This window comes from Arthrobacter sp. Leaf141, from assembly GCF_001424565.1.
Taxonomy (GTDB): Bacteria; Actinomycetota; Actinomycetes; order Actinomycetales; family Micrococcaceae; genus Arthrobacter.
Map to the genome: position 1 here is coordinate 537 of NZ_LMOL01000009.1, position 57,671 is coordinate 58,207.

Annotated in this window: 37 protein-coding genes and 1 tRNA gene (1 of these 38 only partly in view); 21 read left to right on the plus strand and 17 right to left on the minus strand. The window is 67.4% G+C overall.

What is annotated here, in order from left to right; all coding sequences use genetic code 11:
* Window positions 1-266 precede the first annotated feature (266 nt).
* Window positions 267-356: transfer RNA gene (locus ASF72_RS08660), tRNA-Ser, on the plus strand.
* Window positions 357-990: 634 nt separating this feature from the next.
* On the opposite strand, the gene ASF72_RS20320 is transcribed toward ASF72_RS08660, so the two are convergent.
* Window positions 991-1,638, minus strand: a complete 648-nt coding sequence (locus ASF72_RS20320) for a hypothetical protein (protein ID WP_157370944.1) — start codon at window positions 1,636-1,638, stop codon at window positions 991-993.
* Window positions 1,639-1,711: 73 nt separating this feature from the next.
* Here ASF72_RS20320 and ASF72_RS20325 point away from each other — a divergent pair, with 73 nt between their 5' ends.
* On the plus strand, window positions 1,712-1,963 hold the full coding sequence (locus ASF72_RS20325; protein ID WP_157370945.1) for a hypothetical protein: 252 nt from the start codon (window positions 1,712-1,714) through the stop codon (window positions 1,961-1,963).
* Between the two features lie 810 nt (window positions 1,964-2,773).
* Here ASF72_RS20325 and ASF72_RS20330 read toward each other — a convergent pair.
* The 3 genes from ASF72_RS20330 to ASF72_RS08675 form a co-directional block, all read right to left on the minus strand.
* Window positions 2,774-3,199 carry a hypothetical protein gene (locus ASF72_RS20330; protein WP_157370946.1) on the minus strand — a complete coding sequence of 142 codons (426 nt, stop codon included), beginning with the start codon at window positions 3,197-3,199 and terminating at the stop codon, window positions 2,774-2,776.
* Window positions 3,193-8,949 carry a DUF6531 domain-containing protein gene (locus ASF72_RS08670; protein ID WP_162242797.1) on the minus strand — a complete coding sequence of 1,919 codons (5,757 nt, stop codon included), beginning with the start codon at window positions 8,947-8,949 and terminating at the stop codon, window positions 3,193-3,195. The genes ASF72_RS20330 and ASF72_RS08670 overlap by 7 nt, the downstream gene beginning before the upstream one ends.
* 239 nt (window positions 8,950-9,188) lie before the next feature.
* Window positions 9,189-9,461 carry a pyrophosphorylase gene (locus ASF72_RS08675; protein WP_231686007.1) on the minus strand — a complete coding sequence of 91 codons (273 nt, stop codon included), beginning with the start codon at window positions 9,459-9,461 and terminating at the stop codon, window positions 9,189-9,191.
* Between the two features lie 246 nt (window positions 9,462-9,707).
* Here ASF72_RS08675 and ASF72_RS08680 point away from each other — a divergent pair, with 246 nt between their 5' ends.
* From ASF72_RS08680 to ASF72_RS08695, 4 genes are all read left to right on the plus strand, one after another.
* Window positions 9,708-12,563, plus strand: coding sequence for a hypothetical protein (locus tag ASF72_RS08680; protein ID WP_056598080.1), 2,856 nt, complete (start codon window positions 9,708-9,710; stop codon window positions 12,561-12,563).
* Window positions 12,560-13,903, plus strand: coding sequence for a hypothetical protein (locus tag ASF72_RS08685; RefSeq protein ID WP_056598082.1), 1,344 nt, complete (start codon window positions 12,560-12,562; stop codon window positions 13,901-13,903). Before ASF72_RS08680 ends, ASF72_RS08685 begins: the two co-directional genes overlap by 4 nt.
* 62 nt (window positions 13,904-13,965) lie before the next feature.
* Complete coding sequence (locus ASF72_RS08690) at window positions 13,966-18,357, plus strand: FtsK/SpoIIIE domain-containing protein (protein WP_056598084.1); 4,392 nt, start codon at window positions 13,966-13,968, stop codon at window positions 18,355-18,357.
* A 99-nt stretch (window positions 18,358-18,456) separates the two neighbouring features.
* On the plus strand, window positions 18,457-20,433 hold the full coding sequence (locus ASF72_RS08695; protein ID WP_056598138.1) for a serine/threonine-protein kinase: 1,977 nt from the start codon (window positions 18,457-18,459) through the stop codon (window positions 20,431-20,433).
* Between the two features lie 64 nt (window positions 20,434-20,497).
* Here ASF72_RS08695 and ASF72_RS08700 read toward each other — a convergent pair whose 3' ends face one another.
* The gene (locus tag ASF72_RS08700; protein ID WP_056598086.1) at window positions 20,498-23,449 is read right to left on the minus strand and encodes an exo-alpha-sialidase; all 2,952 of its coding nucleotides are present in this window, start codon (window positions 23,447-23,449) and stop codon (window positions 20,498-20,500) included.
* Window positions 23,450-23,590: 141 nt separating this feature from the next.
* Between ASF72_RS08700 and ASF72_RS08705 the strand changes: the two genes are divergently transcribed.
* The 8 genes from ASF72_RS08705 (at window position 23,591) to ASF72_RS08740 (ending at window position 33,698) form a co-directional block, all read left to right on the plus strand.
* On the plus strand, window positions 23,591-25,285 hold the full coding sequence (locus tag ASF72_RS08705) for a sialidase family protein (protein WP_082484169.1): 1,695 nt from the start codon (window positions 23,591-23,593) through the stop codon (window positions 25,283-25,285).
* A 71-nt stretch (window positions 25,286-25,356) separates the two neighbouring features.
* Window positions 25,357-26,997, plus strand: coding sequence for an ABC transporter substrate-binding protein (locus ASF72_RS08710; protein WP_050684521.1), 1,641 nt, complete (start codon window positions 25,357-25,359; stop codon window positions 26,995-26,997).
* A gap of 20 nt (window positions 26,998-27,017) precedes the next feature.
* Window positions 27,018-27,974, plus strand: coding sequence for an ABC transporter permease (locus ASF72_RS08715; protein ID WP_124091717.1), 957 nt, complete (start codon window positions 27,018-27,020; stop codon window positions 27,972-27,974).
* A gap of 3 nt (window positions 27,975-27,977) precedes the next feature.
* Entirely contained in the window at window positions 27,978-30,149 is a 2,172-nt protein-coding gene (locus ASF72_RS08720; RefSeq protein ID WP_056598088.1) for a dipeptide/oligopeptide/nickel ABC transporter permease/ATP-binding protein, read from the plus strand.
* Entirely contained in the window at window positions 30,146-30,952 is an 807-nt protein-coding gene (locus ASF72_RS08725; RefSeq protein ID WP_056598090.1) for an ATP-binding cassette domain-containing protein, read from the plus strand. Before ASF72_RS08720 ends, ASF72_RS08725 begins: the two co-directional genes overlap by 4 nt.
* Before the next feature lie 38 nt (window positions 30,953-30,990).
* On the plus strand, window positions 30,991-31,905 hold the full coding sequence (locus ASF72_RS08730) for a dihydrodipicolinate synthase family protein (protein ID WP_050684517.1): 915 nt from the start codon (window positions 30,991-30,993) through the stop codon (window positions 31,903-31,905).
* Between the two features lie 141 nt (window positions 31,906-32,046).
* Window positions 32,047-32,991 carry an ROK family protein gene (locus ASF72_RS08735; RefSeq protein ID WP_082484171.1) on the plus strand — a complete coding sequence of 315 codons (945 nt, stop codon included), beginning with the start codon at window positions 32,047-32,049 and terminating at the stop codon, window positions 32,989-32,991.
* Window positions 32,992-33,011: 20 nt separating this feature from the next.
* Window positions 33,012-33,698, plus strand: a complete 687-nt coding sequence (locus tag ASF72_RS08740; RefSeq protein ID WP_056598094.1) for an N-acetylmannosamine-6-phosphate 2-epimerase — start codon at window positions 33,012-33,014, stop codon at window positions 33,696-33,698.
* 22 nt (window positions 33,699-33,720) lie between these two features.
* On the opposite strand, the gene ASF72_RS08745 is transcribed toward ASF72_RS08740, so the two are convergent.
* The 11 genes from ASF72_RS08745 to ASF72_RS08795 form a co-directional block, all read right to left on the minus strand.
* Window positions 33,721-34,452: a FadR/GntR family transcriptional regulator gene (locus tag ASF72_RS08745; protein ID WP_050684514.1), complete on the minus strand. Its 732-nt coding sequence runs from the start codon at window positions 34,450-34,452 to the stop codon at window positions 33,721-33,723.
* A 157-nt stretch (window positions 34,453-34,609) separates the two neighbouring features.
* Window positions 34,610-36,874, minus strand: a complete 2,265-nt coding sequence (locus ASF72_RS08750) for a gluconokinase, GntK/IdnK-type (RefSeq protein WP_056598096.1) — start codon at window positions 36,872-36,874, stop codon at window positions 34,610-34,612.
* Window positions 36,864-38,093 carry a D-mannonate dehydratase ManD gene (gene manD / locus ASF72_RS08755; RefSeq protein ID WP_056598098.1) on the minus strand — a complete coding sequence of 410 codons (1,230 nt, stop codon included), beginning with the start codon at window positions 38,091-38,093 and terminating at the stop codon, window positions 36,864-36,866. The genes ASF72_RS08750 and manD overlap by 11 nt, the downstream gene beginning before the upstream one ends.
* A gap of 97 nt (window positions 38,094-38,190) precedes the next feature.
* A complete protein-coding gene (locus tag ASF72_RS08760; protein WP_056598141.1) occupies window positions 38,191-39,513 on the minus strand; it encodes a mannitol dehydrogenase family protein in 1,323 nt (440 codons plus the stop codon).
* Window positions 39,514-39,611: 98 nt separating this feature from the next.
* Window positions 39,612-41,036, minus strand: coding sequence for a glucuronate isomerase (gene uxaC, locus ASF72_RS08765; protein WP_056598100.1), 1,425 nt, complete (start codon window positions 41,034-41,036; stop codon window positions 39,612-39,614).
* Window positions 41,037-41,113: 77 nt separating this feature from the next.
* On the minus strand, window positions 41,114-42,175 hold the full coding sequence (locus ASF72_RS08770) for a LacI family DNA-binding transcriptional regulator (RefSeq protein WP_056598101.1): 1,062 nt from the start codon (window positions 42,173-42,175) through the stop codon (window positions 41,114-41,116).
* Window positions 42,176-42,290: 115 nt separating this feature from the next.
* Window positions 42,291-43,763, minus strand: a complete 1,473-nt coding sequence (locus tag ASF72_RS08775; RefSeq protein WP_056598142.1) for an MFS transporter — start codon at window positions 43,761-43,763, stop codon at window positions 42,291-42,293.
* Between the two features lie 83 nt (window positions 43,764-43,846).
* A complete protein-coding gene (locus ASF72_RS08780; protein ID WP_050684509.1) occupies window positions 43,847-44,338 on the minus strand; it encodes a MarR family winged helix-turn-helix transcriptional regulator in 492 nt (163 codons plus the stop codon).
* Between the two features lie 57 nt (window positions 44,339-44,395).
* Window positions 44,396-44,725 carry a GYD domain-containing protein gene (locus ASF72_RS08785; RefSeq protein ID WP_050684508.1) on the minus strand — a complete coding sequence of 110 codons (330 nt, stop codon included), beginning with the start codon at window positions 44,723-44,725 and terminating at the stop codon, window positions 44,396-44,398.
* A gap of 143 nt (window positions 44,726-44,868) precedes the next feature.
* Complete coding sequence (locus ASF72_RS08790) at window positions 44,869-45,912, minus strand: DUF6226 family protein (RefSeq protein WP_056598102.1); 1,044 nt, start codon at window positions 45,910-45,912, stop codon at window positions 44,869-44,871.
* A gap of 175 nt (window positions 45,913-46,087) precedes the next feature.
* Window positions 46,088-46,432, minus strand: coding sequence for a hypothetical protein (locus ASF72_RS08795; RefSeq protein WP_056598103.1), 345 nt, complete (start codon window positions 46,430-46,432; stop codon window positions 46,088-46,090).
* Between the two features lie 163 nt (window positions 46,433-46,595).
* Here ASF72_RS08795 and ASF72_RS08800 point away from each other — a divergent pair, with 163 nt between their 5' ends.
* The 6 genes from ASF72_RS08800 (at window position 46,596) to ASF72_RS08830 (ending at window position 56,030) form a co-directional block, all read left to right on the plus strand.
* Window positions 46,596-47,669, plus strand: a complete 1,074-nt coding sequence (locus ASF72_RS08800) for an NAD(P)H-dependent flavin oxidoreductase (RefSeq protein WP_056598104.1) — start codon at window positions 46,596-46,598, stop codon at window positions 47,667-47,669.
* Window positions 47,670-47,759: 90 nt separating this feature from the next.
* Window positions 47,760-48,392, plus strand: coding sequence for a hypothetical protein (locus tag ASF72_RS08805; protein WP_200933635.1), 633 nt, complete (start codon window positions 47,760-47,762; stop codon window positions 48,390-48,392).
* An 84-nt stretch (window positions 48,393-48,476) separates the two neighbouring features.
* On the plus strand, window positions 48,477-49,211 hold the full coding sequence (locus tag ASF72_RS08810; protein ID WP_050684503.1) for a YcnI family copper-binding membrane protein: 735 nt from the start codon (window positions 48,477-48,479) through the stop codon (window positions 49,209-49,211).
* Window positions 49,212-49,312: 101 nt separating this feature from the next.
* Entirely contained in the window at window positions 49,313-49,963 is a 651-nt protein-coding gene (locus tag ASF72_RS20025; RefSeq protein WP_082178198.1) for a DUF4232 domain-containing protein, read from the plus strand.
* A 45-nt stretch (window positions 49,964-50,008) separates the two neighbouring features.
* Entirely contained in the window at window positions 50,009-55,168 is a 5,160-nt protein-coding gene (locus ASF72_RS08825; RefSeq protein WP_056598107.1) for an ATP-dependent helicase, read from the plus strand.
* Window positions 55,161-56,030 carry an Fpg/Nei family DNA glycosylase gene (locus ASF72_RS08830; RefSeq protein ID WP_056598108.1) on the plus strand — a complete coding sequence of 290 codons (870 nt, stop codon included), beginning with the start codon at window positions 55,161-55,163 and terminating at the stop codon, window positions 56,028-56,030. Before ASF72_RS08825 ends, ASF72_RS08830 begins: the two co-directional genes overlap by 8 nt.
* Before the next feature lie 7 nt (window positions 56,031-56,037).
* On the opposite strand, the gene yczE is transcribed toward ASF72_RS08830, so the two are convergent.
* Window positions 56,038-56,727 carry a membrane protein YczE gene (gene yczE / locus ASF72_RS08835; RefSeq protein ID WP_082178197.1) on the minus strand — a complete coding sequence of 230 codons (690 nt, stop codon included), beginning with the start codon at window positions 56,725-56,727 and terminating at the stop codon, window positions 56,038-56,040.
* A 60-nt stretch (window positions 56,728-56,787) separates the two neighbouring features.
* On the opposite strand from yczE, the gene yczR reads away from it, so the two are divergent.
* Window positions 56,788-57,671: the 5' portion of a MocR-like transcription factor YczR gene (yczR, locus tag ASF72_RS08840; protein WP_056598109.1), read on the plus strand. It continues 574 nt past the right edge of the window; only the first 884 of its 1,458 coding nucleotides appear in the window; it begins with the start codon at window positions 56,788-56,790; its stop codon lies beyond the right edge, outside the window.

Genomic DNA, 57,671 nt, shown 5'->3' on the forward strand with positions numbered 1-57,671 from the left:
TTCGCCGTCCATAACCCCAGCATAGGGAGGGGGTACGACAAATTCCGACGGGACGGGGGCTATGTGCATAACCACCAGAAATCGAGCATTTTGCGTCTGTTCCAGTCCAGCAGGGCTGGTCCGCATGGTGAGTGTTTCAGGATGGCAACCACTGCTTACTATTGCGCCCCTCACTGGTGACGGCCACCAAAGCCGCAGCCGCCGTCGTCCGCTCACGGGCAGCCGTTTTGGGGTTGCGCCCCTGACTCCGGTAACCTATTCAGGTTGGTGACGTGTCCGAGCGGCCGAAGGTGCAACACTCGAAATGTTGTTTGGTGTAAAAGCCAACGTGGGTTCAAATCCCACCGTCACCGCCAGTGAGCAAGGCCCTGATTCCTTTACAAACAGTGGGAATCAGGGCCTTTCTCTATAGCGGGGGTCAGGCAAGGAATCCGGGCTAAGGTACCGTCACTTGCGTTTGTTGCGAGCCAAGCCGGCAAGGGCCGCCAGGCCAATCAGCACGCAGAGCGCCCCCAGAAAGCCGCCGAAACCTCTACCCATCGGCCCGGCGATCAGGACTAGCCCAAGGCTGAGGCCGGCCGCACCTCCGCCCAGCCGCCAGGCATTTATGGCTCTTGCATCCGCCACCCGGGTCGAAACCCCATATTTACGGGGCACTCCCCTGGACTTCGGCGGGTCCGGATTTGTGCGCGCGGGTCCGTCGACGACCCGCCCGGCCTGGTCAATCCAAAACCCGGGCCCTACCTCCGGGCAGTGCGCATGCACTGCGTCACTAACGGTCGCGAAGTCAGCCGGTTGGCCCCGGTACATTATCTGGGAAGCCGCATGTCGAAATCCACTTGTCCGGATGTCCGGACGGCATCGTAGCGAATCAGCCGCACCGGCCGCCGCAGCCACCTTGACGGCTCAATCACAGCCGTGGCACGTACAGCAACGACGATTTCCGCAGGTTCAGGCACGGGACGATTCCTCCACGACGGTCAGCGGCACTTACGAGAGCTTGACGAGGAACTGGTTGTAATCGGCAGCGTTGAAGTTGGCCACGATCATGCTCGACGGGTTCGCGTGCTCGACGGGCATTTGGAGGATCACTTTGTCGGTTACAGAGAAGCCCTTCTCGGCAGGAGGCGCAGTCGACTCGCCCTTGGGCAAGGTGGATACGTTGTTAAAAGTGGTCCCGTATTCGTCATCAGTACCGAAGGTCCCGTCCCAGTTCTTGTTCACCACGGAGAACTGTGTTCCACCCTTTTCGGGCTTTGTACCGTTGTACTTCCAGGTTGCCGTGAACGTCACCCAGGTGTTGCCCGGATCCGGCGCCACCTTGGAGGCAATGCTGTCCATGGCCTTGATCTCGGCGTTCGCATCGAGATTGACGCTGTCGATGACCAAGGACCAGTCGCCGTCGGTCATTTCTTCACCGATACTGTATGGGTTTGCCAGTGTCCCCTCCTTATCGCCCTTTGGCCAAACCGGTTCAGGCGTGGGGGCGGCTGCAGGCGCCGTGGCCGGTTCGGCTGCCGGCGTTTCCTTGGCGGGGGACGCGCACGCGGAAAACGTAAGCAGTGCCGCCAAAGCGAGTGCACCGCCCGCAAAAGTGCGGCGGAAGGAAGTAGAGCGGGTTTCTTTTACACGTTGCATGGTCTTTACACTATTCGATTTACAAACCGTCCGGGGGTCCCTACCCCACCGGCACGGGCGAAGCATCTCGGCATTGGTCGATCCAACGCCTGACGGTAGAGGCAGTGATTACCTGCCGACCCGGCGTCAAACAACGTCGATGATCCACAAAGTTTTGCAGCACTTAGTCAGCAAGCTACCCATCGCTAATTCCTCAGCAGAAGAAATTTTGGTCGATTTTCGCCGCGTCTCAGAAGTATCCCCGTCGCTCACTGCACAGCCTCCCCATCTCCTGATCGAAAAGCTTCCCGCATGGAACTTTTATGCTTTGAACGGCATCCCCTAAGTGTGCTCCATACGTTGCGCGACTGTGCGTCATCCGTGCCGGACCTGATGACATTCCGGAAGCTCCAGTGGCTGGGATTGAGCTGCGCAAGCCGACTGACCAATTCCCCAATTGCCAATAGAGACTGCTCCTACACAGACGGGAAGGCGCACGAACCTAGTCGACCAACCTATATTTCTGGGCAGTAGGAATGGCTTGCTGAATGTCCCGCAAAATCACACGCGAGTACCATCCGATTTCGAATTCGTACATACTTCCGACTTTGAATGAAGCCGTTATTGCATCTTTATTGTTAAATGTCACTCCGTTGAACACTGATATTTTTCCACAGTCCGTCGTTTCAACCAGGATTCCCGCGCTTGAGGCCGACCCTCTGGATCCACCAGAATTTGTGTTGGGTTTGACCGAAGTAACCTCACAGCGAACACTCTCAATTCCAACGGACTCCCAAAGCGGCATAAGCAGTACAAAGAGACCAGCTAGGAGTACCAGCCCGCCGGCCAGACTCCAGTACCATTTCAACGTCGGCCTTCTGGCGGGCCCATCCGGATCAAATTTCGTCTTAGAAGTCATTAATCCTGCAAATAGTAGCAATCATTGGGACACGACTAATCGAGGCTTCCGCTTGTGCCAATTGGGGAGGCCTCGAACAGTTTCGTTTGCAAGCTCACCAGCACACCGGACCATATGCCGCGAAGGAGTGAGTCATCCAACTGCGATTTGCGGGACTCCCTGGTTGACGGTTCAAACTGTCTTTTTATTTCACCGATTGTGCCGTCCCAGCTCAGTCATCAATGACTGAGCAAACCATTAACTCTGGTATCCACCAGCCACAAGAATCGCATTAGCCATAGTCCACTGAACCAAAATGCAAATTAAAAGAAAAACTACTGCGAGTACGTATCCCCGGATCCGGCCTGCTTTAGTTCGCGGATTCTTATCCGGCCTGCTTACCGCCCGCCATATACCGAAAATTGGTACTAAAACAGGAGCCATTGCAATTTGCATCGGGATACCATTGCCGCTTCGATTGTATTTTCCGTCATACGGCATACGCGTTTCCCAAGGTACATTCATAAAAACAAAAACAGCTATTCCAAGACACGCTAAAATGGCACAAATGCACATGAGACTCAGATTGGTGGCATCTTTCTTAGTGACTTTGAGCTGGTCCGCACTGAAATTACTTCCATCAAAAGCGTCCGCAATACCGGAACCTTTATTTCCACTCACCACGGGCTCGCTCCAGTTCCTTGATTGACCACTTCGCCGCTGACAAACTTCACGCTTTCAACGATAGCTCCCACGTGGGCGCCCCCATACGCAGAAAGACTGTGCGTCATCCAACTCGGATTGGGAGCCATTTCTGAAGCTCCTGGGAAGTGGGATGTGGCCGCGCCGGCGGTACCGTCAAATAGCATCTCCGCAAGGCCGTAGTCCTCACCCGTTATAACGTTATCCAAGGCACCCCCGGCAATGGAGCCACCAGAAGCCACCGCATATTGAACCAGGTGCGACTCAAGTCGCTGAGTAATAGGCCCGGCCAGATATCCCGCTTGGGAACTCACGGCGCCACTGACGAAGCCGTTCGTAGCCGCCCCGCCGACACCTGCCAACGACCATTCATCACGGGGATTAGTGACAAAGTACATTCCAGTGTTTCCCAGGCCACCCGAAACGCCGTTGGTGGCTGCGGCCCGGACCATCTGCTGACCCGGCAGTTGGGACACGTAGCCTCCGGCGGTTGAGCTGACCCGGGAAATACCTGATGTCACTGCAGTTCCAACCCGAGTCCCCGCACTGGCAACAGCAGTTCCTGCCCTGCTCGCACCGGACGCCATGGCCGAACCAACCCTCGTACCGACGGCCGAGACCGCAGAACCGGCCCTGCCGGCATTAACCAGCGCCGCTGAACCCGCACGTCCCAGGGCCGGCAGCACACGGGTACTCAAAGCTGTCCCCACGCGGCCGACACCCGATGCCACAGCACTGCTGACTTTGCCAGCCAACGGACCGGCAACGATTCCAACGGCACCCGTCAAAGCGACTTGACCCCAATTCACGGAACCCGTGGTCGCCTTCTGGATAATCGTGTCGGCGCCCGCCCCAATCAGTGCCATGCCCACAGGTCCACCCACGCCAGTAGCCATCAGCACGCCACCGGCAATCACCATGGCGCCGCCGGCGAAATACTCCCAGTTATCGGCCATAAAGTCCCCGGCAGCCGCCATCGCCCCGCGGGTGGAACTGTCGTAAGCCTTAAGCTCATCGTCCGTCAACGGCCTGAGCCCCGTGGGGTCCGTCGTGTTCAGGGGATTGTTGCCCGCATACGCGTAAGGATTCCCATCCCACCCGGCACCAAGCACCGGAGCCAACGGATCAGTCGAAAGGAACCCACGGCTCGCCGGATCATAGGCCCGGGCGCCAAGCCACTCCAGCCCGGCAATATCCACCCCGCCGCTACCGGTCAGCGTCACCCCCGCAGGCAGCGCACCCGCAAGGCCGCCCGCCACACCGCCAGGAGCGGGGTCCACGACCGTCGGAGCACCAACAACAGCCCACGGATCAGCCTGATCCGTGGGCCGCGCAGCCCGCCACCCCGGAGCAGCCCATGCCTCCCCCACACCCGTCACACCGCCCGGCAGCGAAAGAACCTGCCCGCCACCGATCCCAGCCAGCGCAGGGACGGAGTTGGCCGTATCCCACCACAACTCACAACGGTCGACGGCGGCAAGCTCACCCAGCGCGTCAACCCACAACGAGTGCCGCGACACCTCAGCCCCGTCACGGTCCCGGACCACAGAACCACTCAGCAGCCCGGTGGAACCCCACGCGTATTCGGTCCAGGAACCATCCGGACCAATCAAACGCGTCCGCCGGCCCAAACCATCATGGACATACTCGGTCCGGGACCCGTCAGGTTCCGTCACGGACAGCAACTGCCCAGCAGCGTCATAACCATAAATCCGGGATCCACCCGGGACGGTTTCACGCAGAAGCCGCCCACCGTCGTCGTACTCCCACGCCAAAACCTCAGCGGGTGACTCAGGTTTTCCGGCACGGGTGGTGGCGGCGGAGACCATCTGCCCGGCGCCGTCGTACCCGTACCGGGTGACCGCACCGGACCGCGTCAGTCCCGTGATCCTGCCATCACCATCGCGGCCGATCATCGTCACATCAGGGGCACCGTCACCCGACCGGTCACGCCTGATGTGCTCGGACAGCGCACCGTTGCGGTAGGCCCACTCCTGCACCAGGTCCCCTGCCGTTGCGGAATTCATCCGGCCCGCAGCGTCGTAGCTGAAGGACGCCTCCCCCAGCAACGGATTACCAACAGCCGTGATCTGCCCGGCAGCATCACGGGCGTACGTTGTGGTGGTCCCGTAGGCGTCGGTGAAGCTGGTCCGGTGCCCGTCAGCATCGTATTCCCAGGACAGGCCCTGGGAACCACGGGTCCGGGAGGTCAGCCGCCCGCACCGGTCAAAGCCAAGCTCATGCTCGACGGCGAGCCCGTCCGGTCCGGTGTAATCGGTAATTACAGCGCGGCGCCGCAACAGGTCGCGGCTGATGGTGGAGATCAGCTTCCCGTCCACCGAGGTGCTGGCTTCACGGCCCGCGGCGTCGTAGGTCCACGTGGTGGTGTGGCCCTCCGCATCCGTTTGCGAGAGCTGCCTGCCGGCAGGGTCGTACGTGGCCGTGGCCACGCGGCCCAGCGGGTCCGTTACCGAATCGACAAGGTCCGTGACCGTGTAGGTCCTGGTGGTCACCCCACCCAACGGGTCGGTGATCCGGACCAGCCTGCCGCGGACGTCGTACTCGAACAGGGTCCGCCCGCCCACGCCGTTTACGGACTCAGTAAGCTCACCGGCGACGTTGTATTTGAACCTGCGGGTGCCGTACCAGGTGTCCTGTGAGAAGGTGAGCCGCCCGCAGGAGTCGTAGCCATAACGGGAAAGCCCCTGGCCCGGGGTGCGCCGCGCAATCAGCCGCCCGCCGGCGTCGTACTCAAAACTCTCCACCTCGCCCGTGGGCAGGGTCCGGGAACTGATCCGCTGGTCCTCGTCGTAGGCCAACTCCGTGACCGCGCCGAGCGGGTCGGTGGTGCGCCAGGGACGGCCGCAGCCATCGTATTCGTACCGGGTGACGGCGCCACCGGGTGAGGTGACCGAGGTGACCTTGCCGGCGATGTCCCGGCCCAGGACCGTCAGCCCACCGTTACCGTCCACCAGCTCCACCGGGTTGCCGGCGGCGTCGTACGTGACCAGCTCCGCTGAACCGTCAGCGGCTTCCAATTTGGTGGGCCGGCCGAACTCGTCAAAGCGGATGGTGGCGGCGCCAAAGGCCTCCGTCAGGGTCGCGGTGCCCGCTTTGCGGTCCGTGGCCGCGTCGGTGCGGACACCTGTCGGGTCCACCACCGCGGTCAGCGCGCCGACCTTGTCATACTCCCGGGTCCAGTCGTGTCCGGCCGGATCGGTAACTCCTGTCAGCCGGGAAAGCGCGTCATGCGTGAAACCCCAGGATGCGCCGTCGGGCAACACCGCTGTGGTGACGTTCCCCAGTTCATCAAAAACCCGCTCAACAGTCCGGCCCAGGGGGTCTATGGTGCGGATCAGTTCACCGTTCGCGGCGTACTCCAGTTCGGTCCGGCCGCCATCCGGGGCCACGGACGCCGTGACACGCCCGGCGGGATCATGCTCGAAGGCCCACACGGCCCCGTCCGGGTCCTCCCGACGGACCAGCACGCCGGCATCGTTGTAGCTGAAACGGGTTTCGGCGCCCGAAGGGGTTACCGCCTTCACCGGCCGCCCCGCCTGGTCCCGGACGATCCGGGCAACATCGCCCGCCGCGTTGCGGGTGGCCACCAAGTCCCCGAAGGAGTCGTACTCAAACCCGACCCGGACCCCAACCGGGTCGGTGACCTGCGCCAGCTGCCCGTCCTGCCACTCCAGTTCGGTGCGGCCGCCCAAAGGATCCAGGACCACTGCAGGATCCCGGGACAGCTCATCAGCGTACTCGTAGGACACCACAGCGCCCGAGGCAGTCACCAACGTGGAGATCCGGTCCCGGTCATCCCAGCCGTAGGTCAGGTCCGCGCCTTCCGCCGTGACGGTGCGGGTCTTGCGGCCCCGGTCGTCATACGCGTGCACCGTCACTGCGCCGTCGCGCTCGGTGAACGACACCAGGTTTCCGTGCGCGTCGTACGCCATCGACTGGCGCTGGTCATGGGAATCCAGCACCCCCACCAGGCGGCCCTTCGCATCCGCAATCCAGGAGTTGGAGCGGGTACCGTCCTCATCCGAGACCACAGTGACCCGGCCCGGCAGGTACGCAAAACGGACGCGGCGCCCGTGCTGGGTGACCTGCAGGACCACCCGGCCGGAGGCATCGTACGTGTTTTCCGCTTCCAGGACACCGGCGGCGGAATAGACGGCATCGATCAGGCCGGCCTCGTTCCACCGGTACGTCCTGGTGCCGGTCTCCGTGCCCACGCTGACCAAACGGCCATGGGCGTCGTATCCGTATTCGACCCGGCGGCCATCAGAACCACGCACGACGGCGGCGCGTCCCGCCGCGTAGTCAACTTCGAGGAAGCGGCCCCGCACGTGGTCAAGCCTGGTCACCGGGCCGGTGCCGGCGCCGTCGGCCGGTTCTTCCCGATGGACCGAAACAGTCCGGCCCGGCCCGGAACCAGTGCCCAGCCATGTGCCGGCAAGGCTGTGTGCCCACCAGGTGCCCTGGTTATCGCGGACCACCAGAAGTTCGGAGGTGCCCGCAGGCACGGAGCCCAACTCCGCAAAGGCTGCAGCTGCGGCGGGCTCGGTGGTGAGCCAGTAGTTCTCCCCCACACCCCGGCTCCACCCGGCGCCCTCGCGGGGGAAATCCACGGCGCGGCCATCAGCCATCACCCAACGGCAACCCTCATTGGACAGCGCCAGGTGCTGGTCCAGGACAGAGGCCCACCCGGGGCCAAACACCCCGTCCCGCTCCAGGCCGGAGCCAAGCGAGTTGTACATCCTGGCCAGCGCCAGGTTCGACGACGCACCGGCAAACGCCAGATCCGACTCCGGCTCGATGAAGTTGCCGGTGGCGGTGTTCACGGGATCGTTGGCGTACCCGCTGGTGGGCATGGCGCCGGCCGCTGTGGGCGGGTCGATCGCCAGCGAGGAACGCGTGGCGCTGACCCCGGCAGCGGCCAGGGCCTCGTTCACTGCCGCATCCGACACGGTGGAAACGGCACCCTCGCCGCCCGCGGCCGCAAAAGCATCCGCCACCGTGGTGGCCCAGATGGCATCGTTTTCATTGGCCTGCAGGTACCGGCGGTAGGCGCTGATCACGCCGGAGGCGTCGATGGAGCCCCAATAGCAGGCGGACGCGAAGGAAGACATCTGCCCGTCCAGTGAGCCCGGCTCTGCTGCCAGCGAATCGTCCAGGCCCCTGGACCCGGCAGCGAAGGAGCGCAGGTCCTCGGGCTTGGCCGAGGAGGTGCCACCGCCGTAGCCGCCGCCAGGAGCCGGGTTGTCCCGGGAGCCCAGATTCGCGGACGCTGAGCCGAAGGTAGGCGCCGGGCCGGGGTCGGCGTTGGGCCGTTCCTCCTCGCCAAAAAGCCAGTCACGGGCCTGTTCAAAACCGTTACGGTCGTTGTGTTCCCGGACCCATTCATTGTTCCGCCGCCGGCGGTCGTCTTCGTCGCGTGCGGCGTCGATCATCTGTCCCACGTAGCCGGCGACGGTCCGCATGGCCGCAGCCAAGGCTTCCGCGTCCCCGGCCGCCGTTGTGGCGTTTGCCGCGAACAGCTCCGAGAAGTGACCCCTGAACTCAGCTTTTGCCGTGGATACATACGAGGCCCGCGATCCGGCCTGCCCCTCAACCCGCGACGCCGCAGATTCGAAAACCGACTGCACACCTTCGGCCACGGCGTAGCTGAACCGCCCGCCGTTGGACGCATCCGACGCCGGCAACAGCGGCACCTCAACGAATTCGGTCACAACCAACGCCCCCCACTGAGCCAGAACAGAAACAATAATCATTGACAGGACAGAAAACGCTGACCTGCCCGGGACACATCACCAGGCAGCGAAAGCGGTCCCCTAAACCCAAAAACCGGACCAGGACAACCCAGGACCGGACTACAGCAAACCAAAAATCACACGGGACCGGCGCAACGGCCGGGCGGAGATCCCATTCAGTGGAACCCCGGCCCGGCCATCACGCCCGAATTTGCAGGCTAAGCCCCGCCGCCGGCTGAGAAGATGTCCTGGGAGATCTTCTCCAGCTGCCCCCGCAGCTGCTCCAGCTCTTCCTTGGCCTTATCCAGGGCGGCCTTCGTCTCCGGCCAGGTTGACCCGCGGAATTGCGCGGCGAGCGGACCGTCCCAGATGTTCGGGTCGGACAGAACCCGGCCCTGCGCATCCAGCGCGGAAATCTGGTCCGTGAAACCGCCATTGATGATCGACTGGACCTGCCCGATGGCAGCCTTCGCTTGCTCAGTAGACAACACACGCGACATAAGAAATTTTCCTCCCCAAAAAAATTAACCAGGACATCGCCAGCCACAAAGGCCAGCGACCAGACAGCATGACGCTACCAATTCAAGCCAATAAATCCAACAAAAGAACAAACAAATGTTGCAGGTCATGACGGCAGTAGGCTGAGCACGCAGCCGGCGGATCCCAGATTAGTCCATTCGCAAGCGCAACCCCGTATATCCTTCTTGTTGGCACCGTGAACGATTGAGGGGACAATCATGCCCAGATGGACCAATACTGACCAGCGAAACAGGGAACGGCGCATGGCGCCGGGCCGGACGTTGGGGGCACTGCTTGTCACCTTGGGGCTCATTGCCACAGCGTCCTGCACACCGCCGCCCGAACCGGAACCGGTAGCCAACCCGGTCAAGCTCCTGCAAAGCGTCCGCGTGGGCCTTTCCGCGGCGGCAGGGGTGCAAACGATTGAGGGCACCACCATTTCGGTGTCCGCAGCCGGCGACTCGTCCGCGGCGGACACAACGTACAAGGCTGCCGACGTGGTGGGCGAACTGCCGGTCCGCGTCAGCCTGCAGTACCGGGCCGGCGAGAAATCCGGTTCCGACCTTTCCGAGCTGCAGGGACACACCGGTCCCGTGGAGATCAACCTGACGTTGGAAAACCTCACGGTCAAGCCCCGGCAGGTCCAGTACGACGCAGCGGGCCAGGCCCGCACCGATACCGCGTTGGTGGGGGCGCCGCTGACCATCGCGGCCGCCACGAAGCTCGCAGGAGTGCGGGCCGACGACGTCACTGCAGGGTCCGCGGACGGGGCGTCCGGTACCAACGGCGTTCTGAGCAGCACCGGGGATGGTGCCACAGTGGTCCAGTGGGCCACCGTACTGGCACCGCCGCGGTCCGGCGCCAGCACCACACTGCGCCTGGTGGCTGATGTCCGGGATTTCCAGGTCCCCACCTTCGATGTTGCGGTTCAGCCGGGCCTCAACACCGACCTCAGCGCGGACGGCGTCCTTGCCGGCGCTTTCTCCTCCGGGACCGGCTCCGAGCTTGAGCTGCAGCGCCGCACCATCTCGCTGGTCTCGGACGTCAACACGGTCCTGACCAAGGCCGGCTCCACCATCACCGACGTCCGCCGGAACCTCCAGGTGACCTCCCAGACCCTGGGTGCCAAGACCGCCGGCGAACTGAGCACCAACTCCAAAGCCCTGGCCGACACCATGGTGGACCTCAAGGGACAGCTGCAGCGGCTCGGCACCGACCTGGAGTCCGCCACCAAATCAACGCAGTCCACCACCTCGGCACAACTGAAGGTGACGGTAGCCGCCGTCGACGCAATGCTGGGCGACACCACGACGGTACCGCCAACAACACCCATCACGGGCGAGGGCTGCACTGCCGATGTCGCCAAATCCGGCTCGTCCGCCACGGTCTATTCCAGCATCCAGACCATGGCCTCCCAGCTGGATGCCTACGCCAAGGTCAGCACGGACTGCCGGGACCTGGTGGCCGGGGCCATCAAGGCAACGATGGGCCCGGAGAACCCCACCATCGAAGACTGCGCCGAACAGGGTTCCATGACCTGCTCGCTGCTGGGCTCCGCCATCACCGTAACCGGCGCCCTCCTGGGCCTGGTGGCCAAGGGTGATGAGCTGGTGGCCGGACTGCAGCCGCAACTGGTGGAGAACGCCATCAAGGACCAGGCAGCGTCCACGGCCACCCTCAAAGAAGTCCGCGCCAAGGTCACCGCCGTCCTGGCCGGGGCCACCACCCCGCAGGATTACAAGGCGGCCCTCAAAACCGTGGACAACGAACTGAAGGCCGCCCGTAAGTCCGTGACTGCCACGCTGGACGCAACAGGAACGGCCCGCGGCAAAGTCAATGCCCTGCGCGACAAGCTGGTGGCCATCAGCGAAACCGCCGCGGACGCCCGCAGCGAATACGCGGACGGAACGTTGCTTGAGGGCTCCATGAGCCTCCAGGTCCAGCAGCTTGCCGATCAACTGTGCGAGATGGCTGACGGCAACTTCCCCCGCGGCGGCCGGCTTGCCGCCGGACAGGTGGAACGCCTGCGCTCCTACCTGACGGACGTTCCGTGTAAAACCGAGGACGAAAAAATCGTACCGGGGAAGATCGGGCTGCCGGACGGCTTCGAGGCGCCGCTTGATGCGCGGTTGGAAGACCAGTCCGATGCGTGGGACGAAGTCCTGACCGCTACGGACACCTCGTCTGTGGACGCCGAAATCGGCCAGGCTTTCACCGCCATTGAGGAGGCAGCCGCCGGCACCAACGCCGGGCTGGACGCCGTCGAAATGGCTGTGCAGGCGCTCGACGGCGCCGCCACGGGAGGCGTCGACGGAACCAGGGAAGACCTCGAGTCCCTCGCCAAAGCCTTCGACGAAGCGATCGGCTCCTCGGCGCAGGTGGGTACAACGCTGGGAAAGCTGAAGGAACAGCAGGACGGGCTTGGCGACAAGATCACCAAGTCGTTCGGTGACACCTTCAAAAGCACCACCGCACAGGTTCAGAAGCTGGTGGACGAACAGGTCCGCCAGGTCGCTGAAATCGGCGACGCCGGCTCCACCTCTGTGGTGACGGCCTTCAACCGCTCCATTGCCGGGCTGAAAACCACCTCTGACGAAGTGGTCAAGGATGCCGGGGCCACGGTGGACAAGCAGCGCGGGGAACTGCAGGAACAGGAGTCAGCGCTTGCGGCTTCGCTGGCCAAAGGCACCGAAGATTCGCTGGAACGCATCGCCTCCAGCACGTCCGGTTCCACCCGCGACGTTGAAGGTGCCAGCGCATTGCTGTCCTCCAGCCTCAACAGGGTCATGCTGGACCTCGGCGACAGGTCGGTGAACGGTTCGGGCCTCCTGGGCTCAATGGCCACCAGCGCCGCCAAAGCGGACACCGCTGACTACCAGCTGGCGTTGGCTTCCCAGAACGCCGAAGGCTACGCCAACATCCGGTCCCGGGACGTGGCAGGGCTCCTGCTGCGCCAGGCCCAGTTCAAAGCCTCCCTCACCGCGGTGGACGAACTGCCGCCGTTCCACTTGGAAGTTCCTGCCGGCGCCACGTCGCAAACCCTCTACACCCTGAAGATCGGCGGCACCGCATGAGTTCGCGCAGCAGGCTCATTACCCTGATAGCCGCCGGCGCCGCTGTGGTTGTGGTGGCCGCCGTCGTCCTGTCCCTGGTGCTGACCCGACCCAAGGAAACCCCGCTGCCTGACCCGGTAGCTGCGACGGTTCCCGTTGCGTTACAGGCCGATGGACTGCCCAAGGACGCCTCTGTGGGCGTCATCCTCACCCTGGGCCAGTCCGGCGAGCCCGGGTCGGAATACAACCGGGCAGCCCAGGGTGCAGTGGTGGCTGCACAGCGTTTTGCGCAGGGCGGCACTCCGGTGGCCCTCCGGGCCGAGAATGACAGGGGCACGGAGGACGGCGCCCGCGCCGCAGTCCAGGCCCTGTCCGGGCAGGGGGTGTCCGGCGTCGTGATCACCAGCACCGGGCCGCAGGCCCAGGCCGCGGCGCAGAAAGCTGCGGAGCTTGGCCTCCCGGCAATCCTGCCCTACACCGAACCGTCCGCCGCCGCGCCCACCACCTGGACCACCGGACCCACGGCAACCGCCGTGGACACTGCCCTGCAAAGCGCGCTGGCGGGAAAAACCAGGGTGCTGATCGTCGCGGACGGCGCGGCTGCCCCGGCATCGGTCCGGAGCGTGCAGGCACTGAACCTTGAAAACTTTGCTGACGTCGCGGAGCTTGCCCAGGAAGCCGCCGTCCAGACCGGCGACCAGTTCCGGCCGCTGGCCGAAGACGCCCCGGAAGGCACCGAACCGGTCAGGGTCGCCGAACCGGCAGACGCCCTGGTGGTCTCCGCGGCAACCCCGCAGCGCCTGGCCCGCCTGGTCCAGGCCCTGCAATCCCGCGACGTATCCGTCCCGATGATCCTGCCCGCCGGCGCCGCCACACCCGCATTCGCCACTACCCTCGCGGAATTGGACGGCACCGCCTCAGGCCAACTCGTCACCGTTACCCCCGCTGCAGGCGACGCCACGGCCCTGCAACAGGACGCCCAGGGCCGGGGCATGTCCGCGTTCCTGTCCGCCGTCCGCCTGGCGGCCGGCAACACAACCGTCACCAATTTGACCGGAGATGCCCCCTTCTCCGCCGATGCGTGGGCAGCAGACGCCCGCAGCCACGACGCCGTTGTCGCCCTTGTCCGGGCCGCGGCCCTGGCCGGAAGCAGTGAGCCCGCCAAGGTTGGGGCGGCCCTGGGCACTCTGTCCTTTGGACCCGGTGAGGGCCTGGCTGGCCCGGCCCTCGACTTCTCCCGCCCCGCAGCCTTGACGGCACCGGCGGTTCCCGCCTACGCCTCCGCCCAGGACCTGGGGCTCCGGCCACCGGACGAGGCAGCGCCGCGCGTTGTCTGGGTACCCGCCCCCGCGGGTTCCTGACCCACCTGCCCTGACCCGCCCGGCGCGGACCGCCACCACCTGACTACGGAAGGACCGCCCCGATGCGTGTGCTGATCGACCTGGACGAACGCCGCTTTGAATGCGAGGTGGCCCGCGCCGCAGCGGCCACCACACTGACAGACCTCGTGGCGGCCGCAGGCGGACCCCACCTGGCTCCGGACGAGGCGGTGTACGTCAACGAGGCGGAGGTGCGCGGTTCAACTCCGGTGTCCGAACTGGTCCTCCTCGAAGGCAGCCGCATCTCCCGCAGGCCCTGGCAGGTCCCGCACCGGGTGCCCGGCTGGAGCGTGACGCTGGCCGGCGGGCAGCGCACCGGCGGGGTGGTTGACGTGCCCCAGGGCCGCGAGATGCTGATTGGCCGTTCGCCGCAGGCGGACCTGACCCTGCCAACCGAGAGCGCTTCCTGGGACCACTGCCGGCTGCGCCGGGAGGACGACGGGTTGCGGGTGCTCGACGGCGGATCCACCAACGGGACGCTGGTGAACGGGGAGCGTGTGGGCGAAGCCGGCGTCCTGGTCACGGGAACAGCCACCATCACCGCCGGCGGGACGGTACTCCTGTTGCGCCCTGCGCTGGAGGAATCACCGGCTCCCGCGCCCGGCAGCCTGCACAACCTCACACCGGCCGCCACGGCACCGTTTAACCGGCCACCCCGCCCCGGCCGCGCGCCCGCCGGGGACCCGCTGGTTCCGCCGAGCCGCAAAGACGTACCGCCCGCCGGCAAGTTCAGTGTCATCACGGTCCTGGCCCCGCTGGTAATGGCGGCCGCGATGGTGCTGATCCTGCGGGACATGCGGTTCGCCATGTTCGCGATGCTCAGCCCGGTCATGGCCGTAGGCATGTGGTTCGAGCAAAAACGCCGCTATGCCCGCAACCTTAAGGAGGAGGACGCCCGCTTCGCAGGTGCCCTCGAGGAATTCGAAGAACAGATCCGGCAGGCCGCCGCGGAGGAAACCGCCCGGCGCCACAGGATGATCCCCGATCCGGCCACCGTGGTACGCCGTCCGGCGCTGCCCGCCACGTCCCTGTGGCAGCGCCGCGCGGACGCCGACGACTTCCTGGCCCTGCACGCCGGCACCGGCGATGTTCCCTGGCGGCCTGAACTGGACCGCTCCGCGAGCACCCGCCTCGACAACGAGGTCAAGGACTCCCTGGCGGCAGCGCGGCTGCAGGCAGCACCGGTACTGGTGGACCTGACCGACGCCGGTGTGGTGGGCATGGTGGGCCCGCGCGAGGGCACCCTGGCCCTGGCCCGTTCCCTGGTGGCCCAGGCGGCCGTGCATGTGGGCCCCGCGGACCTGACCATCGGCGTCTTCTGCGACGCCGGCCGCGCGGACGAGTGGGAATGGGCCTCGTGGCTGCCCCACACCCGCCAGACCGGCAGCAGCACCGGCGAACGGTGGATGTCAGCGCACCGGGAGACTGGCGTTGCTATGCTGCGCTCGTTGAAGGACAGCGTGGCGGAACTGCCCACTCCCGCGCTCCTGGTGGTGCTGGACTCAGAAGTCCTCACCGAAGGCAGGGACGCCCCCGCCCGGGCGCTGCTGGGCATGGGCCGCTCTGCCCCGGGCGGCTACGTCAACCCGCAGCAGCGCCCTCCGCGGGTGGCGGGCATTGTCATCGCCACGTCCGAAGAGCAGCTGCCGGCCTCGTGCACCACCATCATCAGGGTCGGCGCGGACGCGGCGGCGACCGTGGAACAGCCGGAGGACCTGACCCGGGTGGAGGATGTCATCCTGGCCGGCCTCGACGAGGAGGAAGCGCTCAGCTGCGCCATGCGCGTGGCGCACTTCGACGACCCCGAACTGAGCGTCCCCGGCGCCTCCCTCCCCCCGCTGGTCCGGCTTCCGGAACTGCTGGACTACGACCGCCCGGATGCTGCCACCATCAGCCGGCTCTGGCAGGCGGCCACCGGAATTTCGACGCCGATCGGCACCGGCGAGAACGGGATCCTCACCCTGGACCTGGTCAAGGACGGCCCGCACGGCCTGGTGGGCGGCACCACCGGATCCGGCAAGTCCGAGTTCCTCCGCTCGCTGGTGGCGGGCCTCGCCGCCCGCAACGATCCCACCCGGCTGAACTTCATCCTGGTCGACTTCAAGGGCGGGGCCGCCTTCAAGGCCTGTGAACGGCTCCCGCACACCATCGGCACCATCTCCAACCTGGATGAGCAGCTCGCCGACCGCGCCCTGCGTGCGCTGGAAGCCGAAATGGAACGCCGCCAGCGGGTGTTCGCCGCAGCCGGAGAGGGCGTCGACAACCTGTCCGCCTACCTCGCCACCAACCCAGCCGAGCCCATGCCCCGGCTGCTGCTGGTGATTGACGAGTTCGCCATGCTCGCCAAGGACTTCCCCGACGTGCTTAAGGCCCTGGTCAGTGTGGGCGCCGTGGGCCGCACCCTGGGTGTGCACATGATCCTTGCTACGCAGCGCCCCGCAGGCGTGGTCAGCGACGACATCCTGGCCAACACCAACCTCCGGGTAGCGCTGCGGGTCCAGAGCCGAGAGGACTCCAACAACGTGATCGGCGTGCCGGCCGCCTCGGCGATCGGGCGCGCCCAGATGGGCCGGGCCTTCGTGAAGCTGGGCCAGGACGACATCACCCCCGTGCAGACGGCCCTGGTGACGGGGCAGGCGCTGGTGGGCGGCGGACCCGCAGTGGACGTGCGGGAAGTGCGCCGGTTCGGCGTTCCCGCCCCGTCGGCAGCGCCGGCCCGCTCCGCCGCCTCTGACGAGAACGACCTGGACCTCCTGATTGATGCCGTGGTGCAGGCCAACACCGAGGCCGGCTACGCGGCGCCGCGCCAGGTGTGGCCGGAAGCGCTGGGCGAACGCGTGGAACTGGCAGGCTTCCTGGCCCGGCCGGATGCCGGCACTTCCGCGGAGCCGGCATCGGGCGGGCCCTCGCCGGACGGGACAGTTGCGGACGGGACAGTTGCGGACGGGACAGCGGCGGAAGCGACGGCGGCGCAACCGTTGGCAGCCGCCCTGCCCCAGGTGGGTTCAGTCCAGGGAAACACCGTGCTGGTCACCGTGGTGGATGAACCCGACCTGCAGCGCCAGTCGCCGTCGGGCTGGGACATGTCCGTGGGCAACCTGATGCTGATGGGGGTGGCCGGATCCGGCACCAGCACCACGCTGGCTTCGATCGCCCTGGCCCTGGCCAAGGACACCGATCCCGCCAGCCTTGACCTGATGATCCTCGACATGGGCTCCCGCGAACTTGAGCCGCTGAAGGACCTGCCGCATACGGTGGCCTATGTGGGGACCGGCGCCGGCGCCAAGGAACAGCAGGCCCGCTTCCTCCGGCACCTGAACACCGAGCTGGAAAACCGGCGCGCAAACCCGGACAGGGGCCGGCGCACCGTGGTGCTGCTGGATGGACTGGCCTCGCTCCGGGACGAGTTCCAGGACTTTGAAGGCCAGCAGATGATGGCCCTGTTGTACCGCGCCTACGCCGACGGACCGGCGCTGGGCCTCTCCTTCGCGGTGTCCACCACCCGGGCCAAGGCCGTGCCTTCAGCCATGAACGAGGTGACCCTGCAAAAGTGGCTCTTCCGCCTCGCTGACACGTACGACTACTCTTCACTCGGTGTCCGCGGCAAGGAGATCCCGGCCCCGCTGCCCGGGCGCTGCGTGGACCCCCGCACCGCGCTGCAGATGCACGTGGCCACTCCCGGCATCGGGATGGCGGCGGCCGTAGAGCAGGTGCGGCAGGGCTGGGCGCAGGCACCGGCCAAGGCACCCGCCATCCGGCGCCTGCCCTCCAACGTCACGCTGCAGGAACTGGCCGTGGAACCCCGCCTCGACGCAGAACCCTGGCTGGTGCCGGTGGGACTGCAGGAAGCGGACCTGTCCCCCGCGTTCCTGGAGATCTACGAAGGTGAGCACGCACTGGTGGCCGGGCCCGCACGGTCCGGGAAGTCAACGCTGCTGCTGGCCCTGGCCGGGGCCGTCCGGGGCAAGCCGACGTCCCGCGGCCCAGCGCAGGTCTGGGCCATCTGCGACCGGCGCTCACCCCTGGCCCTGGCCGGCGCCGGCCTGGACCGGGTGGCGGTGGGCGCCGACGAGGTGCCGGCGCTGCTGGCCTCCCTGCGGCTGGAACGCGGAACGGTGTTCCTGCTGATCGACGACGCCGAACGCTTCGACGACGGCGACCAGTCCATCGCCGGGGTGGTGGCCTCCGGGCAGCCGGGGCTGTGCATCATCGCCTCCGGCAGGGCGGCGGACCTCCGCAGCCTGTACAGCCACTGGTCCAAGACCGTACGGAAGTCCCGGTTGGGCGTCCTGTTGCAGCCGGACGTCAATTACGACGGCGAGTTGCTGGGTGCGGTGGTGCCGCGGAAGGCTCCCGTGGCGTTGACTGCCGGGCGCGGCTACCTGAGCGTAGGGGGCCAGATGGCGCTCATCCAGTCGATGAGCGTCGACGGCTGATACGGGCGGCGCCGGCGATGCAGCGGCGGCGCCTACGATGGCAGGGTGGCCGGAACGGTGGCCCTGGGGAACCGGATCGACAGCGTTGGGGAGTACGGAATGCAATTCGCACAAACGGGTGAGGCACTGGGGGCCTCCTACCGCTTCGGCGAACGGGTGGGCTCAGGTGCCGTAGGCGAGGTTTGGACCATCACCGCCGCGGACGGCCGCACACTGGCCGCCAAGGTCCTGCGCCCCGAGCATGCCGATGATCCCTCCCTGGTGGAGCGGTTTGTCCGGGAACGGTCTGTGCTGCTGGGCCTGCAGGACCCGCACATCGTGACCGTGCGCGATATGGTGGTGGAGGGCCAGCGGCTGGCCATCGTGATGGACTACGTCCCCGGCGGCTCGCTGCGGGACGCCGTGAAGGCGGCAGGAACGCTTGGCCCCGCCGATGCCCTTAACGTCACCGCCGAGATCTTCGACGCCCTGGCCGCCGCGCATGCACGCGGCGTGACCCACCGCGACATCAAACCGGACAACGTGCTCCTGGCCCGGCCCTGGGCCGAGCGTGAACAGGGCGATGTCCGGGTTTCCGACTTCGGCATCTCCGATGTTGTGGGCGAGCGGATCCGGCAGACCACCGGCCTGATCGGCACACCCCAGTACATGCCGCCGGAGCTCATCAGCCAGGGCAGGTCCGGCCCAGCCGGCGACGTGTATTCCACCGGGGTCCTGCTGTACGAACTCCTGGCTGGCCGCACGCCGTTTGCCGGGCCCGGGACGGATTTCAGCGTGGCCTACCGCCACGTTTCCTCCCGCCCGCCGCGGATTCCGGTGGCCGACGCCGTCTGGGAGGTCCTGGACAGCCTGTTGTCCAAGGACCCGGCCCAGCGGCCCACCGCCAGGGAGGCGGCCTCGACCCTCCGGCGGCTGGCGCCGGGACTTGCCGGCGCCAGCCCGCTGGACCGCACCGGCGCACCCGAGGACTTCGCCGACGTCGAACGTCCCGCCACGGTGGTGCGCGGCGCCTTTACCGACGACGAGCTGGCGGCGTTTGCCGCCGCCCCGGCCGTGGAAGGTGAGGTTCCCGAACTCGGCGAGGCAGGCAGCGCCACAATCGTCCGCTCGATGCCCCGCCGGGACGTCCGGGCCCCCGCTGAGCAGGCACCGGCAGCCGAGGCCGGCACCCCGTTCTGGCGCACCCGAAAGGCGCTGATCCTCGGCGGAAGCGCTGCTGTCCTGCTGGTGGGCATGGTGGTGGGGTTTGTGGTGCTGGCCCCGGCTGCGCAGGAGGCGGCGCCGGCCGTCGCGGGCCAGTCCCTGTCGGCGCAGCTGCAGGACCCGGCGCTGCCAACCGGGCTGACCATCTCACGGTCAGCAGCCTTCGAACCCGCCACCGGAGAGGTCCGCCTGACGGTTTCCTACGCGGCGCAGAAAGCGCCACTGTCCGGCGACTTCCTCGAGGTCATTCCGGGCCTGGCCGGCAGCAGCACCTGCCCGGCAGCCACCTGGGAAGGCGGGTCTGTCAGCCGGAACCAGGCCTCGATCACGGGCCTGGACGTCAGCTGCGGCTGGAAGGTCTCGGGACTGGACATTCCCGCCGGCGGCTCCAAGCAGGTGACCGCCAAGGTGCCGGTGGCTCCGGCGGACCAGCAGGCGCTCGATGCGTGGCTCCGCAGCGGCTCCGAGGGGACCCGCGACGCCACCGCGGATCCTGCGGTCAAAGGCACCGCCTATCCCGTCCAGCGGCTGCAGGGCGTGGAGGTCCGCACCCCCGCCCGTGTGGTAACGCCCAGCCCCCTGACCATCACGGTGGTGCCCGTGTGGGCGGGCGGGGCCGACGAACTCAACCCGCTCTACGTCAGCCCCGCGTCGGGCCGCCCGTCCCAGATGCTTGATGCCGTGGCAGCCGGTGAGAAGGGGGTGCGTTTCTCCGACGGCTGCGGCGGCGCACTGGCAGTGGACAGCTCCGGCCTCACCGTAACGGCCCTGCAGATCACGCCCCAGTGCACTGTGCGCGCCACGGTTGGCAACTTCACCGACCTGCAGTCACAGGCTTTTGGCATCACGTCGCGCGAAAGCTCCGGCAACTGACACGAAGGCGCCGGAGCGTGGGCCCGTTGCGGGCCACCCCGGGTCAGCACAAGCAGCAGCCGGGTCAGCCCTTCGGCGTCACCTGCAGCCGGTCAAAGGCCACCACGGCGCCGGCCGTATCAAGCACCACCAAGTCGTCGCGGCCATTGCCCACGCCCGCGGGCAGGATGAACTCCAGCGTATTGGCCATGGTGGGGAACAGCCAGCCGATCCGGTCTGCCTTCTTGTTCAGGTACACGTAGTACCACTGGCCGTCCTCCAATCCCTGCAGCACCACTTTCTCCCCCGGTGCGTACTTGGCCCCGATCTGCAGGTCGATGGGCGACGCAGCGCTTGCCAGCTTCAGCGTCCCGGCAGCCGGCTCGGAAACCGGTTTAGCCGGTTGACGATTGAGCACCAGCGCTTCTCCGGTCACCGTTAGTGCTGCAGGCTGCAAACCGTTGTCCGCCGTGGCCTCGAAGGACACCGGCGCCAGGGTGCCTGCCGCCACATCGGCGGCTGTCAGGCGGTATTCGCGGGCAGCAGACACGGATTCGCCAACGGCGAGCGCCGCCGTTGTGATCCCCGCGGCATCTGCGGCCAGGCCGGTCAGCGGCACGTTGCCCGCGTTCCCCACCGTGTACGTGTAGGTGACAAGGTCCCCGGCGCTGGCGTACCGGTCGCCGTCGGAATCTGCCCATGCCGCGGTGACCGTGCCGTCGAGCCTGGCCTCGCGGACCTTCAGATCCACCTCGCCGCCGTCGACCGTGTAGGTTTTGGCCGTCTGCCCTGCGGCGCTGACCTCCCAAACCGTGGCCGGCGTGAAGTAGCCTTGTTCGGCCTCAGCGGCGGTCACCGTGTGGCGCGGCGTGGCGCAGGTGTACGACTGTCCGGCCGGCAGCACGGAGTAGCGGCAGTTACCGGCCCCTTCGGGCAGGAATGGGCTGAAGTTACCGCTGGTGGGAACCACTTTGGTCACCAGCGGGCTGGTGTTGGACACCGCAAACGAATACGGCACCTGGCTGCCCGCAGCGTATGGCTGGGTTGCCAGGTCGCGCCCGACGTCGGCCCTGGCACCCCTGATATCGGCGCTCACCAGGCCGTCGCGCAGGGCAATCGCGGCGCCCGCGAAGGACACCGTCCGGGTCAGCGACGGGGTGGCACTGGCCGTGACATTAAAACCCGCCGTGGGGACGAAGTAGCCGCGCTCCACGTCTGCCGCCGTGACCACGTGCCTGGCCGTGGCGCACGTATAGGAGGCCCCGGCTGCCAGGTTGTTGTACCGGCAGTTGGGGGCTGACGGCGGCAGGAACCCCGAGTCGAACGTCCCGGACACCGGCACAGCGTTCGCCGTCACAGTGGAGGTGCTTTTGACCGTCAGGGTGTAGGTGATGGTCTCCCCCACGGCATAGGGATTGGCCTGCACGTCCCTGCCCGGAGCCGTTCCGCTGATGGCCAGCCCCACCTGGGCATTGACGGGAGCCGTGGCCGCAAACGTCGACTGCGATACCCGGCCATCCGCCGTCGTGAACGCAGCGTTGAGGTTCTGCACGCCGCTGGCGCCCGCCGGGGCGGTCAGTGCCACGTTGACGGTGGCCGAAGCTCCGGGCGCGACGGCGGGGACCGGTACGGTGGTTGCCGACCAGCCGACGGGCGTGTAGACAGTCGCCGTTGCACCGGTCAGCGTGGCCGCCTCTTGATTGGTGACGGTGACTGGCACCTGGGTGGTTGCCCCACCGGCCACGGCAGTGCCCGGGACGGCCAGCGGTGCGCAGGCGTAGTTCAGCCAGGCATCGTTGAAGGACGCGAACTGCATGTTGTCCGTGTAGTTGCCCTCGTAGAGCAGGCCGAATGCGCCGTCCTGCAACCGGCTGATGGTCGAGTAAGCCGAGAATCCTGAACGCACGGTCCGCACGCCCGGCCAGGTTGCACCGTCATCGCAGGACACCCGCACCGAAACGTTTTCGCGGGCTGTCCTGGAATTCGAGTTGGTGAACACGAGCTTTTTGGCGTCCGCGGAACCCTGCGCGGCGTTAGGGAACATCCTCGCGATGGACCCGTTGTTGGCCGGGTCCGGCAGTTCCGTGTCCTGGCTGACCGGCCCGTACGTTGCGCCGCCGTCAGTGGACACCGCCACCTTGCGGTATCCCTGGTTGGCATTGTCGCGGGAGTTCAGCAGGACGCGGCCATCGGAGAGTTCCACGGTCTTGTTTTCGTCCATCCGGTCGCCCACGTTGGCGCCCTTCTGCCACGTGAGGCCGTGGTCGTCCGAGTAGACGCTGTAGGCCTGGATTTTGTTGCCGCCATCTGCCTGCCGGATGTCGCCGGCGTATTGCTGGATCAGCCGGCCCTTGTGGGCACCGTACTTGAGCTGGATGCCCTCACCCGAGGATGCGAAGTTGGACCGGACGTCACCCGCCACGGGGCTCGTTTTGCTGGTGCCGGGCTTGGTTACGTTGGTGATGAGCCGCGGCTGGCTCCATGTCACGCCGCCATCAGCGGATTCGATCACGGCTGACGAGATGACATTGCGGTCAGCATCGCTGTTGCCGAACTGGCTCCCGCCGAAGCCCTGGTCCTTGGAATAGACGAAGAAAGCGAAGACCTTGCCTGCCTCGGCATCGAAAATGTAGGAGGGGTCGCTGTAACCGTACTTCGGGCTGCTTGCATCGCCCGGCTGGCCTGCGGCGATGGTCTGCAACGGCCCCCAGGTGGCGCCGCCGTCCGTGCTGCGGCGCTGCACAATCGAGTTGGCGTTGGGAGCATCAGCGGCACTGCCCGGGCGGCCGTCCCACGCTGCAAGGACCACGTTGTTGCCAAGGTACGTCAGGGCCGGAATGCGGTAGAAGAAGTTGGCCGCCGTGCGATCGGCGCCGAGGTTCTGTTCCGCGAAGCTGCCCGGTGGGGTGGCTGGGTTGGGCGAAGGGATGGGTGCGGCATTGGCTGGAAGGACGCTTGCGGCCAGCAACGCCAGCCCGGCGGCGCCGGCGCCGAGGGTCCGCGCCGCGCCTCGAAGTTTTGGTCTTTGGTTTTTCATACCGTGGTCCTCTCGTCTGCGACGGTGAGATCGGGAAGGCGTGTGTTGTAGCTCATACATACAACGTCCTACAACATACGTTGGAAGTCAGCGCCTGGCTAGCCCCTACCGCCCCCGCACCCCACTCCCTAGGATGAAGGTATGACATCCCATCTCCAACCCATCCGTGAGCAGGTACTGGCAACCCGTGGCGTCGGCGGCTACCGGCAGTACCGCATTCCCGCCTTGGCCGTCACACGGACCGGCACCCTGCTGGCCGCCTACGACGGTCGGCCCAACCTTGACGACCTGCCCAACCCGATCGACCTGCTGCTGCGACGCAGCTCCGACAGCGGACAGACCTGGACCGACCAGCAGGTGGTCCGTTCCGGCGTCGGACTGCAGGGATTCGGCGACCCCAGCCTGCTGGTGGACAGCCACACCGGGCGGATCTTTATGTTCCACGCCGCCGGTACGCACGCAGGCTTCTTCGAAGCGGTGGAAGGACTCGAGCCGGACGATGCAGTCCAGCACGCCGACCTCAGCTTCTCCGACGATGACGGCCGCACCTGGCGGCACCGCAGGATCACCGACCAACTTAAAGTCCCGGGCGTCACCGGCCTTTTCGCCGCCGCCGGTCAAGGCATCCAGATCCACACCGGCCCCTTCACCGGCCGCCTGGTGCAGCAGTTTGTCCTTTTGGTGACCGGCCAGATCATGGCGGCCTCGGCCTACAGCGACGACCATGGCGACTCATGGACCCTGGGGGCGCTTCTGGGACCGGGGCCGCATGGGATCAATCCCAACGAAAACAAAGTGGTGGCTTTGCACGATGGGCGCCTCCTCCTGCACTCCCGGGCCACTCCGGCCCGGCTCGCCGCGCACTCGGACGACGGCGGGGCCTCCTGGAGCGATCTGGCTCCGGTCCCGGACCTCCCGGACCCCAGCGACAACGGTTCCCTGGCACGGTTCGACGGGTTGCCGGCGGTGACCGGGCATGCCAGGCAGGAAACCGATGGCTGGCTGCTGGCCACGAACAACAACGACACCCTGCTCCGGCGGAACACCACCCTCAGCCTCTCCACGGACAACGGCGCGACGTGGCCCCGGAAGCTGGTCCTGTGCCCCGGCAGCTCCGCCTATTCCACCGCCTGCCGGCTGCCGGACGGCAGTGTTGGCGTGCTGTATGAGCGCCAGGGGTACCGCGACATTGTTTTTGCGTCAGTGCCGACAGCAAACCTGCTGGCCGCGCAACCGTCAGCAGAGCCCCCGGAACGCAACGGCAGCCTCGGCTTCGAGATGGAGCTGCGCTCCATTACCCCGGGCAGGCCGGCAGACTGGCAGGACGTTGGCGAGTCGCACGCACTCCCGGCCAACGATGCCGGCTGGGACGCCCATACCTGGAAAGAGATCGGCCACGGATATGGCGCCCAGCAGATCCTCGGCAGCAGGGAAGCCCAGGACCTGAATTACGGCCCCATCAGCGCGGGCTACAAAGCGGGTGATATCTTCGCCTTCACCGGGCGGGCCAGCAACAACGGCCCGGCACCCGCAGCACTGGTAACACTCCACGGGCCCGGCGCCGACGCCTTCGAACCCACGGACCTCAAGACCGGCCACGAAGCCCGTTTTTTCACCCCCACCTACACCGTCACGGAAGCCGACGTGGCAGCGGGAACGGCCACTGTCACTTATGTGCTGACGGCCACAGTGGGAGCAGGACGCGTCCGGACAGGCAAGGAGTTTGCCTGCAACACCAGCACCGGTGAGATCCTCGAGCGCCTGCTGGACGATGACAGCCTGCGGCAGGCTCCGCAACAGGGCGCAAACCCGGCGCCCCTTGACGAACCCCTGTGATGGCCCTTACAGTTTTCTTACGAGCTCGGACATCCTACATCCGATAAACCCTTTCACATGGTGAGGCCCTCATGAACACCCTCAAGCACCTGCCGCTGGTCAATGACGCCAGCCGCCGCAATTTCCTCAAGATCTCCGGTGTTATGGGCATCGCAGCAGCCATCACCACCTCCGTTGCAGCCTGCGGCGGTCCCGCGGCCACCACCACCGGCTCCGCCACCAATACGGCAGCCGTCAACAAGGACCTCACCATCGAGGCAGGCATCTCCTACGCCCTGTCCACCGGCTTCGATCCGATCTCCTCCTCCGGCGCCACACCCATGGCGGCCAACCTGCACGTCTTCGAAGGCCTGGTGGAACTCCACCCGGCAACACGCAAGCCGTACAACGCCCTCGCGGCGTCGGACCCCACCATGGTCAACGAGACCACCTACCGGGTCACTCTCCGCGACGGTGCCATGTTCCACAATGGCTCCCCCGTCACCACAGAGGATGTTGTCTTTTCCTTCACCCGCGTGATGGACCCGGCCAACAAGTCCCTGTTCTCCCAGTTCATTCCCTTTATCCAGGAGGTCAAGGCGGTCGACGCCAAGACCGTGGAGTTCACCCTCAAGTACGGCTTCCCGGGCTTCGGTCCCCGCATCTCCGTGGTGAAGATCGTCCCCAAGGCACTCACCAACTTCCCGGTGGGCTCCGACCAGCTGAAGGCTTTCGACGCCGCCCCCGTTGGCACCGGCCCCTACAAGCTGATCTCCGCCGTCAAGGACGACAAGATCATCTTTGAAGCCAACAGCGCCTACAACGGCCCCATGCCGGCACTCGCCAAGGGCATGACCTGGCTCCTGCTCTCCGACGCCGCGGCCCGCGTGACCGCCATGCAGTCAGGCCGCGTGCAGGCCATTGAAGATGTCCCCTACCTGGACGTTGATGGCCTGAAAGCCAAGTCCAGCGTGGAGTCGGTGCAGTCCTTTGGCCTGATGTTCCTGATGTTCAACTGCTCCGCTGCCCCGTTCGACAACAAAAAAGTGCGCCAGGCACTGCACTACGGCCTGGACAAGGACGCCATCATCAAGAAGGCCCTGTTCGGCAACGCCAAGCCGGCATCGTCGTACTTCCAGGAAGGCCACCCGGACTACGTCAAGGCCAAGAACGTCTACGGCTACGACGCCCAGAAGGCGGCCGACCTGCTCAAGGAGGCCGGTGTTACCAGCCTCGAGTTCGAGCTCCTCACCACCGACACCGCCTGGGTCAAGGACGTAGCTCCGCTGATGCTCGAGTCCTGGAACAAGATCCCCGGCGTCAAGGTCACCTTGAAGAACCTCCAGTCCGGTGCGTTGTATTCAGACCGCGTGGCAAAGGGTGACTACACAGTGGTTGCCGCCCCCGGCGATCCGTCCGTCTTCGGCAACGACGCTGACCTGCTGCTCAGCTGGTTCTACGCCGGTGACACGTGGATGAAGAACCGCGCCTTCTGGGCCACCACTCCGGAGCGCGCCGCCCTGGTGGACCTGATGTCCAAAGCCGGCCGCGCGTCGTCGTCGGAAGCCAAGGCACTGACCGGCCAGATCGTTGACCTGGTTTCCGAGGAAGTTCCCCTCTACCCGATGTTCCACCGCCAGCTCCCCAGCGCCTGGGATTCCACCAGGCTCAGCGGCTTCGCGCCCCTCCCCACCACCGGAGTTTCCTTCGTTGGTGTGGGCCGCACATCCTGATCTGATCAACGGAGAAGACATTGACCACCATATTGCGACTGCTGGGCAGACGGCTCGCAGCGTTGCCCCTCATGATCCTGGGCATCACGCTGCTGGTGTTCCTGGTCCTGCAGGCAGCACCGGGCGACCAGGCCAGCAGTGCCCTGGGCGAAGGTGCCAGCGAAGAGGCCAAGGAACAGTACCGGGAGTCCAACGGGCTCAACGACCCCTTGCCCCTGCAGTACATCAGTTTCCTGGGCAGGCTCCTGCAGTTCGACCTTGGCGTCACCACTCCCCCGGCCAAACCGGTTGCCGGCATGATCGCCACGGCGTTTCCCCTGACGCTGCAGCTGACCTTCCTCGGCGTCATCATCGCCGTGGTGGTCTCGCTGGTCTTCGGCATCATCGGCGCCCTGTACCGGGATAAGTGGCAGGACCAGGTGGTTCGTGTCTTCTCCATCGCGGCGGTAGCAACACCGTCGTTCTGGCTGGGTATCCTGCTGATCCAGTGGTTCGCCCTGGGCAGCAACCCGCTCTTCCCGTCCGGTGGAATCGCGACGCCCGAATCCGGCTTTGGCGGCTGGCTCAACTCCATGGCCCTGCCGGCCCTGGCACTGGGCATCCCGGTCTCCGCTTCCCTCATCCGGGTGGTCCGCACTTCGATGGTGGAGGAACTGGACCGCGACTACGTCCGGACGGCCGTCGGCAACGGCGTGCCGTACCGCGAAGTGGTCTCCAAGAACGTCCTGCGCAACGCCCTGGTGACTCCGGTGACCGTGCTGGGCCTGCGCGTTGGCTACCTGCTGGGCGGCGCCGTCGTGATCGAAATGATCTTCGCGCTGCCGGGCATGGGTCAGCTGATCCTCAACGGCATCACCAACCTGGACGTCAACCTGGTGCAGGGCGTGGTGCTCACCATTTCCGTCACATTCGTCCTGGTGAACATCGCCGTGGACCTTCTCTACCTGCTCATCAACCCCCGAATCAGGACCGTGTGACCCATGCGCAGCAAACTCGCTGAACGCCTGAGCGCCCCCGGACTCCGCTTCAAGGCCCTGCCCTGGAGCTCCCGCCTGGCCCTCGTCTTCCTTGTGATCATTGCCGCGGCCGCCATCTTCGCCCGGGTTCTTGCGCCGCACGATCCCCTGGAATCCTTCACCCCGGCCACCCCTCCCGGCGGCGAGCACCTCTTCGGCACCGACCGGCTGGGCCGCGACATCTTCTCCCGGCTGCTGTTCGGTTCGCAGTCCTCGCTGCTGATCGGCCTCGGCGCCGTGGCCCTCGCTGTCCTGGTGGGAGCGCTGCTGGGATCCCTGGCAGCCACGTCCAGCAAGACCGTCAATGAACTGATCATGCGCATCATGGACATCCTGATGGCCTTCCCCGGCATCGCTTTGGCCGCTGTGCTGCTGGCAGCATTCGGCAACTCCGTGCCCACCATCATCCTGGCGATCGCCATCATCTACACCCCGCAACTGGCCCGGGTGGTCCGCGCCAACGTGCTCTCGCAGTACGGCGAGGATTACGTCCGTGCCGAGCGGGTCATCGGCGCCGGCCGCTTCTACATCCTGCTCAAGCACATTGTCCGCAACACCGCCGCCCCGGTGCTGGTGTTCGCCACGGTCATGGTGGCTGACGCCATCATCCTCGAAGCGTCGCTGTCCTTCCTCGGCGCCGGCGTCCAGGATCCGGCACCGTCCTGGGGCAACGTGATCTCCTATGGCCGCAATCTGGTGCTCTCCGGCGGCTGGTGGGCCACTACCTTCGCCGGCCTCACCATCCTGCTCACGGTGCTGGCCCTGAACATCCTCGCCGAAGGCCTCACGGATGCCATGGTCAACCCCAAGCTGCGGCGCGCACCGGCGGTAAAGGACGACGACGGCGCTGCCGCCCTCACCGCCGTCGACGCCGTGGTGGGCACCTCAGTTGCCCAGGGCTCCGTCGTGGAGCAACACGAACTCGACGCGGTGCAGGCCGCGCCGCGGCACAGCCTGTCCGACGACGGCATGGGAGCAGGTGCCGGCATGCCGGATCACGGCGCCGCCGTGATCTCGGCGAACCCGAACGCCCGGCTGGACGAAGAACTCCTGCGCCTGGCCGCAGTGGAAGCCACCCGGACCGACCGGCTGCCCCAGGTTCCGGCCGATGCGCGCACAGTGCTCGAGGTGACCAACCTGTCCATCAAATTCCCGGGCCGGTTCGGCGCCACGGCCATCGTGGACAACGTCTCCTTCACCGTGAAGGAAGGCGAAACCATGGCGCTGGTGGGCGAATCCGGTTGCGGAAAGTCCATCACCTCCCTGGCCATCATGGGGTTGTTGGCCAAAACGGCGGAGATCACCGGCTCCATCACCTTCGACGGCAAGGAACTGCTGGATCCCGCCCGCAAGCACAGCAGCATCAAGGCTTACCAGGGCCTTCGCGGGGAGCAGATCGCCATGGTCTACCAGGACGCGTTGAGCTCGCTGAACCCGTCCATGAAGATCAAGGACCAGATGACCCAGTTGACCCGGCGGGGCGGTCGGAAGACGCCCACCGAGCTGCTGGAAATGGTCAAGCTGGACCCGGTCCGGACGCTGGCAAGCTACCCGCATGAGCTGTCCGGCGGGCAACGCCAGCGCGTCCTGATCGCCATGGCCCTGTCCCGTTCGCCCAGGATCGTGGTGGCCGATGAGCCCACCACCGCCCTGGACGTCACCGTGCAGAAACAGGTGGTTGACCTGCTCAACGACCTCCGCGAAGAGCTTGGCTTCGCCATGGTGTTCGTCAGCCACGACCTGGCCCTGGTGGCTTCGCTGGCACACCGGGTCACCGTTATGTACGCGGGCCAGGTGGTGGAATCTGCGCAGACCTCCGCGCTGCTGCAGGATCCACGCCACGAGTACACCCGCGGCCTCCTGGGCGCTGTCCTCTCCATCGAGGCGGACGCCACCCGGCTGCACCAGATCCCCGGCACGGTCCCCTCCCCGCAGGACTTCGCCCCCGGCGACCGTTTCGCGCCCCGGTCCCTGCGGGCCGACGCCGATCCCAACCAACGCCTGGTCCTCACCCCGGTGTCCGCCGGTTCAAGGGTTCCTGCCGGTTCCCCGGCTGCTGCCGAACCTGCCACCTCCACCGGGGCTTCGGATGCAGAACACTTCTGGGCCAGCCACCTCAAGGAGGACGCGAAATGAACGCCGCCACCGGCACCCCCGTCATTGAACTCAAGAACGTCAAGGTCCACCACCGGGCCCGCTCCGGATCGCTCTTCAAGCCCACCATCGTCAAGGCCGTGGATGGCGTGGACTTCAGCATCAGCCGTGGTGAAACCGTCGGCATCGTGGGCGAATCCGGTTGCGGCAAGTCCACCCTGGCCGCCGTGCTGGTGGGCCTGCAGCCGCCCACATCCGGTGAGGTACTGTTCCACGGCAAGCCCGCCATCAAGCGGAACGCCGCCATGCGCAAGGAATTTGGCCGCTCCGTTTCGGTGGTCTTCCAGGACCCGGCAACGGCCTTGAATCCCCGGATGACCATTGCGGATATCCTGACGGACCCGCTCCAGATCCACGGGATCGGCACCGCAGCGTCCCGCGCTGCCAAGGTGGACGAACTGCTGGCGCTGGTTGGCCTGCCGGCTTCGGCAGCCGGGGTCACGCCGTCGCAGGTTTCGGGCGGCCAGCGCCAGCGCGTGGCAATCGCCCGGGCACTGGCCCTGGACCCGGACATCATTGTGGCGGACGAGCCCACCTCCGCGCTGGATGTTTCGGTGCGGGCCCAGGTGCTGAACCTGCTCTCCGACCTGAAGACCCGGCTGAACCTGGGCCTGGTGTTCATCTCGCACGATATCCAGACCGTCCGCTATGTCTCGGACCGCATCTGCGTTATGTACTTCGGCAACATCGTTGAACAGGGCCCTGCCGCGCAGGTCTTCGACACCCCCAGCAACGACTACACCCGCAAGCTGCTGGGCGCCGCTCCCAGCCTGCTGCACACCTGAATTTTCCCGCTTCGCTTTTCAACCATTGGAGTTACCCCATGCCCCAGTTTTCCGGCGTCATCCCGCCCGTCGTCACTCCCCGCCACACCGATGGCAGCATCGACACAGATTCCCTGAAGAACGTCACCAAGCATCTGCTCGACGGCGGCGTCTCCGGTCTGTTTGTCCTCGGCTCCTCCGCTGAGGTGCCCTACATGACGGATGCCGAGCGCGCCCTGGTGGTCAGCACCATCGCCGAGGCCAATGCCGGCGCCGTCCCGCTGATTGTGGGCGCCAACGAACAAACCACCAACCGTGTGATCGAAGAGGCCAGGAAGGTCATCGACCTGGGCGCTGACGCGATCGTTGTCACCTCCATGTACTACGCCATTGGCAACGCCGCCGAGACCGAGACGCACTTCCGGGCCGTCCACGCCGCCGTCGACAAGCCCATCTTCGCCTACGACGTTCCCGTCCGGACGCACTTCAAGCTCCCCGTTGACCTGCTGGCACGGCTGGGCCGCGACGGCGTCATCACCGGCGTCAAGGACTCCTCCGGCGACGATGTTGGCTTCCGCCAGCTGCTGCTGGCCACCAAGGACAACCCCGGGCTGAGCATCTTCACCGGCCACGAGGTGGTGGTGGACGGCGCCCTCCTGGGCGGGGCGCACGGCGTGGTCCCGGGCCTCGGCAACGTTGACCCGGCCGGCTACCGCCGCCTGTTCGATGCTTCCCAGGCCGGCGACTGGGCCGGCGCACGCCGCGAGCAGGACCGCCTGGCTGACGTCTTCGAAATCGTCTTCACCCCCAACGGCCGGGTCTCCGGGGGCGCTGCGGGACTGGGTGCGTTCAAGACCGCGCTGCAGATCATGGGCGTCATCGAGTCCAACACCATGAGCGTGCCCATGCCGGCACTGAACGACTCCGAGACCGCCGCCATCAAGCTGATCCTGGCGCGTAACGGCCTGGTCTAGGTTCTACTGGGGCGTTGGGCACCCATCTTTTGCCGGCTGCTGCACTCGTTCCTCGCGCTTCGACGCAACCTACGCAAAAGATGGGCGTCCAACGCCGCCTCCCGTAGTCCGGCTCCCCCGCGATCCCCTGTGAGGAAGAAATTGATGTACGCGATCGGTGTTGACCTGGGTGGCACCAAGACTGCTGCCGGGGTTGTTTCCGGAGCCGGGAAGGTCCTGTTTTCGGAGACCATTCCTACGCTGAACCGCGGCGGCGGCGCGGCGATCCTGGATGCTACTGCTGCGCTGGTTTCGGGGCTCATTTCCCGGGCCGCTGCTGCCGGGATCACCGTCGACCGCGTCGGGGCTGGTTCCGCCGGGGTGATCGATGCATCGCGCGGGGTGGTGGTTTCTGCTACCGACGCGATCCTCGGCTGGGCCGGGACGGACCTGACTGCCGGACTGGCCTCGCGGCTGGGGTTGCCGCCGTCGGCCGTGCGGGCCGTAAACGACGTCCACGCCCATGCGCTCGGCGAGGCCTGGACCGGCTCCGCCGCCGGAACGGCGAGTTCGCTCCTGGTGGCGTTCGGCACCGGCGTCGGCGGCAGCTTTGTCCTGGCCGGCACTCCCGTCCTGGGCCATCGCCACGTGGGCGGGCATGTGGGCCACGTCGCCTCGCCCTATGCCTACCACAACGGTGCCGCGCTCCCCTGCGTCTGCGGCCACACGGGCCACGTCGAGGCCATCGCCTCCGGACCGGCCATCCTCGAATCCTTCCGCCGCTTCGGCGGCCCACCCCAGGTCCGGGACACCCGGGCCGTCTTTTCCTTGGCGCACGACGGCGACGCTGCCGCCATCAAGGCGATCGGCGCGGGCGCGGGCGCGGCGGGCCAGGTCGTGGGTGGCCTGGCCAACATCCTGGACCCTGCCGTGGTGGTGGTTTCCGGTGGACTGGCCGATGCCGGCGACCTCTGGTGGCGCCCGATGGAACGCGCGCTGAGGGCCGAACTCCTGGCCCCGCTGGCGGACGTGCCGGTGCTGCGGGCAGCCCTGGGCAACACAGCCGCCATTGTGGGCGCAGGAAAACTCGTTCTGAAACCATGCTGAAACTACTCGCAGGAGAACCCATGATCCTCACTCCCGAAGGCCTTGAGGCCCTCCGCTCCCAATTGATCGTTTCCTGCCAGGCGTACCCCGGCGAGCCCATGCGGGATCCACGCACCACCGGCCAGGTCGCCGCGTCGGCGGTGATCGGCGGGGCTGCGGCGATCCGCGTCCAGGGCCTGGCTGACATTGAGTTCACCAGGACCTCCGTCGACGTTCCCGTCATTGGGCTCTGGAAGGACGGCCACGACGGCGTCTTCATCACCCCCACCCTGCGGCACGCCCTGGCCGTGGCGAACGCCGGCGCCCACGTGGTGGCCATCGACGGCACGCGCCGGGCCCGCCCGGACGGCCTGAGTTTCGCCGCCACCGTCGCCGGGATCCACGCCGGGTCGCTCGCCCTGGTCATGGCCGACTGCGGCTCCCTCGATGATGCGCTGGCCGCCGCCGATGCCGGCGCGGACCTGATCGGCACCACCCTGTCCGGCTATTCCGGGGAGCGGCCAAAAACTGCCGGCCCGGACCTGGAACTCCTGGGCCTGATTGCTGCCGCCGGGCTCGCCGCACCCTTGATCGCCGAGGGCCGGATCCACACTCCGGCGCAGGCCAGGCAAGCCCTAAATGCCGGTGCGTTTGCGGTTGTGGTGGGGACTGCCATCACGCATCCGGCCAGCATCACCGGCTGGTTCAAAGGCGCCCTGGACGCCTGACCTGCCTCGCGGCAGGGGCGGCCTACTCCCCCGCAACGTCCTTGAGCTTGAGCCTGATGCCGTCGAAGTGCCTTTGCAGGCGTTCGGCGGCCAGGGCCTTGTCCCGGTTGGCCACGGCGTCGTAGATGTCCCAGTGGTCCTGGGCCTGCTGCTCCAGGTTGACGGTTCCGGTGCCGAGCGCCAGGTGGATCTGGCGGTACACCTGCCAGAACACGTCGACCAGGCTGGTCAGCAGCTCGTTGTTGAGGGGCGCGTACAGGCGGCGGTGGAATTCGGCGTCGTGCTCCACCAGCATTTCGCCGCGGCTGGCAGCTTCCTGCATGCCCTGCATCACGGCCTTAAGCTCTGCGAGGTGTTCCTCGGTCAGCACATCGATGGCCGAGCCGATCAGGCCGGATTCCAGGGCCTGGCGCACGTCCACCAGCTCCATGGCCTCTTCGCCCTTGTGGCGCAGCGAGAGGCGGCCACGGAAGGTCAGTCCAGCCACCAACGCCGTGAAGTTGTTCGGAGCCACAAACATGCCGAAGCCGTGCCGGATCTCGATGACGCCCAGGGCCTGGAGCACCTTGAGGGACTCCCGGACCGTGTTCCGGCCAACGCCGAGTTCCGTTGACAACTCGCTCTCGGTGGGCAGTGCATCGCCCACGTCCAGTCCGCGCTCTAGGATAAGATCCATGATCCGTGTCTGCAGGGCCTGGGAGCGGAGCTGGGCACTGAATCGGGCTGGCGAAACTCCTGCAGGCGCTGTGGTCACGATATCTCCTTAGGCAGCCGTCGGGTGGCGGCCTTTTCTCTTCTCCCAGTATACAGGAGATGGGACGTCCCCTGTCTGCTTTGGCCAAAGAAAAACGCCATTCCCGCCGGAATTTCTCCGGCTGGAATGGCGCCGTTTCTTGTGGGTAAAGCCCAGGCTAGAGCCTGGTGTCAAAGGACCCGCAAAACACGTTCTCGTTGAACGTGCCGGTGAATTCCGACTTGCCCTGGATCTTCTGCACCGCGGCACGGATCGCCTCGCGGCTGCCGGCGTGGGCATGGATGGCAGTCCGGACCATGGGCACGTCAATCAGGTGGTTGGGCTGGTTGAGGGACACAAACACCGTGGGAACCTCGGTGCTGTACCACGGGATCTCCGCGGCCATGGGGCTGGACCACTTGATCCGGATGGCGGCCTCCTGTGCGAAGCCCTTCACGTTGGCAAACACAAAGGCGGCGTCGTATCTGGCGGGATAGTCGTCCGTGGCTTCCTCGGCCAGCACAGACATGAAGTTCACGTCTTCCTCGCCCGCGGCCTCCCGCTGCTCCGCGGTCCGGAACAGGTGCACCTCGAATCCGGCGGCTTCGAGCTCCTCGTGGACGGTATCGAGGTAGGCCAGCGGATCGGCGCGGGTGAAGTCCGCACCGCCGGAAACGCCGTACAGGCGGATCCGCTTATGCGTCGCGGGTGTGATGGGCAGGTTGCCGGCGGTGTCCTTGACCAGGGTGACCGTTTTGTCCGCGATGTCCGCGGCAATGGCGCGGTGCACCTCGCCGCCGATCACTTCGAGAGCGGCTGCCGGCGGCACCAGGTCCGTCGCGTTCCTGCGGTGCAGGCCGAGGCTGGCCTTCAGGCCGAGGATCCGGCGCAGGGCATCGTGCAGCCGTTGCTCGGTGAGGACCCCCGACTTGTACCCCTCCAGCATGTAGCCGAAATCCTCTGCCGGGTTGCGGAAGAAGAGGAACATGTCGCAGCCTGCGGCGATGGTGGCGGGGACCAGGTCGCTGCGCTTCATGGCCTGCGTAAGTCCCACCATCAACGATGCGTCGGTCAGGATGAGCCCGTTGAAGCCCAGTTCGCCGCGGAGCAGGTCCTGCAGCAGTTCCGGTGCCAGCGTGGCCGGCAGGATGTCGCGGTCCGCGATTCCCGGCCGGAAATGCCGCGACAGTTCCGGCGCCCCGATGTGCCCGGCCATGATGGATTGCACGCCGTGCCCAATCAGCTCCCGGTAGACGTGCCCGTAGGTCCGGTTCCAGTTCCCGTAGCCCAGGGTGTTGTATGACGTAACCACGTGCTGGTCCCGTTCGTCCATGCCGTCGCCCGGGAAGTGCTTCATGGCGCAGACGGTGGGCGATTCGCTGATGCCGTCGAAGTACTCCTTGGCCCGCTCCACCACGACCTCCGGCGTATTACCGAAGGACCGGGTGGAGACCACGGTGTTCCGCCAGTTGTAGTGGATGTCCACGATGGGAGCGAAAGCCCAGTTGCACCCCAGGGCCGCCGTTTCCACGCCTGCTACCTGGCCCATCCGCCGGGCAATCCCTTTGTCCGGATGGGAGCCGGCCTGCAGGTGCGTGCTCACGAAGGTTCCGTCGTCGCAGCTGCCGGCGCCACCCATTTCCGGGTTTGAGGCCACCAGCAGCGGAATCCGCGACCGCGACTGGGCATACCGGATGTGTTCCTGGACGGCTGCCGAGGGGCCCGGCCGGTAGCGCATGCCGCCCACGTGGTACGTGTCCAGGACCTCGTCCAGGTACCGGGGGGCGTAGCTGTTGTTGTGGTTGATGAACAGCTGGCCGATCTTCTCCTCCAGCGTCATCGCGGAGAGGGTGCCCTCCACCCAGGCGATGGCCTCGGCGTCGAGCGTGAACGGCGCCGCGGTGAGGTCCACGTCGAACTGCCGCCGTCCGGCACCGGCCGGCCCCAGGGCGGCCAGCGCCCGGTCCACCTGTTGGTCCACCGGCAAGGCGATGTCCACCACCACACCCGCCTCATCCGGCTGCAGCTCCTCGAGCGTGTCCAGCTGGGAGTCCAGCAGCGACAGGGGCATAAAGTGTCCCGGCCGGGCCGCCATCCGGCCGGCCAGGAGGTCCCGGCCGCCGTGCAGGTGGACAAACACCACGGACGCGTCGCCGCTGCGGATCAGGTCGCGGTAGCGGCGTTTGAGCGCGCTGCACGCAATCACCAGGCCCGCGTCCGACGCCGAGAAGCGGCTGCCGATTTCAGCCAGCCACGGTGCGCGGTCGGCGTCGTCCAATGGAGTTCCGGCAGCCATTTTGTCGATGTTTGACTGCGGATGCAGCGAATCGCCGTCGACGAAGATTGCGCCAAGGCGTTCGGCGAGGGCCGCGCCCACAGTGCTTTTGCCGCAGCTGGTCACGCCCATCACCACAATGTGGGCCGGGGCTTGTTTACCAGTCATGGACGGTACCGTCCACCGGGCGGTTGTACGGCAGGTAGGCCTGCTGGTACGGGAACGCGGCGGCGGCTTCCTCGTTGAATTCGACGCCGATGCCTGGCTCGTTGCCCGGGTGCAGGTAGCCGTCCTTGAATGTCATGGACTGCTGGAAGACCTCGTTGGTCTTGTCCGAGTGCTGCATGTATTCCTGGATCCCGTAGTTATGGATGGCCAGGCCCACGTGCAGCTGCGCGGCGAAGCCCACCGGGGAAATGTCCGTAGGGCCGTGGAAGCCGGACTTGATCTGGTACTGCGCGGCGAAGTCCATCACCTTCTTCAGCGGGGAAATGCCGCCGAAGTGGGTGGAGGCGGCCCGGACGTAGTCGATCAGCTGTTCCTTGATGATGGTCTGGTAGTCGTACACGGTGTTGAAGATTTCGCCGATTGCCAGCGGCGTGGTGGTGTGCTGGCGGACCAGGCGGAGCGCTTCCTGGTTCTCCGCCGGGGTGCAGTCCTCAAGCCAGAAGAGGTCGTAAGGCTCCAGGGCCTTGCCCAGCTTGGCGGCCTGGATGGGTGTCATCCGGTGGTGCCCGTCGTGGAGCAGCGGCAGTTCCGAGCCGAACTCGTTGCGCACGGCTTCGAACACGGTGGGCAGGTGGCGCAGGTACGCGCGGGTGTCCCAGTCTTCCTCCACAGGGAACGCGCCCCGGCCGGCGGGCTCGTAGTCGTAGCGTTCACCCGAGGCCTGGGCCTGGGCGGCTACCCCGTAGACAGCCTTGATGCCGGGGACCGCGGTCTGGATCCGCACCGATTTGTAGCCCAGTTCCAGGTGCTCGCGGACCGAATCAAACAGCGAAGGGATGTCCGCGCCGGAGGCGTGGCCGTAGGCGCGCAGCCCGTTCCGCGAGGCGCCGCCCAACAGCTGGTACACGGGCATGCCGGCCAGTTTGCCCTTGATGTCCCACAGGGCCATGTCCACTGCGGCGATCGCGGCCATCGTCACCGGCCCGCGCCGCCAATACGAGGACCGGTAAAGGAACTGCCAGGTGTCCTCAATCCGGTGCGGGTCCTTTCCGATCAGCAGTTGCGCCACATGCTCCTTGAGGTACGCGGCCACCGCGAGTTCGCGGCCGTTGAGGGTGGCGTCGCCGATGCCGGTGACTCCGTCCTCGGTGGTGATGCGCAGGGTCACGAAGTTGCGCGAGGGGCTTGTCACGAAGACTTCGGCGGCAATGATTTTCACAGCTGGTCCTTTCAGGCGGACGGGGCAGTTGGGGGTGGTTCGGGAGTGGATGGGAAGGCCAGCGGAAACCGGGGTGACCGGACGGTTTTGGCACGTGTCAGCCGGGGGCCGGGGATGCGGCCACCCTCCCGGTGAGGCCCCCGATCAGCTCCACAACGGCGGCATCCGCCGCGAGGTCCGCGTCCACCAGTTCAAGCAAGGCGCGGAGCCGTTCGGTTCCAGCCAGGGCATTGGCCGCCTCGACTCCGGCCGCCAATGGATCCTGGGCAGGCGGCAACTGGGCCGTGCAGTCCAGCCAGGCAGCAATCATCAGGGCGGCCGCGGCACCGGTCCTGCCGGCCGCCCGCTCGGCGCGCAGGACGGGGACGGCGCGCATCCTGAGCTTGGTGGTCCCGTCCATGGCGATCTGCGCCAGATGGTGGGCGATCCTGGCGTTGCCGAACCGCGCCAGCAAGGCAGCCCGGTAGGCGGGTACGTCCAGGCCTTCGGCGGGCAGGTTGGCCTCCGCTTCATCCCAGAACGCCTCCACGGCGTGCCGGCATGCGGGGTCGGCCAGGGCCTGGGCCACGGTGGCGTGTCCGCGGACCTGGCCGGCATAGGCCAGCAGCGAGTGGGCGCCGTTCAGCAGCCAGAGCTTCCGGTTCTCATAAGGTTCGATGTCTTCGACAAAGAGCGCTCCGGCGTCTTCCCAGCGCGGCCTGCCCGCGGGGAATTCCCCGCTCAGGACCCAGCTGGAGAAGGGTTCGGCCACCACCGGAGAGGAGTCCCGGTAGCCGCAGGCGGATGCCACAGCTTCAAGGTCCGCTGCCGTGGTCCGGGGCGTGATCCGGTCCACGGACGTGCTGACGAAGCTGACTGCGTCACGGATCCACTCCGCCAGCGCCGGCTCCCAGGCCCCGGCCATGCCCAGTACGGCATTGCGGGCCACGGTCCCGTTGTGCGAAAGGTTGTCGCAGCAGACCACTGCCAGGGGTCCCGCCGCCGCTGCCCGGCGGGCGGCGAGGCCAAGGACCAGGCGGCCCAGCGGCGTCACCGGCCGGCCCGTACCGCGCAGGGCCGCGAGGTCCGCGGCCACCTCCGGCGCGGCAGCGTCGAACCCGCCATCGGCGGTGGCCAGGTACCCGGCTTCGGTGATGGTGAGCGTGACCACGGCCGTTGCCCGCGCGGCCAGCAGCGCGGCAAGCCGGTCGACGTCGGCACCGTCCACCGCTTCGACGATGCTGCCAACCACGCTGAACGAGTCACCCGCGTCGGCCCGCTCCACCACGGTGAAGAGGCCGTCCTGGGCTGCCAGCGCGAGGGCTGCGTCCGGACGCCTGCCCGTGAACGCGGCGATTCCCCATTGCGCCGCATCGCCGGCCTGCTGGGTATACCAGGCCTGGTGCGAGCGGTGGAAGGCGCCCAGGCCCAGGTGGACCATCCGTACCGGCGCCTTGGGCGCATTCCGGAGCTCCCGGGTAAGCCGGGGCAGTCCGGCGGCGGACTCTTTGCCTTGGGCTCTGTCCTGCAGGCCGGCGCTCACAGCTTGAAGACCCGGCGCGGGGAGCCGTCCACCAGGTCCACGATGAGCTCGTGGGCCCTGTCCTCGGAGACGCGGTGCTCGGCCACAAGGCGGGCCAGGAAGGACGCCTCGATCCGGCGGGAGGCATCGTGCCGGGCCGGGATGGAGCAGAAGGCCCTGGTGTCGTCGATGAACCCCGAGGACCGGGAGAAGCCGGCGGTTTCGGTGACGGCGGAACGGAACCGCAGCATGGCGTCCGGGGCGTCCAGGAACCACCACGGGGCGCCAAGGTAGACGGCCGGGTAGAAGCCGGCCAAAGGCGCCAGTTCGCGGGAAAAGACTGTCTCGTCCATGGCGAACAGCACCAGGTGGAAGTCCTTGGCGTTGCCGAAGTCCTGCAGGACGGGACGGATGCTTTCGGTGTAGTCGATGGCGAACGGAATGTCGTGCCCGCTGTCCGCCCCGAAGGTGTTGAACGTGGGTTCGTGATGGTTCCGGTAGGAGCCGGGGTGGATGGTCATGACCAGGCCGTCCGCTACTGACATCCGAGCCATCTGGTACATCATGTGCGCTTCGAAGTCCTCGCGGTCCGCGGCGCTGGCCTGGCCGGCCCTGGCGCGGTCAAACAGCCTGGCCGCGTCGGCGGCCTCGAGCATGAGCGTGCGGGGCGTCCGCACGCCATGGTCTGCGGAGACGGCGCCGTGCTCAATGAAGTACTGCCGCCGGTTTTCCAGCGCGGTGAGGTAGCCCGCGTAGCCCGTGCCGCCGTCACCCGCTGCTGCAATCAGGCGCTCCACGTTACCGGCCCACTCCGGGTGCGCGATGTTCAGGTACTGGTCCGGCCGGAAGGTCGGCAGGACGCGGCCGTGGAAGGTGGGGTCCCCGGCGATGGCCTTGTGGCTGGCCAGGTCATCCAGGGGGTCATCGGTGGTGGCGAGGACCTCGATGTTGAAGTCCTTGAAGAGCTGGCGGGGCCGGAAGCCGGGTTCCTGGAGCCGGGCGCTGATGGCGTCGAAGCTGGCATCCGGTTCGGTTGCGGAGGGCTCGCTGTGCAGGCCGAACACGCTCTGGAACTGGTTGCGCAGCCAGTAGCCGGACGCGGTCCCTTCGAACAGGGGCCAGGCCTTGCAGAACTCGCGCCATACGGTGCGGGAATCCGGGGCGGCGCCGGGGTTGCCGTGGCTGCCGGCCTGGGGCCGCAGGAGGTTCTGGTCCACGCCCGCGGAGTGGATCAGCCGGGTGACGTAGTGGTCCGGACTGACCAGCAGCACCGCAGGGTCCGGAAACGGCGTGTTGTGTTCAATGACCGCGGCATCAACGTGGCCGTGCGGGGAAATGATGGGCAGGTCCTTGACTCGCTGGAAAAGATCCCTGGCAATCCTGCGGGTTCCGGGATCGGCGGGCAGGAGCCTGTCCGGGTTGACGGCAATCGACTGTGACATAAGTCAATGGTCCGGGTCCGTCAGCCATCTTGTCAACCGGTTGCCAAAAGTTGCCATTGGCTGCTGACCCGCATTTATCAGCCCTGCCGCACGACCCGCCCGCTGGAGCCGCGCAGCACCAGCTCCGTCTCCACGCGGAGGGTGCCGGCGTCCCCGCCCTCGCCGACCAGCAGGTCCAGGAGCCGGGTGGTTGCGGCGGTGCCACACTCCCCCAGCGGCGACCGGACAGTGGTCAGCGGCGGCGTGGTGAAATCGGCACCGAAGATGTCATCGAAGCCCACAATGCTGATCCGGTCCGGTACGGCCATGCCGCCGGCCTGCAGTTCCTGCATCAGGCCGATGGCCAGGAGGTCGTTGTAGGTCATAACGGCGGTTGCCCCGCTGGCCAGGACGTCGCGCGCCACCTGCCGGCCGCCGTCGACCGTTGGCCTGCTGGATTCCAGCCGCACAGGAGTGACCCGCGACCATTCGCAGGCCGCCTGGACTCCTTCCCAGCGGCGCGCCGACATCCAGGACTGGGGCGGGCCCGCCACAAACGCCAGTTTGCGGTGGCCGTTGGCGGCCAGCGACCGGACTGCTTCGCTGATGCCCTTGCCGACGTCCGGGATGACGCAGGGCACGCCGTCGACCTCGCGGTTGATGACCACCACGGGCTTATCTGCTGCCAGTGCGCGAATGTCGTTGTCGTCCATGCGCGGGCTGGCCAGGATCAGGCCGTCGGCGGTGGCCATCATGCGCCGCGCGGCGGTGAGCTCGGTGACGCCGGATTCGGCGGACTCGGCCAGCACCAGGGTGTAGTCCCGCAGCGTCGCGGTGGCCTGGGCGCCGCGGATGATGTCGAAGAAGGTGGGGTTGGTGATATCGGCGACGATCAGGCCGATGGTGTTGGTCCGGCCGGTGGGCAGGGCCCGGGCAAACGGATTGACCTGGTAGCGCAACTCCGCGGCGGCGTCCTCGATGAGTTTCTGCGTCTTGGCGCTGACCCTGCCCGGCTTGCTGAGCGCCCGGGACACCGTGGAGGGGTTCACACCGGCCAACTTGGCGATGTCGTAGATGGTGGCATTCGACTTGCCGTCCCGCCCCGGCCTTTTGGCAGCATCAGGGATCGCGGCGGGGTCCTTGGGGTTGGGTTCAGTCACCGCTTCATCCTAACGACGCCCCTCCCAACTGACTCGCAGTTGTTGTCGTTTTGAGGGTCGAAAACGACAACAACTGCGAGTCAGTTGGGAGGGGGGGCAGGATCAGCCCGGCAGCCTACAGGTGGACAGCCGGAGCGTCCGGCGCGGCGCCGCTGAACGTCTTCCGGCTGATGTCGATCAGCACCAGTGCGATGGGGGCGATCAGGATCGCCACGCCTGCAGCCCACCAGAAAACAGCTGCGTATCCGCTGGACAGCGCTGCCAGGGGTGCCCCGCCGGCCGTTGCCGTGGCAGCAGCGGCGATGGTGCTGAACAACGCGATTCCGAGGGAGCCGCCGATCTGCTGTGAGGCGTTGACCAGGGCACTTGCCACGCCGGCGTCGTCCTTGTCCACGCCAAAGAGCGCCAGGTTCTGCATGGGAACAAACACCATCCCCAGGCCGATGCCCAGCAGGATCAGCGCCGGCAGCATAACCACGGCGTAATTGCCGTCAGGAGTCACCTGCGTGAGCCACAGCATGGCGGCCGCCATAAACGCCGGGCCCACTGCGGTGGGGATGCGGGCGCCAAGGGTGGGCAGGTTTTTGGCCACGATCGCAGCCGTGATGATGAGGACCACCGTCATGGGCAGCGAGGCCAACCCGGCAATAAACGGCGCGAAGCCCAGCACAATCTGGATGTAGAAGTTGATGAACAGGATGCCGCCGATGAGCACGGCACCGGCCAGGAAGGACGCCAGGAAGGCTGCCGCCCGGTTGCGTTCGGTGGCCACCCGCAAGGGAAGCAGGGGGTGGGCCACACGCTTTTCGACGGCGATGAACAACGCGATCAGCACCACGCCGGCCAGGATAAAGCCCCACGCGCCGGGAGTGGTCCAGCCGTATTCGGCATTGGTGAAGCCGTAAACCAGGGCGCCAAGACCCAGGGCCGCAAGGACCACGCCGGGCCAGTCGTACCGGGGAACGCCGCCTGCCTTGCTTTCCGCAACCCGCTTCCAGACACCCAGCAGGGCGACGACGGCGATGGGCACGTTAACGAGGAAACACCAGCGCCACGAAACGTAGTCCGTCAGGAAGCCGCCCAGCAGCACCCCCACCGCGGCGCCCACGCCGCTGATGGAGCCGGACACCGCGAACGCCGTGCCGCGTTCCCGGCCACCCGGGAAGGACACTGTCAGCAGCGCCAGCGCGGCGGGTGCCAGCAAGGCTGCGAACAATCCCTGCAGGGCCCGGGCGCCGATCAGTTCCCACGGCGCCTGGGCCAGGCCGCCCAGCAGCGACGCCACGGCGAACCCCGTGGCCGCCGTCATAAACGCACGCTTGCGGCCCCAGAAATCCGCGATGCGGCCGCCCAGGAGGAGGAACGCGCCCAGCGCCAGGGCGTAGGCGGTGACCACCCAAGCCCGGGTGGAGTCGCTGATGCCCATCTCGGCCTGAAGCCGGGGCAGGGCCAGGTTCACGATGGTGCCATCGAGGACCACCATGAACTGGGCGAGCGCCAGGAAGACCAGCGCCCACCACTTGCCGCCGCTCGCCCGCCCCTCCGCGCGCTCCGCCGAAACCGCCGGGGTTGCTGTTTGTGTTGCCACCAAAAATCTCCGCTTCTTCAAAAGTAATACTTACATAAGTATAAGTATCTATCCGGCAGGCACCAAACGGGCCATGTTCAGGCTCAGGCGTCGGGTTCGTGGAGGATGGCGGCAAGCCGTTCCAATGCGGGCAGCGCCGCCGCGAGGCGCGCCAGGTCATCCGCGGTCAGCTTGTCGGTGGCCGTGGCGAGGGCACCGGCCCAGGCTCCTTCAAGCAGGGACTTGATCCGGCGCGACTCGGCGGTGGCGTGGAGTGCCACATAACGCTTGTCCGCCGCGTCCCGGGTGCGGGTGACCAGGCCCAGTGCCACCAGTTCCCGCAGTTGCGCGCTGACGTTGCTTAGTTGCCTGCCGAGCCTGGCTGCCACCTCGGCCACCGTGATCCCGGGATGCCGTTCGATGACGCGGATGACGTCCAGCACCCCGCTGGACAGCGGCAGCACACCCGTCCCCTCGTGGCTTTTCCGGCGCACTTCGAAGGAGATGTCCAGGACGGCCACGGCCAGGGGCCGATGGTTAAAGGGGCTGGCCACCGGAGGCAGTGCAGCTTCGCGGCGGGTCTTGGCAGGATCCATTCCCCAAGCATAGGAGAGCCGGGGGCCGGGCCCCGCGGCCTGTCCGGACGCTGCGGCTTATTCGGCGCCCGGGCTGCGGTAGGCAATTTCGCCGGCAGTCCGGAGGGCGTCCAGGGTTTCCTCGACCGTGAGCAGCACAGTTGTCTCAAACGAGGCCAGGGCCCCGCCGCCGCTGATGGCGAGCGCCACCGCGGCCATGGATACGTTGTCCGGCGCCTCCCACAGGTTGTAGCCGTCGTGGGCGCCGAATCCGTACCAGAATCCGTGCAGCTTTCCCCCCACCGATTCGATGTACTGCTGCGCCGCCTTGCGCCTGTCCTCCGGGTGGCTGATCAGCCTGGCCCAGGTTTCCGGCGTGTAGCTGAATTTTGAGAGATAGAGCGGCATTGACCTGTCCTGTCCGTCGCGGCCAAACTGCGGATAACCCCAGAATGGCACTGCGGGGCACCGGCAGCAATGCCCGCGTGGCAAGCCCGGTGGGCGGAGGCAACGGAATGTCCCGCCGCCGTCGTCCGCTGCTGCTGCCGCTGCTAGGTAACCATCCGCCCCGCCTTCCGTAACGGCCAAGCGCCCCAGCCGACGGCGACATCCCGCAGCCTGGCCGCAGCTTCACCCAGGCGTCCGCCGTCAATGGGTCCAGGCTCACCGCATCCGCTTTCCGAGCCTGAACCATCGGCCGCGGCAAGCACGTACTCAAGCTGGTGTCGCCTGCCTACGGGGTAGCGTTCGGCGTACCCGCCCGCGGCCACGCCGAGAACGAGCATTTCCAGGCGGTCTGCCGTTGATTCCGACGTTTCGTCGCACGCGTCGCATCCGCAGGCCGGAAACGGGAAATCGTGCAGCACCCCGGCGTGGACGATGACGCCGGGAAAGCCCGTAAAGACGAAGGTGAGGGGCGCGGCCCCGGCGTGGTGCGGGGTAAGCCTGACGGCCCGCCGGACATCCGGGTGGGGCAGCAGGAGGTCCCCGGCCAGGGCCGGATCCTCCCGGACATCGATGGCGTAGGTTACTTCCAGGTGGCTGATCAAAGCATCGGCAATGGCGTGGAGGCCGGCGAACCGGCCCGGATTGCTGACCACTTCATAGGCTTCCTGCGGCGGACCGCCGCCATCCCAACGCCCGCCGTACCGTCTGGCATCCGCACCGGAAAAGTAACGAACGTCCGGCAGGCTGGGACGGATGTAGACGGGGTGCCCCGAAGCCGGTACCGGCAGGGGCCCCGCGGGCCCGCCAAGGTCCTCCTGGGCCCATCCCCGCAGCTTGGCCGCAAACGCCTGTACCATTTCGTCGCCTGCGCCGCAGAGCCCCTCAACCACAGCCCGGACCACGAACCGCGCCTCATGGTTCCCCACCTCGGCGCCACCTGGACCGACGGTCCACGATGCATCCGGCCGCAGGCCTGCAATGGTGTTACCTGTAAAAACCGCGGCGGCAGCCAGCCTGTCCGAATTGGCCCTGATGGTTGGCCCGTGCGCCTGGAGGAAGCCGGCGAGCGCAGCGGGATCAGCGGCCAGCTCCGCCGGGACGGCGCCCGCAGCTTCGCAGTACCGGGCGAACACGGCATAGCCGCCCACATGCCTGACCTGACCAGATTGCCCGTCCGTGAGCGGTCCGTATCTGGCCTGACCCAAGGACACGCCCGCGGGCAAGACACCTGGCGGTCCTACGAAAAGGTCTTCCACTCCATCACCTTGGATCCTGTGGTGCGGCATGCCTGGTTGGCCGCCGTCAGGCGTACCATTTTTGTTGCTACAACCGGTCGGTGCGGTCCTCACCCCTGTGCCCGGAACCGCGCAGGTTGTCCTGGACCTTGCCGAACAGGTCCTTGATGGTGGACTCGGCGTTGGTGATCACGTCCACCTGCAGGTACACCTCATGGTTGGACGGAAGGTCGTACTCGTCCTTCAGGTGCGTCCCGCCGGCGACCCCGTCCAGGGACAGGTAGACCATGGCTTCGGTGCGCGCGATCCCCGCGATCCGGCCGAACACCACAGTGAATTCATTGGGCTGGAAACTGACCGTCTGGCCGATGTGGCTGCGGTCCAGCTCGCCTGCCGGGACGGCCCGCTCTGACTGCGCTCCGGTGTATTCCATGAACAGCTCCTTACGTCGCAGAAGATTGTCTCCGCAGTCTAACGCCCGGCTGTTCCGGCCGATACTGCCGTTGCCGGGCCCCTTTCCGGAACGGTTTCTTGGGCCCGGGCGCCGGGCCTGAAAGACTGGCCGGGCCAGCATTTCCCGGACCCAGGAGACCGCCATGAACCACCCGCGCACCGGCCAGGCCGGGACCGCCCGCCTTACGGACCTGCTGGAAATCGAGGCCCCCGTGGTCCTGGGCCCCTTCGGCGGCGTCTCGTCGGTGGCGCTGACGGCAGCAGTGAGCGACGGCGGCGGGCTGGGTTCGTTCGGGCTGTACGGGTTCGACGCGGCGGCCATCGAAAGGACGGCAGCCGCCCTGCGGGCGGCCACGGCCCGGCCCTTTGCCCTGAACCTCTGGATCCCCACGGGAACCGAGACGACGGACCTGCCGGTGGCGGATTTCCAGCGCTACGTTGGGATCCTCAAGCCCTACTTTGACGAACTGGACCTGCCGCTGCCGGATATGCCGGACCGGTACCTGCCGGACTATGGCGAGCAGGTGGCGGCAACCCTGGCGGCCCGTCCCGCCGTCGTGAGCTTTGTCTTCGGCGTCCCTGCGCCTGAGGTGGTGGAGGCGGCGCACCGGCTGGGCATCAAGGTCCTGGGGACCGCAACCACCGTGGCCGAAGCCGTGGCGCTGGAGGCCGGCGGCGTGGATGCCGTGGTGGCCAGCGGAATGGAGTCCGGCGGCCACCGGGTGTCCTTTTTGGCGCCGGCCGGCGAATCCCTGGTGGGCACGTTTGCGCTGGTGCCTCAGGTGGCGGACGCCATCCACATTCCGGTGATCGCTGCCGGCGGCATCGCGGACCGCCGCGGGGTGGCCGCCGCCTTCGCGCTGGGCGCCGACGGCGTGCAGGTGGGCACCGCGTTCCTGGCCACCGGGGAATCGGCTGCCGTGCCCGCCTACCGGTCATTGCTGCGCAGTCCTGCCGCCGGGACCACCGTCCTGACCCGGGCCATGAGCGGCCGGCTGGCGCGGGGCCTCCCCAACCGGGTCACGGCCGAACTCGAGGATGCGGCCCTCGTGGCCCCCTTCCCCATCCAGAACTGGCTGACCGGGAAATTCCGGCCCCAGGCTGCTGCTGCGGGCAACACGGACCTGATGTCCTTGTGGGCCGGACAGGCCGCCCCGCTGCTGCGCCACGGCACCGCCGCTGAGGTCCTCGCCGAACTGTTTGCCGGCGCACCCTGATCCAGCACGGCCGCCGCCCATCCGGGGCCAACCATGCCTCGAATCACCGGTAGAATCTAGACCGCCATGCGGGACCGGAAAGGAGGAGCTGTGCCAGCACACCCACACACTCCTTTCCACGTGCTCCGATCCTCGGCAGTGGCAACCGGCATCCTCGCGCTCGCAGCAGGGGCCCACCTTGCCGGTGGCGGCGAGCTTCCCGCGCCGGGCATCATGCTGGCGGTTCTGGCCCTGACCGTACTGGCCAGCACCACCGCCACACGCCTGCGCCTGGGCTTTCCCGCCATGGCCGCGCTGCTGGGCGGCGGGCAGGTGGTGCTCCACGGACTGTTCAACGCCTTCAGCGGCACCGTCACCGCGGCGGCAAACGTTGCGCCCGCTGGGCACCACCACGATCCTGCCGAGGAACTCCAGGCCTATGCCGGCCTGGCCCCGCTGGCCGGGCACCTGCACCAGCCCGGCGCCAGCGGTCCCCTGATGCTTGCCGCCCATGCGTTGGCCACCGTAGGCTGCGCGCTCCTGCTGGCCAGGGGCGAGGCTGCCTTGTGGGCCCTCGCCGGCTGGCTCCGGCCGTTGGCCGGCCTGCCCCGGGCCGCCGCCCTCCACACCGTTCCGTCGGTGCCGGCGGAAAGCCGGCCTGCCTGGCCTGCCCGGCAGCCGTGGCGGAACCTCCGGTGGGACAGCCGGCGCGGCCCGCCTTCCGCCGTCGTGAATCCCGCCTGACCGGCGAACCGGACAATCCTTTCCGGCGCCGGGTCCCATACACCCTGCACCCCCTTGTTTGGGGTGCGCCAGAAAGGCAATCCCATGACCAGCACCCTCCTTCGCCGCACCCTCACCACCGCAGCTGCCACGGGCGGCGCAGCCGCGCTCCTGCTCTCCGGAGCCGTCGGCGCCTCCGCCCACGTGGGCGTCACCCCGGACAAAACGTCAGCCAACTCGTACGCGCTCCTGACCTTCGCCGTGCCGCATGGCTGCGAGGAGTCGAACACCACCAAGGTTGCCATCACGCTGCCGCAGGAACTCAACGACGCGCAACCCACCGTCAACCCCAACTGGACCGTCGAAAAGGTCACCGAGCAGCTGGCCGAACCCCGGAAGCTGGCTGACGGCACCGCCATCACCAAGCGGACCAGCCAGATCGTGTACACCGCCAAGACCCCGCTGGAGCACGAACTCCGGGACACCCTGGTCCTGTCCGTGAAACTGCCGGACCTTGCCGGCACCACGCTGAACTTCCCCACCCTGCAGACCTGTGAAACCGGGCAGACTGACTGGTCCGAAATCGCCAAGGAAGGCCAGGACCCGCATTCCCTCGATGCCCCGGCGCCGTCGATCACCATCACTGACGTGGCCGCCGAGGGCCACGGGGACGGTCACGCCGAAACAGCGGCCACCGAGCAGGTGGCGGCAGTAACGGACAGCGGCGCCGACGCACGGAGCTGGGCCGGCCTGGTGGCGGGCGTCGGCGGCCTGGCCCTCGGCGCGGCGGCACTGGTACGCAGCGGCGCCCGGCGCAAGGCCGCAGCTGACGCGAAATAGCCTGCACGCCTGATGCCCGGATCATCACGATCCGGGCATCAGTTGCCTTCCGGGCTGGTGGCTTTGTTGACGCGGGCAACCTCTGGCGTAAAGGTGGTGCGATGAGGTCTCAGCGAATTTCCCAGGCGTTTACCATTACGACGGCGGCCGCTGCGGCTGCCCTGCTGCTCACCGCGTGCGGTGGAGGCGATCCGCAGGCGGAACCCACGACGTCGGCGTCCAACTCCGGTTCAGCAACGTCGGCACCGGCCAGCGCATCGGCGTCGCCCACGCCCAGTGCGCCGGCCACCACGGCGCCCGCCACGTCGGCACCGGCCACCACACCGGCTGCCACCGCCCTCTGCAAGGCGTCGGGGCTCGTTGCGGAAACCGACCCTTCCGGTGGCGGTGCTGCCGGCAGCGTTTACATGAAGCTGAACCTCACCAACACCGGCACCGAGCCTTGCCTGCTCAAGGGTTACGCCGGCGTGTCGCTGACCGCCGATGCTGCCGGCGACCCCATCGGCGCCGCTGCCGCCCGGGACGTCACAACACCCGAAACGGAGGTCCTGCTTGCCCCAGGGGAGACCGGGACGGCGGTGCTGCGCTACGTCCAGGCCGGCAATTTCCCCGACTGCGCCCAGGTGCGGGCCGGCGGCTACCGCGTGTACCCGCCGGAGGACACCGCATCGCTTTTCCTGCCGGACCCCACCAACGCCTGCAGCAACGCCGGTATCAACCTGCTGAGCATCGGCGCTTTCCAACCATCGTAGGCCGCGGTCAGCTGTCCTGTCGGTGGGGTGCGGCATGATGGAGGCATGACGCAGGAACAGCCCGTCGCGGGCGCCAAGGATTCCGGTGCAGCGGCACCCATGGGCCAGTTCAGCCGGCCCACCCGCGACTGGTTCCTGGGTGCCTTCAGCGGCCCCACCCCTGCCCAGGCCGGGGCCTGGAACGCCATTTCCTCCGGCTCGCATGCCTTGGTGGTGGCCCCCACCGGCTCCGGAAAGACGCTGGCGGCCTTCCTCTGGGCCCTGGACCGGCTCCTGACCTCCACCCCCGGGCCCGATGCCGCGGATCCCGTCGCAGGCCAGGACACGCTCCCGGGTGTTGGGGCCGGATCCACGGGCAAGGTCACCGGCCAGGCCGCGGGCAAGGGCAGGCGCCCGCGCGCGCCCAAGCGGAAAACCCGGGTCCTCTACATCTCACCCCTGAAGGCCCTGGGGGTGGACGTGGAACGGAACCTCCGCGCCCCGCTGATCGGCATCACCCAGACCGCCAAGCGCCTTGACCTGCCGGCGCCCTTGATCACCGTGGGTGTCCGGTCCGGGGACACCACCACCGCGGACCGCAGGTCTTTGCTGACCACTCCGCCCGATATCCTCATCACCACCCCGGAATCCCTGTTCCTGATGCTGACCTCGAAGGCCCGCGAGACCCTGGCGGAGGTGGACACCATCATCATCGATGAGGTCCATGCCGTGGCCGGGACCAAGCGCGGCGCCCACCTCGCCGTCTCGCTCGAACGGCTGGACGCCCTGCTGCCCAAGCCCGCCCAGCGGATCGGGCTCTCAGCCACCGTGGAGCCCAAGGAGCTGGTGGCCCAGTTTCTGGCCGGTTCGGCGCCGGTGGAGATCGTTGCCCCGCCGGCGTCCAAGACCTGGGACCTCACCGTTTCAGTGCCTGTGGAGGACATGTCGGACCTGCAGGGCGCGGCCGGCGCGTTCGACTCCGGCCCGGCCTCAGGGCTCCAGCCCCAGGCTTCCATCTGGCCGCATGTTGAGGAAAAGATCGTGGACCTGGTGCTGGCCAACCAGTCCACCATCGTCTTCGCCAATTCCCGGCGGCTTTCGGAGCGGCTCACGGCCCGGTTGAACGAAATCTACGCGGAGCGCCAGCTGGTTGCGGTGGGCGGCGGCTGGGACGGAACCCCGGCCGCGGAGGGGGACGGCGCACCTGGATCTGACCGCCGTCCGGGCGGGCCGGCGTCGGGCCTTCCCGCCTCAACCCCCGCCCAGATGATGGCGCAGGCCGGCAGTTCCGCCGGCGCGGACCCGGTGCTGGCGCGGGCGCACCACGGATCCGTGTCCAAGGACCAGCGCGCCCTGATCGAGGACGACCTCAAATCGGGACGGCTGCGGTGCGTGGTGGCCACGTCCTCGCTGGAACTGGGCATCGACATGGGCGCCGTGGATTTGGTGGTCCAGGTGGAATCGCCGCCGTCGGTGGCCAGCGGGCTGCAGCGCGTGGGCCGCGCCGGGCACCAGGTGGGCGAAGTCTCCCAGGGTGTCCTGTTCCCGAAACACCGTGCGGACCTGGTGCACACCGCCATCACCGTGGAACGGATGCTGGACGGCAAAATCGAGCGCCTGTACGTGCCGGCCAACCCGCTGGACATCCTGGCCCAGCAGACCGTCGCCGCCGCGGCCCTGGGCAGCATCGATGTGGAGGAGTGGTTTGCCACGGTCCGGCGCTCCGCCCCGTTCGCGTCGCTCCCCCGCTCGGCGTTCGAAGCCACTCTGGACCTGCTGGCCGGCCGGTACCCGTCGGACGAGTTCGCAGAGCTGCGCCCCCGGATCATCTGGGACCGCAACGCGGGGACCATCGAAGGCCGCCCCGGAGCGCAGCGCCTCGCCGTCACCTCCGGCGGCACCATCCCGGACCGCGGCCTGTTCGGCGTGTACATCATCGGCACCGAAACGGAAGGCTCTGCGTCCCCGGCTGCGGACGGAAAGCCCTCCCCCGCGCCCAAGGGCGGCCGGCGGGTGGGCGAACTGGACGAGGAAATGGTCTACGAATCCCGGGTGGGCGATGTGTTCGCGCTCGGCGCCACCAGCTGGAAGATCGAGGACATCACCCACGACCGCGTCCTGGTCTCGCCCGCGTTTGGCCAGCCCGGAAAGCTGCCGTTCTGGAAGGGCGACTCGCTGGGACGGCCCGTGGACCTGGGCCGGGCCCTGGGGGCGTTCGTCCGCGAACTGGCAGCGTCCGATTCCGGTCCCGCCCTGGAACGGTGCAAAGCCAGCGGTTTGGACGACTTCGCCGCCAACAACCTGATCCAGTACATCCGGGAACAAAAACAGGCCACCGAAGTGGTCCCCAGCGACACCACGCTGGTGGTGGAACGGTTCCACGACGAGCTGGGCGACTGGCGGGTGATCCTGCACAGCCCGTTCGGGATGCCGGTGCACGCCCCTTGGGCCCTGGCCGTGGGGCAACGGCTGCACCAGCGGTATGGGCTGGACGGCTCGGCGATGGCCGCTGACGACGGCATTGTGCTCCGGGTTCCCATGATGGAAGACGAACCACCGGGGGCGGAGCTGTTCCTGTTCGATCCGGAGGAACTGGAACAGATTGTCACCGCCGAAGTGGGCGGCAGCGCCCTGTTCGCCTCGCGGTTCCGTGAATGCGCGGCCCGCGCCCTGCTGCTCCCCCGCCAGACCCCCGGGAAACGCCAGCCGCTGTGGCAGCAGCGGCAGCGGTCAGCGCAGCTGCTGGACGTTGCCCGGAAGTACCCTACATTCCCCATCGTGCTGGAGACGGTGCGTGAATGCCTGCAGGATGTCTACGACCTTCCCGCGTTGAAAGACATTGCAGCGTCCGTGGAACGCCGCGAGCTGCGGGTGGTGGAAACCACCACCAGCCAGCCCTCACCGTTCGCCAAGTCCCTCCTGTTCGGCTATGTGGCCCAGTTCCTGTACGAGGGCGACTCACCGCTGGCCGAGCGCCGGGCCGCGGCGCTGGCCCTGGACTCCACACTCCTGAACGAGCTGCTGGGCCGGGTGGAACTGCGCGAACTCCTGGACCCCAAGGTCATCGAGTCCACCGAACGGGAACTGCAGCGGCTGCTGCCGGACCGCCGGGCCCGCGGCCTGGAAGGGACAGCGGACCTGCTCCGGCTGCTGGGACCGCTGACGCCGGACGAGGCCGCGGCGCGCCTCCAGGGCGAACCCGATCCCGAGCAGGACGCCGCCAGTGTGGCATCCGCCGCCGGCCACCTCCAGGCCCTGCAGCGGGCCAACCGCGCCATCAAAGTCAACATCGGCGGGGGGGAGCGGTTTGCCGCGGTGGAGGACGCCGCCAGGCTCCGGGACGCCATCGGGGTGCCGCTGCCCATGGGTGTGCCGCTGGCGTTCATTGAACCCGTGGCCGATCCGCTGGGCGACCTGGTATCCCGGTACGCCCGGACGCACGGGCCGTTCACGTCCGCGGAGGCCGCTGCCCGGCTGGGCCTGGGCGTGGCGGTGGTGGGCACGGCGCTGAAGCGGCTCGCCGCCGATGGCCGTGTGGTGGAGGGTGAGTTCCGCCCGCACGCCGGCGGCGACGCGGCGCAGTCGCCAACTCCCAACGGCAGCGGGCCGGACGAGGCCCTGCTGCCGGCCGGTCCGGACGACGATGACACCGATCCCGCGGACGTCGCAGAGCTGGACGACGATGGGAACGTGGCCGAGGACGCCGATCCGGAGGCGCAGGCTGCCAGGGCGGATGCCGCGGCGCGCGCCCAGGCTGCCGGCCCGGCCGGGGTGGCGGCTCCGCAGCCGGCAACCAGCGAATGGTGTGACGCCGAGGTCCTCCGCAAGCTGCGGCGCCGCTCGCTGGCAGCCCTGCGCGCCGAAGTCGAACCCGTGGACGCCTCCGCCTACGGGCGTTTCCTGCCGGCCTGGCAGCACGTCCGGGTCCCGGGCGGGGGCCGCGGGCAGCCGTCGCTCCGAGGGCTGGACGGCATCATCACCGCCGTGGACCAGCTCTCCGGCGTCCCCATCCCGGCCTCCGCCTGGGAGCCGCTCATCCTGGCCAGCCGGGTGTCCGACTACCGGCCGGCCATGCTCGACGAACTTATGGCCGCCGGTGAAGTCCTGTGGTCCGGTGCCGGCTCGCTCCCCGGCAACGACGGCTGGATCAGCCTGCACCTGGCCGATTCCGCGGAACTGACCCTGAATCCCGCCGTCGACTACGAACCCGGCGACGCCCAGCTGCGGCTCCTGGACCACCTGCGCACCAACGGCGGCGGGTACTTCTTCCGGCAGCTGACGGACATCGCCGGCGGCATGGACGCAGTCCTGGGCGACCAGGATGTGGTGTCCGCCCTGTGGGACCTTGTTTGGGCCGGCCGGATCACGGGCGATACCTTCGCGCCGGTGCGGTCGCTGATCGCGGGCGGCCACACCGCCCACCGGCAAGTGGCTCGGACCCCAAGGGCCCGGGCGCCCCGGCTGAGCAGGCTGGGCCGTTCCGGCAGCGGCCTGATCGGGGCGGCCGGTGGCGGCCGGTACGGCACCTCCGGCGCCGTCGCCACGCCGCCCATGGCTGCCGGGCGCTGGTCCGCGCTGCCCGCTCCCGAACTGGACGCCACCATCCACGCGCGGGCCACCGCGGAGCTTCTGCTGGACCGATACGGCGTGGTGACCCGCGGCTCGGTGATGGCCGAACAGATCCTGGGCGGCTTCGGGCTGATGTATAAGGTACTGGCCCGGCTGGAAGAGGCCGGCCGCTGCCGACGCGGGTATTTCATCGAACACCTCGGCGCGGCCCAGTTCGCCGTGCCGGCCACGGTGGACCGGTTGCGGTCCTTCTCCGAGGACTCCCAGCTGGCCAAACTCGAGCCCGTGGCCCTGGCGCTGGCCGCAACGGACCCCGCCAACCCCTACGGGGCGGCGCTGTCCTGGCCCGGCGTGAACGACGACGCCGGCACCGGTCACCGGCCGGGGCGGAAAGCCGGGGCCCTGGTGGTGCTGGTGGACGGCGCGCTGGTCCTTTATGTCGAGCGGGGTGGCAAGACCCTACTGGTTTTCAGCGCCGATGAAACCGTCCTGGCCGCGGCGGGAGCCGCCCTGGTGGGGGTGGTGACCCGGGGCGCGGTGGACAAACTCATCATGGAGAAGGTCAACGGGCATGGAATCCTGGACACACCCGTCGCTGCCGCGCTCAGTGCCGCTGGCGCCTATTCCACACCGAAGGGGTTGAGGATCCGTGCCTGAGGGTGATTCGGTGTTCCGGGCCACCGCGCAGCTGCATGCCGCCCTGGCAGGCCAGGTCCTCACGGCCTCCGACTTCCGCGTGCCGCGTTTTGCCACGCTCAACGTCACGGGCTGGACGGTCAGCGAGGTAGTGCCGCGCGGAAAACACCTGCTGATCCGGGTGGTCAGCCCGGAGGGGCGGGGACTGACCATCCACTCGCACCTGAAGATGGAAGGCAGTTGGCAGGTCTATCCTCCGGGCGGCCGCTGGCGGAAACCCGGCTTCACGGCCCGCTGCGTCCTGCGGACCGCCTCGGCTGATGCCGTGGGGTTCTCCCTGGGGGTGCTGGATGTGGTCAAAACCGAGGACGAGGACTCGGTGGTGGGGCACCTGGGCCCGGACCTGCTGGGGCCAGGGTGGGATCCGGACGAAGCCGAACGCCGCATCCTCAGCGCGCCGGATGTCCCCATCGGTGTTGCCCTTCTGGACCAGCGGAACCTGGCAGGCATCGGCAACATCTACCGCTGCGAAACTCTGTTCCTGGCCGGCGTGCATCCCACGGTCCGCGCCGGCGACGTGCCTGCCTTGGTCTCCCTGCGGGAAATGATGGCCAGCGCCAAAATCCTGCTGGAGGCCAACCTGGGCCCCGGCCGGCGCGTCACCATCCTCAACGCACGCGGCGTCCCGGTGGGCCGCGCCGCAGGCCGGCCCGGCTACTGGGTGTACCGGCGTGAGCACCAGCCCTGCCTCAAGTGCCGCACCCCCATCGAACACGCTGTCCTGGGCAAACTCAACGGCGACGAGGAACGGGACATCTACTTCTGCCCCAAGTGCCAGCCTGCGCCCGTTGCCGGCCCCGACCCGGGACCGGCAATACCCTGACCCTGGTTCACCCGTGCGCCTGGTGTGCCGTCGCCGGTGTGCCGGATCCGGGTTCGGCCGGGGGCAGCGCGCCGGGTGACGCTGCGGTATGCCCGGCAAGGGTCACACTCGCGGGTGTCTTTTCGGGAACGGTGAAGAACGGCATCATGAGTTGCACCAGCGGGCCGATGGCCAGCGCGTACACGGCAGTGCCCACACCTGCCGCGCCGCCCAGAAGCCAACCGGCGGCCAGGACCACCACTTCGATGAGGGTCCGGGACACACGCACGGACCACCCGGTCCGCCGGGCGAGGCCCGTCATCAGCCCGTCGCGGGCGCCGGGTCCGAAGCGGGCCCCGATGTAGCAGGCCGAGGCCACGGCATTCAGGAGAACCGCCCCGGCAAGCACCGCGGTCTGACCGCCGAGGTGGGAGAACTGCGGAACAAGGGCCAACCCGAGATCAGCGAAGACACCCACCAGGATGGCGTTGCACAGCGTACCAAAACCGGGCCACTGCTTGAGCGGGATCCACAGCAGCAGCACGGCAAAACTGACAATGATCACCACGGCTCCCAGGCTGAGCCCGGTCCTGGCAGCCAGGCCCTGATGCAGCACATCCCACGGCGCAGTGCCCAGGGCTGAGCGGATAAACAGGGCCAGAGAGAAGCCGTACATGGCCAGGCCGATAAAGAGTTGAAGGAGTCTGCGAATCATCATTGACCCATCCTCGCCTGGCACTGGCCTTGTATTCCATAGCCAGTCTGCGATACTGGCCTGATGCCCGGAGCCATGAATCCCGCCGCCCTTGCCCGGTTGATGGGCCCCTGGCAGAGCGGCGCCGGCCCCGCCTACCGCGAACTGGCGGACGTTGTCCGGCTGCTGGTCCTTGATGGCCGCCTGCCCCTGGACACACCCCTGCCCAGCGAACGCTCGCTGTCGGAGACCCTGGGCATGTCCCGCACCACCGTCACCGCCGCCTACGCCCTGCTGCGGGAGCAGGGGTTCCTCAGCAGCGGACAGGGCGCCAAGGGCCGCACCCGGCTGCCCCGGTCTGCCGCCGGGGTGGCAGCACCGGGCATGTCCGCCCCGGACGGTCTTCTGGACCTGGCCTACGCGTCGCTGCCGGCGAGCGGCGAAGTGGTACACAGGGCTTTTTCGGCCGCCTTAAACGACCTGCCCGCGCTGCTGCCCGGCTTCGGCTACGAGGTCCTGGGCCTGCCCGTCCTGCGCGAAGCAGTGGCAGCCCGGTACACCGCGGCCGGGGTACCCACCACAGCGGACCAGATCCTGATTACTTCCGGAGCGCAGCACGCGCTGAACATCATCCTCCGGGCTGAAGCCGGACCCCGGCATGGCAGGCCTGCCAAAGTCCTGGTGGAGCACCCCAGCTATCCGAACGCGCTGGACGCCATTGCCGGGTCGGGTGCGCGGGCGCTGCCCGTCGCCGTGGGCGGACCCGGCCAGCCGCATTGGGACCTGGACGCCGTGGAGGCAACGCTGCAGCAGCACCGTCCCGCCGTCGCCTACCTGGTGCCCGACTTCCACAACCCCACCGGCAAACTGATGCCGGATCCGCAGCGGCGCCGCCTGGTGCGGGCCGCTGCCGCCGCCGGAACCGTCCTGGTCATCGATGAAACGCTGCGCGATTTGAACCTCAACGG

Coding starts and splice junctions, on each gene's coding strand:
- ASF72_RS08795 (WP_056598103.1), bottom strand. CDS start 46,432: ATGGAATACACCGGAGCGCAGTCAGAGCGGGCCGTCCCGGCAGGCGAG.
- ASF72_RS08785 (WP_050684508.1), bottom strand. CDS start 44,725: ATGCCGCTCTATCTCTCAAAATTCAGCTACACGCCGGAAACCTGGGCC.
- yczE (WP_082178197.1), bottom strand. CDS start 56,727: ATGATGATTCGCAGACTCCTTCAACTCTTTATCGGCCTGGCCATGTAC.
- ASF72_RS08730 (WP_050684517.1), top strand. CDS start 30,991: ATGCCCCAGTTTTCCGGCGTCATCCCGCCCGTCGTCACTCCCCGCCAC.
- ASF72_RS08825 (WP_056598107.1), top strand. CDS start 50,009: ATGACGCAGGAACAGCCCGTCGCGGGCGCCAAGGATTCCGGTGCAGCG.
- ASF72_RS08750 (WP_056598096.1), bottom strand. CDS start 36,874: ATGACTGGTAAACAAGCCCCGGCCCACATTGTGGTGATGGGCGTGACC.
- ASF72_RS08740 (WP_056598094.1), top strand. CDS start 33,012: ATGATCCTCACTCCCGAAGGCCTTGAGGCCCTCCGCTCCCAATTGATC.
- ASF72_RS08695 (WP_056598138.1), top strand. CDS start 18,457: ATGCAATTCGCACAAACGGGTGAGGCACTGGGGGCCTCCTACCGCTTC.
- ASF72_RS08710 (WP_050684521.1), top strand. CDS start 25,357: ATGAACACCCTCAAGCACCTGCCGCTGGTCAATGACGCCAGCCGCCGC.
- ASF72_RS08690 (WP_056598084.1), top strand. CDS start 13,966: ATGCGTGTGCTGATCGACCTGGACGAACGCCGCTTTGAATGCGAGGTG.
- ASF72_RS08760 (WP_056598141.1), bottom strand. CDS start 39,513: ATGGTCCACCTGGGCCTGGGCGCCTTCCACCGCTCGCACCAGGCCTGG.
- ASF72_RS08685 (WP_056598082.1), top strand. CDS start 12,560: ATGAGTTCGCGCAGCAGGCTCATTACCCTGATAGCCGCCGGCGCCGCT.
- ASF72_RS08780 (WP_050684509.1), bottom strand. CDS start 44,338: ATGGATCCTGCCAAGACCCGCCGCGAAGCTGCACTGCCTCCGGTGGCC.
- uxaC (WP_056598100.1), bottom strand. CDS start 41,036: ATGTCACAGTCGATTGCCGTCAACCCGGACAGGCTCCTGCCCGCCGAT.
- ASF72_RS08810 (WP_050684503.1), top strand. CDS start 48,477: ATGACCAGCACCCTCCTTCGCCGCACCCTCACCACCGCAGCTGCCACG.
- ASF72_RS08680 (WP_056598080.1), top strand. CDS start 9,708: ATGCCCAGATGGACCAATACTGACCAGCGAAACAGGGAACGGCGCATG.
- ASF72_RS20320 (WP_157370944.1), bottom strand. CDS start 1,638: ATGCAACGTGTAAAAGAAACCCGCTCTACTTCCTTCCGCCGCACTTTT.
- ASF72_RS08725 (WP_056598090.1), top strand. CDS start 30,146: ATGAACGCCGCCACCGGCACCCCCGTCATTGAACTCAAGAACGTCAAG.
- ASF72_RS08700 (WP_056598086.1), bottom strand. CDS start 23,449: ATGAAAAACCAAAGACCAAAACTTCGAGGCGCGGCGCGGACCCTCGGC.
- ASF72_RS08800 (WP_056598104.1), top strand. CDS start 46,596: ATGAACCACCCGCGCACCGGCCAGGCCGGGACCGCCCGCCTTACGGAC.
- ASF72_RS20025 (WP_082178198.1), top strand. CDS start 49,313: ATGAGGTCTCAGCGAATTTCCCAGGCGTTTACCATTACGACGGCGGCC.
- ASF72_RS08705 (WP_082484169.1), top strand. CDS start 23,591: ATGACATCCCATCTCCAACCCATCCGTGAGCAGGTACTGGCAACCCGT.
- ASF72_RS08720 (WP_056598088.1), top strand. CDS start 27,978: ATGCGCAGCAAACTCGCTGAACGCCTGAGCGCCCCCGGACTCCGCTTC.